The 55,078-nt window shown below is 67.9% G+C and carries 35 protein-coding genes and 1 pseudogene; 28 read left to right on the top strand and 8 right to left on the bottom strand.

The genetic code is table 11. The annotated features are described in order from the left end of the window. Positions 1 to 81: 81 nt before the first annotated feature. Both IE122_RS16015 and IE122_RS16010 read left to right on the top strand, forming a co-directional pair. Positions 82 to 276 (top strand): annotated as a pseudogene (locus IE122_RS16015) (type II toxin-antitoxin system RelE/ParE family toxin); the annotation flags it as partial. Positions 277 to 288: 12 nt separating this feature from the next. After that, positions 289 to 579 carry a helix-turn-helix domain-containing protein gene (locus IE122_RS16010; protein ID WP_189622261.1) on the top strand — a complete coding sequence of 97 codons (291 nt, stop codon included), beginning with the start codon at positions 289 to 291 and terminating at the stop codon, positions 577 to 579. Between the two features lie 22 nt (positions 580 to 601). On the opposite strand, the gene IE122_RS16005 is transcribed toward IE122_RS16010, so the two are convergent. Then, positions 602 to 2,167, bottom strand: a complete 1,566-nt coding sequence (locus IE122_RS16005) for a carbon-nitrogen hydrolase family protein (protein ID WP_189622260.1) — start codon at positions 2,165 to 2,167, stop codon at positions 602 to 604. Positions 2,168 to 2,284: 117 nt separating this feature from the next. Here IE122_RS16005 and IE122_RS16000 point away from each other — a divergent pair, with 117 nt between their 5' ends. Then, on the top strand, positions 2,285 to 2,551 hold the full coding sequence (locus IE122_RS16000) for a hypothetical protein (protein WP_189622259.1): 267 nt from the start codon (positions 2,285 to 2,287) through the stop codon (positions 2,549 to 2,551). On the opposite strand, the gene queF is transcribed toward IE122_RS16000, so the two are convergent. Then, on the bottom strand, positions 2,552 to 3,025 hold the full coding sequence (gene queF, locus IE122_RS15995) for a preQ(1) synthase (protein WP_189622258.1): 474 nt from the start codon (positions 3,023 to 3,025) through the stop codon (positions 2,552 to 2,554). 145 nt (positions 3,026 to 3,170) lie between these two features. Here queF and IE122_RS15990 point away from each other — a divergent pair, with 145 nt between their 5' ends. The 4 genes from IE122_RS15990 to IE122_RS15975 all read left to right on the top strand — a co-directional run bounded on the left by IE122_RS15990 (position 3,171) and on the right by IE122_RS15975 (position 7,822). Continuing rightward, positions 3,171 to 4,418 (top strand): hypothetical protein, encoded by a 1,248-nt coding sequence (locus IE122_RS15990; RefSeq protein WP_189622257.1) that lies wholly within the window; start codon positions 3,171 to 3,173, stop codon positions 4,416 to 4,418. A 30-nt stretch (positions 4,419 to 4,448) separates the two neighbouring features. Further along, positions 4,449 to 5,666, top strand: coding sequence for a cystathionine beta-lyase (metC, locus tag IE122_RS15985; RefSeq protein ID WP_229814278.1), 1,218 nt, complete (start codon positions 4,449 to 4,451; stop codon positions 5,664 to 5,666). Continuing rightward, entirely contained in the window at positions 5,663 to 6,694 is a 1,032-nt protein-coding gene (locus IE122_RS15980; protein ID WP_189622255.1) for a mechanosensitive ion channel family protein, read from the top strand. The genes metC and IE122_RS15980 overlap by 4 nt, the downstream gene beginning before the upstream one ends. Before the next feature lie 246 nt (positions 6,695 to 6,940). Further along, positions 6,941 to 7,822, top strand: coding sequence for an OmpA family protein (locus IE122_RS15975; RefSeq protein WP_189622254.1), 882 nt, complete (start codon positions 6,941 to 6,943; stop codon positions 7,820 to 7,822). Between the two features lie 146 nt (positions 7,823 to 7,968). On the opposite strand, the gene IE122_RS15970 is transcribed toward IE122_RS15975, so the two are convergent. Both IE122_RS15970 and IE122_RS15965 read right to left on the bottom strand, forming a co-directional pair. Further along, on the bottom strand, positions 7,969 to 8,853 hold the full coding sequence (locus tag IE122_RS15970) for a GGDEF domain-containing protein (RefSeq protein ID WP_189622253.1): 885 nt from the start codon (positions 8,851 to 8,853) through the stop codon (positions 7,969 to 7,971). A 179-nt stretch (positions 8,854 to 9,032) separates the two neighbouring features. Continuing rightward, the gene (locus tag IE122_RS15965; protein ID WP_189622252.1) at positions 9,033 to 9,692 is read right to left on the bottom strand and encodes a helix-turn-helix domain-containing protein; all 660 of its coding nucleotides are present in this window, start codon (positions 9,690 to 9,692) and stop codon (positions 9,033 to 9,035) included. Positions 9,693 to 10,170: 478 nt separating this feature from the next. Between IE122_RS15965 and cobA the strand changes: the two genes are divergently transcribed. The 15 genes from cobA to IE122_RS15890 all read left to right on the top strand — a co-directional run bounded on the left by cobA (position 10,171) and on the right by IE122_RS15890 (position 39,528). Further along, entirely contained in the window at positions 10,171 to 10,965 is a 795-nt protein-coding gene (gene cobA, locus IE122_RS15960; RefSeq protein WP_189622251.1) for a uroporphyrinogen-III C-methyltransferase, read from the top strand. After that, a complete protein-coding gene (locus IE122_RS15955; protein WP_189622250.1) occupies positions 10,962 to 11,258 on the top strand; it encodes a DUF2849 domain-containing protein in 297 nt (98 codons plus the stop codon). Before cobA ends, IE122_RS15955 begins: the two co-directional genes overlap by 4 nt. Positions 11,259 to 11,262: 4 nt before the next feature. Then, entirely contained in the window at positions 11,263 to 12,897 is a 1,635-nt protein-coding gene (locus IE122_RS15950) for a nitrite/sulfite reductase (protein WP_189622249.1), read from the top strand. Further along, a complete protein-coding gene (locus IE122_RS15945; protein ID WP_189622248.1) occupies positions 12,890 to 13,327 on the top strand; it encodes a DUF934 domain-containing protein in 438 nt (145 codons plus the stop codon). The genes IE122_RS15950 and IE122_RS15945 overlap by 8 nt, the downstream gene beginning before the upstream one ends. A gap of 20 nt (positions 13,328 to 13,347) precedes the next feature. Beyond that, positions 13,348 to 14,166 carry a phosphoadenylyl-sulfate reductase gene (locus IE122_RS15940; protein WP_189622247.1) on the top strand — a complete coding sequence of 273 codons (819 nt, stop codon included), beginning with the start codon at positions 13,348 to 13,350 and terminating at the stop codon, positions 14,164 to 14,166. Between the two features lie 290 nt (positions 14,167 to 14,456). After that, complete coding sequence (locus IE122_RS15935) at positions 14,457 to 15,719, top strand: MFS transporter (protein ID WP_189622246.1); 1,263 nt, start codon at positions 14,457 to 14,459, stop codon at positions 15,717 to 15,719. Between the two features lie 169 nt (positions 15,720 to 15,888). Further along, on the top strand, positions 15,889 to 18,984 hold the full coding sequence (locus IE122_RS15930) for a CHAT domain-containing protein (RefSeq protein ID WP_229814276.1): 3,096 nt from the start codon (positions 15,889 to 15,891) through the stop codon (positions 18,982 to 18,984). A gap of 12 nt (positions 18,985 to 18,996) precedes the next feature. After that, positions 18,997 to 21,048 (top strand): adenylate/guanylate cyclase domain-containing protein, encoded by a 2,052-nt coding sequence (locus IE122_RS15925; protein ID WP_189622245.1) that lies wholly within the window; start codon positions 18,997 to 18,999, stop codon positions 21,046 to 21,048. Next, positions 21,035 to 21,811, top strand: a complete 777-nt coding sequence (locus IE122_RS15920) for a hypothetical protein (RefSeq protein WP_189622244.1) — start codon at positions 21,035 to 21,037, stop codon at positions 21,809 to 21,811. Before IE122_RS15925 ends, IE122_RS15920 begins: the two co-directional genes overlap by 14 nt. Before the next feature lie 65 nt (positions 21,812 to 21,876). Then, positions 21,877 to 23,715 carry a ShlB/FhaC/HecB family hemolysin secretion/activation protein gene (locus IE122_RS15915; protein WP_229814274.1) on the top strand — a complete coding sequence of 613 codons (1,839 nt, stop codon included), beginning with the start codon at positions 21,877 to 21,879 and terminating at the stop codon, positions 23,713 to 23,715. Continuing rightward, on the top strand, positions 23,712 to 30,209 hold the full coding sequence (locus IE122_RS15910; protein WP_189622243.1) for a hypothetical protein: 6,498 nt from the start codon (positions 23,712 to 23,714) through the stop codon (positions 30,207 to 30,209). Before IE122_RS15915 ends, IE122_RS15910 begins: the two co-directional genes overlap by 4 nt. Next, positions 30,206 to 31,576, top strand: coding sequence for a multiheme c-type cytochrome (locus tag IE122_RS15905; protein ID WP_373299147.1), 1,371 nt, complete (start codon positions 30,206 to 30,208; stop codon positions 31,574 to 31,576). The genes IE122_RS15910 and IE122_RS15905 overlap by 4 nt, the downstream gene beginning before the upstream one ends. Then, positions 31,576 to 33,558: a heme-binding protein gene (locus IE122_RS15900; RefSeq protein ID WP_189622241.1), complete on the top strand. Its 1,983-nt coding sequence runs from the start codon at positions 31,576 to 31,578 to the stop codon at positions 33,556 to 33,558. Before IE122_RS15905 ends, IE122_RS15900 begins: the two co-directional genes overlap by 1 nt. Positions 33,559 to 33,562: 4 nt before the next feature. Then, positions 33,563 to 35,419, top strand: a complete 1,857-nt coding sequence (locus tag IE122_RS15895; RefSeq protein WP_189622240.1) for a hypothetical protein — start codon at positions 33,563 to 33,565, stop codon at positions 35,417 to 35,419. Continuing rightward, on the top strand, positions 35,419 to 39,528 hold the full coding sequence (locus IE122_RS15890) for an LVIVD repeat-containing protein (protein WP_189622239.1): 4,110 nt from the start codon (positions 35,419 to 35,421) through the stop codon (positions 39,526 to 39,528). The genes IE122_RS15895 and IE122_RS15890 overlap by 1 nt, the downstream gene beginning before the upstream one ends. A gap of 178 nt (positions 39,529 to 39,706) precedes the next feature. Here the strand turns inward: IE122_RS15890 and IE122_RS15885 are convergent, their stop codons facing one another. The 4 genes from IE122_RS15885 to IE122_RS15870 are packed head-to-tail and all read right to left on the bottom strand — an operon-like array spanning position 39,707 to position 45,620. Continuing rightward, positions 39,707 to 40,555, bottom strand: a complete 849-nt coding sequence (locus tag IE122_RS15885; RefSeq protein WP_189622238.1) for a metallophosphoesterase — start codon at positions 40,553 to 40,555, stop codon at positions 39,707 to 39,709. A gap of 4 nt (positions 40,556 to 40,559) precedes the next feature. After that, a complete protein-coding gene (locus IE122_RS15880; RefSeq protein WP_189622237.1) occupies positions 40,560 to 42,305 on the bottom strand; it encodes a cytochrome c3 family protein in 1,746 nt (581 codons plus the stop codon). A 13-nt stretch (positions 42,306 to 42,318) separates the two neighbouring features. Further along, a complete protein-coding gene (locus tag IE122_RS15875) occupies positions 42,319 to 43,176 on the bottom strand; it encodes a hypothetical protein (RefSeq protein ID WP_189622236.1) in 858 nt (285 codons plus the stop codon). Next, a complete protein-coding gene (locus tag IE122_RS15870; RefSeq protein WP_189622235.1) occupies positions 43,176 to 45,620 on the bottom strand; it encodes a cyclic nucleotide-binding domain-containing protein in 2,445 nt (814 codons plus the stop codon). The genes IE122_RS15875 and IE122_RS15870 overlap by 1 nt, the downstream gene beginning before the upstream one ends. 71 nt (positions 45,621 to 45,691) lie before the next feature. On the opposite strand from IE122_RS15870, the gene IE122_RS15865 reads away from it, so the two are divergent. The 6 genes from IE122_RS15865 to IE122_RS15840 all read left to right on the top strand — a co-directional run bounded on the left by IE122_RS15865 (position 45,692) and on the right by IE122_RS15840 (position 54,974). Then, the gene (locus tag IE122_RS15865) at positions 45,692 to 46,612 is read left to right on the top strand and encodes a tetratricopeptide repeat protein (RefSeq protein WP_189622234.1); all 921 of its coding nucleotides are present in this window, start codon (positions 45,692 to 45,694) and stop codon (positions 46,610 to 46,612) included. 124 nt (positions 46,613 to 46,736) lie between these two features. Then, complete coding sequence (locus IE122_RS15860) at positions 46,737 to 48,158, top strand: aldehyde dehydrogenase family protein (protein WP_189622233.1); 1,422 nt, start codon at positions 46,737 to 46,739, stop codon at positions 48,156 to 48,158. 395 nt (positions 48,159 to 48,553) lie between these two features. Next, positions 48,554 to 50,890, top strand: a complete 2,337-nt coding sequence (locus tag IE122_RS15855; RefSeq protein ID WP_189622232.1) for a glycosyltransferase family 4 protein — start codon at positions 48,554 to 48,556, stop codon at positions 50,888 to 50,890. Between the two features lie 4 nt (positions 50,891 to 50,894). Further along, positions 50,895 to 52,181 carry a glycoside hydrolase family 130 protein gene (locus tag IE122_RS15850; RefSeq protein ID WP_229814272.1) on the top strand — a complete coding sequence of 429 codons (1,287 nt, stop codon included), beginning with the start codon at positions 50,895 to 50,897 and terminating at the stop codon, positions 52,179 to 52,181. Positions 52,182 to 52,344: 163 nt separating this feature from the next. After that, positions 52,345 to 53,586 (top strand): putative DNA modification/repair radical SAM protein, encoded by a 1,242-nt coding sequence (locus IE122_RS15845; protein WP_189622230.1) that lies wholly within the window; start codon positions 52,345 to 52,347, stop codon positions 53,584 to 53,586. Further along, the gene (locus IE122_RS15840) at positions 53,583 to 54,974 is read left to right on the top strand and encodes a UdgX family uracil-DNA binding protein (RefSeq protein ID WP_189622229.1); all 1,392 of its coding nucleotides are present in this window, start codon (positions 53,583 to 53,585) and stop codon (positions 54,972 to 54,974) included. Before IE122_RS15845 ends, IE122_RS15840 begins: the two co-directional genes overlap by 4 nt. The last annotated feature ends 104 nt before the right edge of the window (positions 54,975 to 55,078 follow it).

Raw genomic sequence — 55,078 nt, 5'->3', positions numbered from 1 at the left:
ATCCAAGCCGCCAAACGCGCCGCTCAAACACTACAATGCCAACTCAATGTGTGAATCCGGTAGGGTACGGGCGGGGTCAGAAAGCTGCGTTGGGCGCGTTCGGGCAGCGGCAAGCGCGGCGGAGCCCGGGTGATCTATTTCTATTACCGCTCGGATTGCCCGCTTTACCTGCTGCTCGCTTATGCCAAGGCTCAGGCAACCGATCTGAGCACAGAGGAAAAGAAAGCGGTGACCGGCTTCGCAGCCATCATCAAGGCCACCGCAGATGGAAGGTAAAGGAACACGGCGATGACGGACTTTGGCCAGGATCTGATCGCGGCAATGGAAGAGGCCGCAGCGCATGCCCGGGGCACCGGCACAGTAGCCCGCGTCCACACCATCGATGTCCCCGATGTGCGCGCAATCCGCGAGACGCTGGGCCTGTCGCAACAGGCATTCGCCAGCGCCTATCACATCCCGCTGGCAACGCTGAAAGGCTGGGAACAGGGCCGTCGGCAACCCGACGCCACCGCCAGCGCCTATCTGTCCGTAATCGCCCGTTTGCCGCACGAGGCCCGCGACGTCCTGCGGGCGGTCTGAACGGTGACGGCGGCGGGGGACCTCACCCCTGCGCCTGCGTCCATTCCACGCGGTAGAGATCGAAGCGCCGGTCCTTGAGGTTCTGCACCGCGCCCGATTGCCGCGCGGTCAGCAAGGCGTCGAGGCTGAGGTCGGCGATGGCGATGGTTTCGGTGTTCGGCGCGGTATCGGCGGCGACGCCATCGCGCGCGAAGGGGAAATCGGACGGGGTGAGGATGGCGCTTTCGGCGTAATGGACGTCCATGTTTTCGACATTGGGCAGGTTGCCGACCACGCCTGAGGTGACGACATAGCACTGGTTTTCCACCGCGCGCGCCTGGCAGCAATACCGCACCCGCAGGAAGCCGCGCCGTTCATCGGTACAGAACGGCACGAACAGCATCAGCGCGCCCTGGTTGACGAGGTGGCGGGCGAGTTCGGGGAATTCGCTGTCATAGCAGATCATCACCCCGATCGGGCCGCAATCGGTGGGGATGACGTTCGCCCCGTAGCCGCCCTTGATGTTCCACCAGCGCCGTTCGGAAGGGGTGGGGTGCAGCTTCTGCACCTCGTGCGTCGATCCATCGCGCAGGAACACATAGGCGATGTTGCGGATTTCGCTGCGCCCGCCGCCCAGCTTGACCCGCGTCGGGTGCGAACCGCCGATGATGTTGATGTTATAGCTGACCGCCATGCGCTGCATGAATTCGACGAAACGCTCGGTATAGGTTGCCACCTTCTCGATCGCCTTGGCAGGGTCCAGCTTGGTTTCCTCGATCGACAGCAGTTCCAGCGTGAACAGTTCGGGAAACACCACGAAGTCCGCCTGATAGTCCGCTGCCACGTCCACCCAGTATTCAGCCTGTTCCTCGAACTGGTCGATCGTCTCGATCTTGCGCATCATGAACTGGACGGTGGCGACCCGCACCGAGCTGGGCACCCGTTCCTTGAAGCCGGGGATGGCCTTGCCGGTATCGCGCGGGGCCAGCGGATTGGTCCAGTACATCATCACGGCGTTGCCGCCGCTTTCCTTGTCCTGCGGCAGATAGCCGGGCAGCACGCCGCGCGGCTCGTAGCCTTCGTTCATCTGGAACTGGATGACCTGATCGCGCAGCTTCTTTTCCCGCACCGCCTGCACATAATCGGCGGGGTTGGGATAGCGGCGCTTCTGCCGGGCATAGCCGGGCATGCGGCCGGCGAAGGCGATGCCCTTCAGTTCGAAATACTGGCAGACCTCGCGCCGCTTGCGATAAAGGCGCTGGCCGATGCGCAGGCGGCGGAAATCGGGATCGACCGCGACTTCGAAGCCATAGAGCACATCGCCTTCGGGCGCGGGCGGGCGGCCATAGCCGCCGTTGCTGATCTCTTCCCAGGTATGCGGGCGGAAGGCGTCCTGCGCGGTGAGGATCATCGTGGCGCAGTGGCCCACCACTTTGCCTTCGTATTCGGCGACGAACTGGCCTTCGGGAAAATTGACGATCTGGCCGCGCACTTCGGCGCGGGTGAAGGCATCGACGGTGCCATAGACCTTGACCGACAGGCGGGCGATGGCGGGCGCGTCCGAGACGGTGGCGGGGCGGATGATAAGCTTGGCTTTGGTCTGATCCATGGCGCCGTCTTACGCGCAAGCCCGCCCCGGGTTCCAGACGGCGGCGATCCTTTTTTCCGCCGCCGACGGGATACATCGGCGGGGGGCGGCGTTCAAACTGGGAATAGGAGAGCCTCCATGAGCACCACTCTCTTCGCCCTCGCGCTGTTCGGCTGCACCGATGACGGCACCGAATGCCAGCGGATCGCCGCCAAGGCCGATACCTACCAGACGCAGGCCCTGTGTTCTGCCCGGGTGGAAGACGCGCTGACCAGCGACGCGGCCATGCGGGCGGAATATCCCACGGTCTATGCCCAGTGCATGACCACGAACAAGCTGGCCGCGATCGGCAAGCGCACGGTCGATATCAACCGCGTGAACGTGCAGTTCGCGTCAGCGCGCTGATCAGCCCCGGCCGCGATAGCCAGCCACGCCCTGATCGGGGGCCCACAGCCCTTGCGGCACAGGCCCGGATTGCCAGAACACATCGATCGGGATGCCGCCGCGCGGGTACCAGTATCCGCCGATGCGCAGCCACTGCGGTTTCATTTCGGAAAACAGGCGCTGGCCAATGCCCACCGTGACATCCTCGTGAAAGCCGCAATGGTTGCGGAACGATCCCAGGAACAGCTTGAGGCTTTTCGATTCGACGATGGTTTCGCCCGGCGCGTAATCGATCACCAGATGCGCGAAATCGGGCTGTCCAGTGACGGGGCAGAGCGAGGTGAACTCCGGCGCGGCGAAACGCACCATGTAGAGGCTGCCCGCGCGGGGATTGGGGACGTAATCGAGCACCGCCGCTTCGGGCGATGCGGGCAAGGGGCTGGTCTGGCCCAGATGCAGCGGGGCCGGGTGCACGGGTTCGGGCGTATCGGTCATGGCCTTGGCCATGGCCGCTCGGACCGGCGCTGACAAGCTTCGTCGTGCGATGTTCTCGCCTTGCCCGGTCAGATTCGCCGCGATCGGGTTTCGCCGCCGGGATTCAGTCTTTGTTCAGCCCGCCCGGTGCCGACTGCCCGGCAACATGAGGGCACAGTTCACCAAATCCGGGCAATCGCTGGCCTTGCTGACGGCATTGGCCGCCAGTGCCGCATGGCCGACGGCAGGCAGCGCGCAAGATGCCGGCGGGTGGAGCCTGCCGCCTGCACCCGCCACCCAGGCCCCTACGCAGCAGGGCCCGGTCGATACCGATCACCCGGTCGTGTCCTCCCCCAAAGCCAGCCCTACGCCCACCCCCCGGCCGACCGCGAGCGTGCCAACGCCCCGGCCAACGGTGCCGTCGGACGCTGCGCCTGCCCGCACTGCCCCCTCGCCCGCTGCGAATGCGCCTACCGCCGCTGCCACGCCTGCTGCTCCGGCGACGCCCGTTGATCGTGCGGTGCGCGACAGCCGCCCGGCGCGCCCTGCCCCCGCCGCTGCGCCGACGGTGCAGGAAGAGTGGTATCCCGCCCCCGATCCCACCGTCACCGCCCCGCCCCGGCCGGCATCGCAGGGGCCCGGCTGGCTGGCGTGGTGGTGGATCGTGCCGGCGGGCCTGCTGGCGCTGGTTGCGGTGCTGCTGGTTGCTGCCGGGGTCTTTTCGGCCCGGCGACGCTCCGCCGTGGCAGACGCAGATCCCGACACCGCACTGCAGCCTGAGCCGGACGATACCCCGGACATCGCCACGGCGGGCGATCCAACGCCACCCCAACCCGCCCCGGCACCGCCGAGCCCAGCCTTTGCGCCGCCACCGACCCCGCAGCGTCCCGCAGCGGGCATGGCCAGCCTCGATATCCTGCCCGGCAAGCTGCGCCTGTCGCTGGTCTATGCCACCCTGCCGCTGCGCATCGCGGCGGTGTCGGACGAGCCGGACCCGCGCGCGCCGTTCACAGTCCACGGCGACCTGGGCTATGCGCGCAGTGGCCAGTCGGCCGAGGAGCAGCTTGCGCCCCCGCTTGCCCAGCTTGCGCCGCTTGGCCGGATCGGGCCGGAGCTGGGCGGCTTTGCTGCCGAAGTACGGCTACCGCTGGCGACGGTGGAGCCGCTGCGGCAGGCCGGGACCAGTGCGTTCGTGCCGCTGCTGCGGCTGGCCTTTGTCGGCGCGGACGGCACGCTGGTGGCGCGCCGCGCCTTCGTGCTGGGTCTGCCGGGGGAGACCGGCGGGCTGCAGCCGATCCGGCTGGACCTGGGCCCGCGCGATATCGCCGATATCGCCATGCGATCGATCCCGATGCCCGAAACCGCAAGCAGCGCGGCCAAATTCGCTCTCGACCCTGCCCACGCCGCCGGTTAGGTCTGGCCCCGCATCATGCGGGAGATCGCCTTGAACAAGACTGACGGACCGGCCGACCGGAAACCGGGAACCCGGCTGGTCGGCGCGGGGCGCAAGCCGGAATGGACCGGCGCGGTCGTCAATCCGCCGGTCTGGCGCGCCAGCACGCACCTGTATGAGGATACCGCTGCCCTCGCCCGTGGCCCGCGCACGAACGCCGATGGCCACTTCTTCTATGGCCGGCGCGGCGCGCCGACGCAGTGGGCGCTGGCCGAAGCGCTGACCGAACTGGAGCCGGGTGCCGCCGGGACCGTGCTCTATCCTTCGGGCGTATCCGCCATCGCCGGGGTCATGCTGGCGCTGCTGCGGCCGGGCGACGTGGTGCTGATGACCGACAACGCCTATGACCCTAGCCGGACGATGGGCAAGGGCCTGCTGGCCGACATGGGCATCACCTGCCGGTTCTTCGACCCGCTTGACGTGGAAGGCTATCGTGCCCTGTTCTGCGACAGGACGCGCGCGGTCCTGCTCGAAGCGCCGGGCAGTCTCAGCTTCGAGGTCTGCGACGTGCCGCAGCTCGCGCGGATCGCGCGTGAGCATGGCGCGATCTCGGTGCTGGACAATACCTGGGCCGGGCCGCTGGGGTTTCAGGGGCTGCAGCATGGCGTCGAAGTGGTGCTGATGGCGCTGACCAAGCACGTAGGCGGGCATTCGGACCTGATGATGGGCAGCGCCACCGCCGGGGCGGAGCTTTACGCCAGACTGCGCCAGCGATCGCAGCAACTGGGGCTCATGGTCTCTCCCGATGACGCGGCGCTGGCGCTGCGCGGGCTGCGCACGCTGGAGGTGCGGCTGCTGCGCGAGACGCAAAGCGCGCTGGCGATTGCCCATTGGCTCGATGCCCGGCCCGAAGTGGCGCAAGTGCTGTGCCCGATGCTGCCCGGCGCGCCCGGCCATGCGCAATGGGCGCAGGATTTCACCGGCGGCTGCGGGCTGTTTTCATTCATTTTCCAGGGCGGTGACGCCGCCGCGCGCAACCGCTTTATCGATGCGCTGGCACTGTTCGGCATCGGCTATTCGTGGGGCGGCTTCGAAAGCCTGGCGGTGCCGGCGGATCCGGTGCCGTACCGTTCGGTTTCGCCATGGCCGCCGGTGCCGGGCGATCCGGCCGACCGGTTTGGCGTGCGGCTGTCGATCGGGCTGGAAGACCCGGCAGACCTGATCGCCGATATCGAGCAGGCGCTGGCCGCCTGGGCCGGTGCGGCATGAGCGTCGTGCCATCCCCCACCCCCACTCCCGCCGCGACGGAAACCGTGGCGGCGGTGGTCGTCAAGCAGCCGGTCACCGGGGCGGACGGCATCAAGGAGGCGGTTTCGGCCAAGAGCGGGGCGGCGGGCGATATCGTCGACACGCTCGACAAGCTGGCGCTCCAGGTCGGCCATACCCGCATTTCGGTGTGGGACGTTGCGGTCGTCGTGTTCGTGCTGGTCTTCGCGGTGTTCTCAGCATGGACGCTGAGCCGGCTGTCCTCGCGCATGCTGGGCCGGATGAAGCGGCTGGATGTGACGCAGAAGCTGCTGGCGGAAAAGCTGGCAAGCCTGGTGATCTGGGCGATCTGCATCCTTGTCGGCATCGACGTGCTGGGGATCGACCTGACCGCGCTGGCGGTATTTTCCGGCGCGTTCGGCCTGGCGATCGGCTTTGGCCTGCAGAAGACGTTCGGCAACCTGATCGCCGGCATCATCCTGCTGATGGACAAATCGATCAAGCCGGGCGACGTCATCGCGATCACCGATCAGGCGGGCAATTCCACCTTCGGGCAGATCCGCCGCATCGGCATCCGCGCCGTCTCGCTGACCACCCGCGACCAGAAGGAGTACCTCATCCCGAATGAGAACCTGATGGTCAATCAGGTTGAAAACTGGTCCTATTCCAGCAAGAACGTGCGCATCCAGGTGCCCATCGGCATCGCCTACCAGTCCGACATCGAAAAGGCCGAGGCGCTGATGCTGGAAGCCGCGCGCACCGTGCCGCGCGTGCTGGCCGCGCCGCCGCCGACCGTGTGGCTGGACACTTACGGGGAAAGCTGGCTGATCTTCAACGTCAACGTGTGGATCACCGATCCGGAGGAAGGCGTCGGCAACGTGCGGTCCGACGTGCTGAAGGCGGCCTGGGCGCTGTTCAAGGCGAACGGCATCGTCGTGCCGTTCCCGCAGCGCGATCTCAACCTGCAGGACAACGCCGCCTTCCGGCAACTGCTGGAAGCGATGCGGGGAAAGGCCGGGGCTTCAGACTGACCGGCATCGGCTCGTCGCGCGCAACGCTCTGATCAACTGTGCACACCCGGCGAGGGCCACCTTCGTTCATCTGCCAGCAAGGGCAAGATGAACAGGTCGGTATCTGCGTTCACATTGCGGCGTTCGTGCCGCGTTCGAACAAGCGGATCGGATGCTTTCTGACAGCCGATCTTGCGTGACGGGGGCGGACCAGAAACGGGGCCGCAAACACGCGAGGTTGGCCGTGCATAACAAAGGAGTTGCACAATGCCCAGCCTGAACAAGAACAAGAAAACCCTGCTGCTGTCCACCCTGCTGGTTATCCCGGCGATTGGCGGCGTTGCCGCGCATGCGCAGGATCCCGCCGAAGGCAACGTGGCGGCCACCGTCTATGGCGACGCGCCGGTCGATACCGCCAACCTGCCGGCAGGCCCGGACGTGGCCGGCATCATTTCGGCCCGCAGCGGTTCGAAGGTGCAGATCACGCAGACCGATGGCACCAAGACCGTCGTAGTCCTTAACGATGCGACCGAGATCAAGGCGCGCGGCGGCCTGTTCGGCATGAACAAGAACAAGCTGGCGGCGACCCAGCTGATCAACGGCCTGCCGGTGACGGTGAAGACCAAGCAATCGGGCAGCGACCTGTATGCCAGCTCGGTCAGCCTGCAGAACAAGGACATCAAGACGGCGGCGATGATCCACAACGGCACCGACCAGCGGTTCGCCTCCAACGAGGCTGCCACCGAAGCGCTACGCGGCCGGATGGGCGATATCGACCAGTACAACATCAAGGGCACGACCAACGTCAACTTCGACACCGGCCTTGCCAAGCTGTCGCCGCAGGGCAAGGCTGACCTGTGCGCCGCCGCTGCCCAGGCCGAGAGCATGGACAACGCCCTGCTGCTCGTCGTCGGCTACACCGATTCGACCGGCAGCGAGGAATTCAACCAGACGCTGAGCGAAAAGCGCGCCAGCAGCGTGGTGAATTACCTGCAGCAGGCCTGCCACTGGAAGCCCTATCGCATGCTGACCCCGGCCGGCATGGCCGAGGCCGATCCGCTGGCCGACAACACCACCGCTTACGGCAAGGCGCAGAACCGCCGCGTCGCGGTGAACATCCTCGTCAGCAAGGCTGTCGACGGGATTTAATATTCAAGGATGTTTGCGGCTCCCCTCCCCGGCGGGGAGGGGCTGGGGGAGGGGGAGCGATGCCGCAAGGCAGCGCGTTTACGCTTGCGGTGCCCCCCTCCCAACCTCCCCCCTGAAGGGTGGAGGAGTAAGTGGTGCCCCGCTTGTCACGCCTTCTCCCGCTCCAGCCGGTTGCGGCCTTTGGCCTTGGCGACGAACAGGGCCATTTCCGCGCGTTCGAGGGTTTCGTCCAGGGTCCCCGCCACCCGCGCCACGCTGGCGCTGGCGGTGATGGCCATGCGGCTTTCGCCGACCGTCTGGCGCAGATCGCCCAAGGTGCGCACCACGCGGTTGCAGATCGCTTCGGCGTGTTCCGGATCGGTACGCGGCAGCAGCACGGCGAACCGTTCCGAGCCGATCCGGCTGATCATGTCTTCCCCGCGCAGCAGTTCGCGCAGGAGATCGGCGAACACCACCAGCACGCCATCGCCGGTGGCCTGCCCGTACTTCATGTTGATCGCGCGGAAGAAATCGACGCTGAACAGGGCAAGGCAGCCGTCCGGGCCATCGTCCAGCATGTGTTCGAGCATCGATATGAACGCCTGCCGGTTCGTCAGCCCGGTCAGCGCGTCGGTGTAAGTGGCGGCGAACAGGCGATCGCTCATCGCCCGGCGTTCATCGACGCAGCGCATCACCCCCAGCGCGCCATAGACCTTGCCCTTGGCATCCGTAAGCGCGCGCAACTGCAGTTCGAACCAGTGCTCGGTCCCGTCCGCCGACGCGGCAGGGAATTCCACCCAGCGCCCGACCCGACCGCCCTCGATCGCCGCCGCCAGCGCATCGCCGACGATCCCGGCGTGAGTATGCCCCACCAGATCGAGCAAGTGCGGCCCGATCAGCATGTTAGGCACCGGGAACCCGAGCTGCTCCAGCGCCGGCGAGGCCTGGACGACGAACCCTTCGCAGTTGGTCTTGAGGATGATGTCCGATGTGGTTTCGGCCAGCAGCCCGTAGAGCGCGCGGCTTTCCCGTAAGGTGAACTGCATTCCCATCGCGTGCGTAACCCCGTCGATTGCCAAGGCGGATCGCCGCGCCCACGACAGGGGGCCGAAAATCCGGTAACGCATGTCAGCGATGAAGTTCGGCTAATCTTGTTAGCTTATTGAACTAACATTCTGAATTTGTTACCATTTCCTTTACCATCGAAACGATTGCACGCAAAGCGCGTTAATCATAAATCGATCATGATCCGGACTTTGTCCGGCGTCGTCTCCACCACTTGCGCGATCTGCGCCTTGCACTGGTTGACCAGCTCGGTCAGCCCCGGGATCGCCCGCGCCGGGCGCAGATCGGCGACGGTGGTGCCCAGCACGTCGGCGATCGCGTCGAGCCGTTCCTCGATCGGGCGGGCACGGCCCTGCTCCCATGCCCAGACGGTGGGCTTGCTGACCCCCAGCCGCGCGGCGAGTTCACCCTGGGTCAGGCCGCGATCCTTGCGCAGTCGCATCAGGCGCTCGGCAAAGGCCGCCCCGCCCAGCGCCGAGGGCGGTGGCGACAGATCGACGTCCTTGCGTACCGCGCTGCGCAGTTGCGCCGCGCTCAGCGCCGCCGGGGCGAGCGGTTCGGCAAATGCGCAACCGTGGAGCCGACCGCTGCTCCACACCACGGAGGCGGCGACCACGCCGATATGCGGCAAGTCCACCTCGATGACATCGGCCGGTGCCAGCGCTTCGGCGCATTCGAGCAGCATGCCGGTTTCGGAGAAATTGTGGACCACCACGTCGGTGGCAACGCCGGCGGCGGTCGCCCCGAGCGTTTCGAGCAGCAGCTTGCGGCGGGGCGCGCGGCCGGTAGTGTCTGGAAGGGGTTCGAACTGGGCGGCAATAGCCATCGATATAACGCTCCTGAAGAGCGAACCGTCGGGCCAGATCGTTAAGATTTGGTTAGAAGCACAGCCTAACGCGCCCGCAATGCGGTGTGATGGTGTCGCTGCCGTGCCGGCTTCTGCGCGCTGACTTGCGGCGGCGCTTCCCCACCCCCCGGCCCGGCCCCGCCGGGAAGGACAATCGCATGTGACGAGTTTACCCGCAGCTTCGTCATGCTGAACTTGTTTCAGCATCCATTGCGCGGCTTGCCCCACCGTCGAATAGGGCTTGGTCCCAGCGTCGAGCGACTTTCCGCGTCCCGGCCAGCGGCACAATGGACCCTGAAACGAGTTCAGGGCGACGAATATGGATAGGCAAGTTCATATGCGATAGCCCTCCCCGTCGGGGAGCGGAGATATTTCGGCGGGGCGCCTAAAGTTTGCCTAGCTGGGGGGCAAGGCATTCTGGCTGGCAATCTGCTCGCACCTGCATCATTTGCCAGCCATGAACCTGCGCCCCCCTTCCTCAGGCCAGACCGGCACCGTCTATCTGGTCGGTGCCGGTCCCGGCGATCCCGACCTTTTGACCCTGCGCGCCGCGCGGCTGGTGATGCAGGCGCGGCTGATCGTCCACGATGGGCTGGTCTCCCCCGAAATCCTGGCGATGGCCAAGCCCGGCGCACGGCTGGTTTCGGTGGCCAAGGCGCGTTCGCGCCACACCATGGCGCAGGATGCGATCAACGATCTGCTGGTCAGCGAGGCGCTGGCCGGAAACGACGTGGTCCGGCTCAAGGGCGGCGATCCGTTCGTGTTCGGGCGGGGCGGCGAGGAAGCCGAGGCGTGCCGGATCGCCGGGGTTGCGGTCGAGGTAGTGCCCGGCATCTCCTCCGCGCTCGGCGCTTCGGCGGCAGCGCAGATCCCGCTGACCCATCGCGACCACGCCTCGATCGTCTCGTTCGTGGCCGGCCAGTGCAAGGGGCTGTCCGAGCAGGACTGGTCCGGCCTTGCCGGCAAGGGCCGCACCCTCGTCATCTTCATGGGGCTCGCTACCGCCGCACAGATCACCGAAAAGCTGATCGCCGACGGGCTGACGCCGGATGTGCCCGTGGCCATCATCGAAAAGGCGACGACGCCGGCGATGCGCGTGTTGCGCTGCCCCCTTGCGGGATTGGCCGATCTCGTCGAAAGCGCCCGCGTGGCCAGCCCGGCGCTGATCGTGATCGGCGACGTGGCGGCGCAACCGGACAACACTATTCGCACCCTGTCCAGTCAATGGGGTGCGCTGGAGGCAGAACAGTGAAGATCCTGACCGGAAACGACCTCAAGAGCGGGGCCGTCACATGGTGGACCGGCAAGGGCTGGTCGCTGGACGTGAACGATGCAGCCGACATCGGCGATGACGGCGCGGCGATCATCGCCCGCGAAGAAGGCGCGCAGAACGTCTTTGCCGCCTACGTCGTCGATGGCGAGAAGACCGCCGGTGCGGTCCGCCCGGCGCACATCAAGGAGCGTATCCGCGCGCTCGGCCCCACCGTGCGGCCGGACCTGACGCTCAAGCCCAACGATCCCGACGCCATAGCCAGAGTGGTCTGACGCCATGTACAAGTATGACGAATACGACCAGCAGATGGTCGACACCCGCGTCGCGGAATTTCGCGACCAGGTCAGCCGCCGGCTTTCGGGCGAACTGACCGAAGACCAGTTCCGTCCGCTGCGCCTGCAGAACGGCCTCTATCTCCAGCTTCACGCCTACATGCTGCGCGTGGCGGTGCCTTACGGCACGCTGTCGAGCGCGCAGATGAAGGTGCTGGGCGATATCGCCGACAAGTACGACCGCGGCTATGGCCACTTCACCACGCGCCAGAACATCCAGTACAACTGGATCAAGCTGGAAGAGACGCCCGACCTTCTGGCCGAGCTTGCCTCGGTGGAGATGCACGCCATCCAGACCAGTGGCAACTGCATCCGCAACATCAGTTCGGACCAGTTCGCCGGGGCCGCCGCCGATGAGATCATCGATCCGCGCCCCTATGCCGAACTGCTGCGCCAGTGGTCGAGCTTCCACCCCGAATTCCTGACGCTGCCGCGCAAGTTCAAGATCGCGGTGATCGCATCGGATACCGATCGCGCGGCGATGCGCCTGCACGATATCGGCATCAAGATGGTGCGCAACGCCGAAGGCGAAATCGGGGCGCAGTTCTATGTCGGGGGCGGCATGGGTCGCACGCCGATGATCGCGCCGATGATCCGCGACTTCGTGCCGCTGGACCAGCTCATCACCTATTCCGAGGCGTGCCTGCGCGTCTACAACCGCTATGGCCGGCGCGACAACAAGTACAAGGCGCGCATCAAGATCCTCGTCCACGAACTGGGCAAGGACGAATATACCCGCCAGGTCGAGGAAGAGTTCGCGCACCTGCTGACCCAGCCGATCGAGCCACCGCTGGCCGAGCTGGAGCGGATCAAGACCCACTTCGCCGACCCAGCCTTCGAAGCGGGCCTGTCGGACGAGCTGGACCTGTCCGATCCCGATTTCGCGCTGTGGGTGGGCCGCAACACGCAGGCGCACAAGCAGCCGGGCTATGTCGTGGCCACGGTTTCGCTCAAGCCGGTCGGCGGCATTCCGGGCGATGCCTCGGCCGATCAGATCCGGCTGATGGCGCAGCTTGCCAAGGACTACAGCTTCGACGAACTGCGCGTGACGCATGCGCAGAACATCGTCTTCCCGCATGTGAAGAAGGCCGACCTCTACACCGTGTGGAAGGCGCTGGAGCAGGCGGACCTGGCAACGGCGAACCTCGACACCGTGGGCGATATCATCGCCTGCCCCGGCCTCGACTATTGCAGCCTGGCCAACGCCCGCTCGATCCCGGTCGCGCAGAAGATCTCCGAACGCTTCGGCTCGGCCGAGCGGCAGGCGGAACTGGGCGAGCTGAAGCTCAAGATTTCGGGCTGCATCAACGCCTGCGGCCACCACCACGCCGGTCACATCGGCATCCTGGGGGTCGATCGCAAGGGCGTCGAGAACTACCAGTTGCTGCTCGGCGGCTGCGAGGGCGCGGATACCTCGCTCGGCACGATCACCGGCCCCGGCTTCAACGAGGACGGCATTGTCGATGCGGTCGAGAAGGCGACCAACTTCTATCTGGAAAAGCGCGAGGACGGCGAACGCTTCCTCGATACTTACCGCCGTATCGGCATGGCCCCGTTCAAGGAGGCGATCTATGGGTGACGTTCGTATCAGCGGGCGGCCGACGCTGCAGCGCAAGGCCGCGCCGGCCGTCGCCGCCGCCTGTTTCGCCGAAGGCTCCAACGCCGCCACCGTGCGCGTCGAACCGGGCGAGGATGCCCGCGCATTGCTGCCGCAGCTCGAACAGATCGAGCGGATCGAGATCAGCTTCCCGGTGTGGACCGACGGACGCGGCTATTCGTCCGCCCGCATCCTGCGCGAGGCCGGCTTCGAAGGCGACATCGTGGCGGTGGGCGATATCGCCCCCGACATGATCGGCCACCTGCAGCGCTGCGGCTTCGATGCCTTCGATGCCAACAAGCCGATCGATCCCGAAACCGTGAAAGCCACGCTGGAGCGGTGGGACAACGTCTACCAGGCCACCGTCGTCGACGGTCGTCAGGCCATCTGGGCGAAACGGCACCCCGCCTGAAGCCCTGCAAGGACTACCCGATGCAACAGAGCCCATCGCGCGCTATTGACGCCAATCGCATCCGCGACCGCATCGATACCGGCCCCCGGTTCACCGAGGCCGATGCGGTTCGTCTCAACCGCCTGTTCCGCGGTGCCGATACGAGCGAGATGCTCGAAACGGTGCTGCGCGAGCAGATGGCGGGCGATGTGGCGCTGGTCTCCAGCTTCGGCGCGGAGAGCGCGGTGCTGTTGCATCTGGTGGCGCAGGTCGATCCGGGTGTGCCGGTGCTGTTCCTGGAAACCGGCAAGCACTTCCCCGAAACGCTGGCTTACCGTGACCGGCTGGTCGAGCAGATCGGCCTGACCAACCTCATCAACCTGACCCCGGATGCGGCGGAACTGGCGGCGAAGGACGCCAACGGTCTGCGCTGGTCGTTCGATCCCGACGGTTGCTGCGATATCCGCAAGGTCAGGCCGCTGGAACAGGCACTGCTGCGCTACGATGCCTCGTTCACCGGGCGAAAGGCGTTCCAGGCCAGCACCCGTGCCACCCTGCCCCGCTTCGAGATCGATACCTCGGACGCGCAGGGGCGGCTCAAGATCAATCCGCTGATCGACTGGAATGCCGAGCGTCTGGCCGCCTATATCGCCGAGCACGACCTGCCGCCGCACCCGCTGGTGGCGCAGGGCTATCCCTCGATCGGCTGCATGCCCTGCACCAGCAAGGTTGCGGCGGGCGAGGATCCGCGCTCGGGCCGCTGGCGCGGGTGGGACAAGACCGAGTGCGGCATCCACGCCGCCGTGCAGACGCCCGACCACACCGTCCAGCTCGCACCGGACTTCGATCCGGGCCTGTAATACCAAGTCTCAATAATTTTGACTCATGTCGCTCTCTCCCCTTCATGGGAGAGATACGCAGGCTTGGCGGCTTGTCCGCCTAGCCGGAGTAGAGAGGGGGCGAAGCGGTACCATCCCCCTCTCCCAACCCTCTCCCCTGAAGGGGAGAGGGCTATGAGTTCGGATCAACGAGCCTTGGTATAACCAAATTGCACCGGAGGCCACCGGGAATGCGTCGATCGCAAGCCCGGTGGCCTTGGTTTTGACGCGGACCGCAGTAAAGGGGTCTCCCCCCTATTGCGCAGCGCAGCATGACCGATCCCTCCCCCGCCTCTACTCTTTCCGCCTCCCGCCATCCGTGGCTGGTGCTGTTCGCACTGGCGACCGGGGCCTTTGCGATCGGCACCACCGAGTTCGCGGCGATGAGCCTGGTGCCGTTTTTCAGCCGCGACCTGCACATCACCGAGCCGCAGGCGGGGCACGCGATCAGCGCTTATGCGCTGGGCGTGGTGATCGGCGCGCCGCTGATCGCGGTGCTGGCGGCAAGGATCAACCGGCGCAGCCTGCTGCTGGGGCTGATGGCGCTGTTCGCGCTGGGCAACGGGCTTTCGGCGGTGGCGGCGGACTATCACAGCCTGCTGGCGTTCCGGTTCCTCAGCGGCGTGCCGCACGGGGCCTATTTCGGCATCGCCGCGCTGGTCGCCGCATCGCTGGTGCCGGCGGACAAGCGCACGCTGTCGGTCGCGCTGGTGATGACCGGGCTGACGCTGGCCACGGTGATCGGCGTGCCGCTGGCGAACTGGCTGGGACAGGACCTGGGCTGGCGCAGCGGCTTTGCCGTGGTGGCCGGGCTGGCGTTGATTACCGTGGCGCTGGTGGCGCTCTATGCGCCATCGCAGCCACCCGCCGAAAACGCGAGCCCGATGCGCGAACTGGGGGCGCTGCGGCGCGAGCAGGTGGTGCTGACATTGCTGACCGGGGCAATCGGGTTCGGCGGGCTCTTTTGCGTCTATACTTACGCCGCTTCGGCCATGCTCGAAGTGACCGGGCTTTCGCCTGGTACGGTGCCGCTGATGCTGGGGCTGTTCGGGATCGGCATGACGGCGGGCAACCTGTTCTGGGCCTGGCTGGCCGATCGCCACCAGAGCCGCGCGGTGGTGCTGGCGATGATCGAACTGGCGCTGGCGCTGGCGCTCTATCCTTTCGCCATCGGCCACGGCTGGTCGCTGGGAATCGTGGTGGTGCTGATCGGGTTCGGCAGCGGCTTCGGGACGATCCTGCAATCGCGCCTGATGGACGTGGCGGGCGATGCCCAGGCACTGGCCGCAGCCGCGCATCACAGCGCCTTCAACGCCGCCAATGCGCTCGGCCCCTGGCTGGGCGGCATGGCGCTGGCGGCCGGCTATGGCTATGGCGCGACCGGGTGGATCGGCGTCGGCCTGTCGCTCGCCGGGCTCGGGCTGTTCCTGCTGGCCGAAAAGCACCGGCGCGACCCACGGGGCGGGCAGGAAAAATCGCCGCATTTTAACGCAAACGATCCCATTCCCGCACAGACTGGCGACCGAGCCCGATAAATCGCCCAATCCTGTAAAATTGCCCCGCTTCAGAAACAATTGGACATTGCGGCGGAGCTTAACTTGTCGTTAGTGTCCCAAAGCATTGGCGCTGGGGGGCGACAATTCAAACGGGCATCGTCCCGACCTTCGATCCCGCTCCCACAGCGTCTCAGGGAAGGATGACGTTGTGCGCGGGATCATCAAGCTGGCGGCAATGGTGGCAAGCGCCGCGCTTGCCGGTCAATCGGGAGCCGGCTGGGCGGCACCCGACACCAGACCATCGATCGCGGCAGACTTCGCCATCGGCACGCAAGGGCCGGGATGCCATGCGCAAGGGACGCCGCTGGGGCAGGCGCGCAACTCAGTTTTCGAACGCAAGTGGTCGATCCTGTGCGCGGATGTCGCGCTGCCGGTGGGGGCCGCTTATGCCCTGCGCGGGGCCGATACCGCGCTGGACCGGGTGGCGGCGTTGCGGGCCGAACCGCTCGCCTGCGGCGATGCCGCCGCCGCGCTCTCGGCAGAGGGCCTGACCTGCACCGCCGCGCGATCGGGGCTGGCGTGGCGGGTCTATGCGCGCCGCACCGCGCACGGGATGGTGATCGTCGAAGGGCTGGCCGCCTATGACGCGGCGCTGCGCCTCGCGCTCGCCTCGCTCGAGCAGGACCGGCTGATCGCCGGCAGCGTCGGCATCGCCAATCTGGGGGCCGGCGAATCGATGAGCCTGGTGAAGGCGCGCGCGCGGCAGGGGGATGCCGGCACGCTGCTGGGCCAGGGCTATCGCGGCAACAATGCCGGCGCTTATGCCGAAGCGGCCGAATTCTTCGCCACCGCGCCCACCTTGTTCGACGATACCGTGACCGCCGGCGATCCCGATTCCGATGCGTCCCTGCGCGATGCCGTGCGCCACGAGGCGCTGGTCAACCGCGCGCTGCAGCAATCGAACCTGGGTGCCTATGCGCAGGCGCGGCGGCTGTTCGACGAAGCCGGGGCGATGCACCTGATGGACCCGGTGCAGGCGCGGCTGGCGCGCAACTATGCCGCGATCGACGCCATCAATCGCGGCAACCTCGACGAAGCGCTGGTCATCTTGGCGCGGCCGGTGCCGCCGTTCGTGTCGCCGGCCGCGCCTGATGGCTCGGTGCGGATCGACGGGACCACGGCGCGCGGGCTCAACAGCACGCCCAACACGCCGATGTCGGCGCTGCTGGGCCAGCCGACCCGGCTTTCGCCGCAGGACCGCGCCACGCTGATCGATGCGCAGGCGCGGCAGTTGCGCGGCACCGTGCGGCGGCTTCAGGGCGATTACGCCAAGGCGCGCGATACGCTGGCCGGGGCCTATGGCGATGCCATGGCGGTGCAGGACGGCCGCGTGGTTTCGATCACCCGGCTGCGCGCGCAGATCCTGTCCGAACAGGCACTGAGCGAGGAATCGCTGGGCCAGAACGGTGCGGCCGAAGGTCATCTGCGCGATGCGCTGGCGATGGTGCAGCAGGGTTATCCCGACAGCACATCGGTCAACGTGGCCCGGGCGCGGCTGGCCGGGTTCCTGGCCCGGCGCGGCCAGCAGCCCGAAGCGCTGACGATCTACCGCGCGCTGGTGAACGATGTGACCGCGCGGCAGGGCGTGCTGGTCGGCATGGAAAACCTGATGCGCCCCTATTTCGACCTGCTGGCAGGGCCGGACGGGCAAGGCACGCAGGACACCGCCGCCGTCGCCGCGCTGTTCGAGGCGGCGCAATTGCTGGAAAGCCCGGCAGCGGCCGACAGCCTGGCGCAACTGTCGCGCCAGTTGGAGGGTGGTTCGGACGAAGCGGCGGCGCTGTATCGCGATTCGCAAGGCATCGCCCGCGCGCTGGAGCGCAGCCGGATCGACATCGCCCGGCTTTCCGCCGCGCCCGATGGCGGCGCGTCCGTCGCCGCGCAGATCGCCACCTTGCGCGCCCAGCAGGACCAGCTTGCCCAGGCGCAAGTGGCGCTGATGGCCAGGCTTTCCGCCTATCCCCGCTACCGCGCGGTCGCCAGCCGCACGGTGCCGCTGGCTGACCTGCAGGCGGCGCTGACGGCGGGCGAAGGCTATCTCAAGCTGCTGGACGCGGGCGGCGCGGCTTATGCGGTCTATCTTGACCGGCAGACCGCGCGGGCGTGGAAGATCGGCCTGTCGGGCGCGGCGATCGATCAGGCGGTCAACACCCTGCGCGACAGTATCTCGCTGTCGATCGGCGGGGTGCAATCGACCTATCCGTTCGATGTAGACAGCGCGGTAGCGCTCGATCAGGCGCTGCTCGGCCCGGCGCGGGCCGAGATAGACGGGCTCAGCCACCTCGTGGTCGAACCGGGCGGGGCGATGCTCAAGCTGCCGATCAACCTGCTGACCGATGATGCCAAGGGCGTTGCCGCCTATCACGCGCGGGTTGCGGACGGCGGCGACGAGTACGATTTCACCGGCATCCGCTGGCTGGGCCGGACCACGCAGGTGAGCACCGCGCTGTCCGCCGCCAGTTTTCGCGATGCCCGCAAGGCCCCCGCCTCCACCGCGCGGCGCGGCTATCTGGGGCTGGGCGACAACCTTGCGGTCGGCCCGCTCGACAAGGCGCAATCGATCCGCTCGGCCGATCCGGCCGCGCCCGATGCCGATTGCCAGTGGCCGCTTTCGGCGTGGAACCGGCCGATCTCGGACGCCGAACTGAAGGACGCCGCCCATACCTTTCCGGCCGGAGCGGCGGAACTGGTGACCGGTGCCGGCTTCACCGACAACGCGATCAAGGCGCGCGGCGATCTGGACGGGTTCCGCGTGGTCCACTTCGCCACGCACGGCCTCGTCACCGCGCCCCACAGCGGCTGCCCCGCCCGCCCTGCCCTGCTGACCTCGTTCGGCGGCGCGGGGTCTGACGGCCTGCTGTCGTTCGGCGAAATCTTCGACCTGCGCCTCGATGCCGATCTGGTGGTGCTGTCCGCCTGCGATACCGCCAGCGGGGCCGGATTCGTGGCGACGCAGGAGGCCGGGCTATCGACCGGCAGCGATCAGGCGCTGGACGGGCTGGTCCGCGCCTTCATCGCCGCCGGCGGCCGCCAGGTCATCGCCAGCCACTGGCCCGCGCCGGACGATTACAACGCCACCCGGCGGCTGTTCCAGGGGTTCTACCAGGCACACGGCACTTCGATCGGCGGCGCGCTGATGGCGGCGCAGCGCAAGCTGATGGACGATCCCGAAACCAGCCACCCGTATTACTGGGCCGGCTTCGCCATCGTCGGTGATGCCGCCCGCCCGGCCCCGGCGCGCTGAACGGCACGCCCGATGCCCGCCCCCGCCCCTCCCCCCACCCCGGCCGCGCCGCCGCCGCTGCGGCGGCTGGTACGCAAGGGGTGGCGCAATGTGCGGGCGGCATCGGCGCGGCAACTGGCGGTATCAGGCATGCTGCTGGTTTCGGCGCTGCTGCTGATCCTGTTCAGTTGGAACGTGCCGGTGATCGGTGACGCCGAGGATTCGCTGTACGATCTGCGCGCCTTCGTGATGGCCCCGCAGGTGGAACAGGACCCGCGCATCCAGATCGTCGCCTATACCGACCAGACGCTGCGCAACGTGCGCAAGCGATCGCCGCTGGACCGGGCGCTGCTGGCGCGATCGCTGCGCAGGCTTGACGGCATGGGGGCCAAGGCGATCGGCATCGATATCCTGTTCGACCAGCCGCAGGACGAGGACGAGGACCTGATCGCGGCGCTGCGTGCGATGAAAACGCCGACCTTCGTCGCCTATGCCGACCTTGCCACCAACAAGGACGACATCAATTACGAACAGCAGGAATACCTGCGCGCGTTCATGAAGCGGGTGGAGGGCACCAACGTCCACCCGGCCAGCATCCGCCTCAGCAACTATCAGGGGGCGACGCGCGTGTGGCCGAGCATCGAGCCGGGCCTGCCGCCGCTGCTGGGCCGGGCGATGATCGCGGCGGCAGGCCAAGGGGAGGAGCGCGCCTTTGCGGGCTACACGGGCTCGATCCGCTACCGCCGCGCGGCCAGCGATGCGCCGGTGTTCTCGTCCATCCCGATCGACCTGTTCGCCGCGCCGGCCGGTGCCGATGCCGATATGACTACCGCGCTTTCAGCGCAGGTGGCCGGCCGCTACGTGCTGATCGGTGGCCAGATCATCGATACCGACCAGGTCACCACCGCGCTCACCGGCTATACCGGGGCCACGGTGCCCGGCATCGAGGTGCATGCGGAGACTATCGCCCAGATGCTCGACGGCGCGCGCAAGAGCCCGGTGCTGGGCTGGCAGCGGTTGGTGGTGGCGCTGCTGGTGGTCGGCGCGGCTGCATTCACGGCGCTGATCGACCTCAAGCCGTGGAAGATGGCCCCGTTGCTGATCGTCCAGTTGCTGGCGATCGGCGGGCTGCCGTTCCTGCTCGAAAGCCGCGATGTCGATACCTATGGCACGCCGGCGTTCGGCTGGCTGGGCGGCTGGCTGCTGGCCTTCATCGCCGTATCCGGCGCGGTGCGAGCATCGGGCGCGGTGGAGCGCCGGTTCGCGCAGGACGCGCTGGGCAAATACCTGCCACGCGACATCGCGCAGGAAATCATCGACAATCCGGAAAAGCTCACGCTCTCCGGGGCGAAGCGCGAACTCTATATCCTGTTCAGCGATCTGGAGGGGTTCACCCAGCTTTCGCACCAGTTGGAGCCGGAAGTCGTCGCGCGCCTGCTGAACGACTATCTCGATCGCCTCAGCAGCGTGGTCCTCGAATATGGCGGCGTGATCGACAAGTATGTCGGCGATGCGGTGGTGGCGTTTTGGGGCGCGCCGATCGCCAGGCCGGACGATGGCCGCAACGCCGCGCTGGCCGGACACGCGATGTGGCAGGCGGGCGAAGCGTTCCGCCAGTCGATCGATCCGGCGCTGCCGCCGGTGGGCCGGACCCGTGTCGGCCAGCACTTCGGCGAGGCGGTGGTGGGCAACTTCGGCGGTGAACGGCGTATCCAGTACACCGCGCTGGGCGATGCGATGAACACCGCCGCGCGGCTCGAAGCGGCCAACAAGGCGCTCGGCACTTCGGTCATCGCCAGCCGCGAGTTCGTCGAGCGTTCGGGGCTGGACTGGTGGCGGCCGCTGGGCAGCGTGGTGCTGCGCGGACGCTCCCGGCCGGTAGAGGTGTTCGAGCCCGCACCCGATTTTCCCGAAGCCGATCGCGCCGCGCTGAACGCAGCGGTTGTGCGGATCGCCACAGACACCGCCGGCGCACTGGCGCAGATAGAAGGCCTGGCGCAACGTCATCCCGATGACCGCGCGCTTGCGAAACTTGCCGAACGAACCGGCACACTCGAAGGGACCAAGGCCTATGTCCTGGCATAACGCATCCAGCTCGCCCCGTTTCACCGCCCGCCGTCTTCTGGCCGCCTGCGCCGCCGGGGCCGCCCTGCTGCTCCCGCTGGCCGCGCAGGCCGCCATCGTCGTCGCCGCCAGCGGTCCTTCGGCCAAATCCTATCCGCCGGGCACCAAGCTGCCGGACGAGGCCACCATCACCCTCCAGGCCGCCGACAGCGTGACCGTGCTCGACAAGAACGGCACCCGCGTCCTCAAGGGTGCCGGCACGTACAAGGTAGGCTCGACTTCGGGCGTCAATCGCGGGGCCACATTCGCCGCGCTGACGACGCAGCGCAGCGCCACGCGAGTGCGAACCGGCGCAGTGCGCGGCGAAGGCCCCGACGGCAAGCCGCTGCGCCCGAACCTGTGGTATGTCGATGTGACGGCACCGGGCACGATCTGCCTGACCAGCCTGGCGAACGTGCGCGCGTGGCGGCCGGCCAAGGACGGTGCGGCGACCTATCGGCTGGTCAGCGCGTCCGGGCTGGCATCGGGCACGATCGCCTTTTCCGACCAGTCGATGATCGCACCATGGGACGCGCCGGGGGCCCCGCTGCGCGATGGATCATCCTATGCAATCCGCGGCACCGGCAATGCCGAGGCGGTGACCGTGACATTTGCGCTGCTGCCCGCGCGCGGGCCTGATGGCACCCCCTTCGACATGGAGGATCTCGGCGCGGCGCTGCTGGAGCGGGGCTGCACGGGCCAGTTGGCGGTGATGACGCAGACGCTGGCGCTACCTTCGGGCTGAGCCTGCCGGACGAATACGAAGACGACACGCGCCGGAGGGGATAGCCGGCAAAAGGGGGAAGTTCGATGAGTGCCACACCAAGCGCAATGACCGGCCGGACAGGGGCACCGGTCCTGCGCGGGCTTTGGACGAAGGCCGCGACCGTCCTGCTGCTGGGCGGGTGCGCCGCATCGGCGACGCTCATCGGCGCGACCCCGGCGCTGGCGCAGACCGCTCCCGCACCGCTGCCGCAAACGCGCGAGGAACTGGACCAGAGCCGCCTTGCCGCCCCGGCCCCGTCGCGCGCGGCACGCGTGCGTATCGAGGGCAATTTCGATCGCGGCCCCTGCCCGCTGGCCGACCCCGCCTTTGCCCAGACCCGCGTGACGTTCGCGCAAGTGGAATTCGCCGGGCCGGCGGGGCTCGACCTGTCGTTCCTGGCCGATACCTGGCGGGACAAGGCCGGACAGGACCTGCCGGTGGCGGCGCTGTGCGAGGTGCGCGACCGCGCGGCGACGGCGCTGAACGCCGCCGGCTATCTGGCCGCCGTCCAGATCCCGCCGCAGCGGATCGAAAAGAACGGCACCGTGCGGATCGACGTGATGATCGCCAAGCTGGTCGAAGTGCAGGTGCGCGGCGACGCCGGCCCGGCCGAACGGACGATCGCCGATCATCTGGCGCGGCTGACCGGCCAGCCGTTCTTCAACACCCGCGTGGCGGAACGCCAGTTGCTGCTGCTGGGCGACATGCCCGGCACCCAAGTGCGCCTGACGCTCAAGCCGGTGGCCGGGCGGCCCGGCGAAGTGGTGGGCGACCTGCTGGTGGAACGCCAGCCGATCGAACTGGCGGCGGGCATCCAGAACCTCGCCTCGAAAGCCACCGGCCGCGAGGGGGCATTCGTCCAGCTTGCCCTCAACGAAATGACGGGTCTGGCCGACCGGACCACGATCAGCGGCTATTCCACGCTCGATTTCAACGAGCAGTGGGTGCTGCAGGCAGCGCACGAGATGGGCTTGGGCGGCAGCGGCCTGCGGATCGGTGCCAGCGTGCTGTGGGGCAAGAGCGACCCGGCCGGGGCGGGTCCGTTCCACACCGAGACGCTGGCCGGCGACCTGCACCTGTCCTATCCGCTGGTGCGCCGCCGGGCGCTGAGCGCGGCGGCGCAGATCGGGCTGGAACTGGTCGATCAGGACGTAGACTTCGGCAACCTTGCCCTTTCGCGCGACAAGCTGCGGGTGCTTTATGCCCGGCTGTCGGTCGATACGGTGGACGCGGGCAGCCTGACCGGACGCGGCGGCTATTCTCTGGCCGAGCCGCGCTGGCGGCTGGGCGGGCTGGTGGAACTGCGCAAGGGACTTTCAGCGCTGGGGGCGAGCGATGATTGCTCCCCGATCACCGATTGCACCGCGCCGCACGTACCGATCAGCGACCTCGCCGCCGATCCCGCCGCCTTCGTGGTGCGCGCGCAGGCCAATGCCGAGTACCGGCCGACGCCGGGCATCACCCTCGCCGCCGCGCCGCGCATCCAGTATGCGACCGATGCGCTGCTGTCCTACGAAGGCTTCAGCGTGGGCAACTACACGGTCGGGCGCGGTTACGATCCGGGTGCGCTGCTGGGCGACAGCGGCGTCGGCTCCTCTTTCGAGGTGCGGGTGGGCAAGCTTTCGCAAGGCGGGCAGACGTTCCAGTTCCAGCCTTTCGCCTTCTTCGATGCCGCCTGGGTGTGGAACCGCGACGACGGCAGCGGTGGTCCGCAGAGCCTGTTCAGCGCCGGCGGCGGCCTGCGCGCGCGCTGGGAGGATCGCATCGACGCCAGCCTGATGCTGGCCGCCCCGCTCAAGCGCGCGCCGCTGCAACCCGAGCGCGGCGATTTGCGCATCCTGTTCACTGTAAAGGCGCGGCTGCTGCCGTGGGACCCGTCATGACCCAGATCGTTCTTCCCTCCGCCCGCCGCCTTACCCGGTCCGGGCTGACCGGAGCCAGCCTGGCCGCGCTCACGCTGGCGCTGAGCCTTGCCGCGCCCGCGCGGGCGCAGTCGTTCCAGGGCACCGGCACCGTCAGTTCGGGCAGCGCCAGCATCGTCAACGGGGCGGGGACGACCGATGTGTTCGTCAACAGCTCCGAAGCGATTATCGACTGGGCGGTGGCCGGATCGGGCAGCAACGTGGTGTTCCAGACCGCCGGGACCACCGCCACGTTCCAGACCGGCGTCTCGGCCCCGATCTCGAACTATACCGTGCTGAACCGGATCACCCCGACCAATGCTGCCGGGACCGCGATCAACGCCTCGGTGGAGTTCGACGGCACGGTCAATTCCACGCTGTTCGGGGCCACTGGCGGCAACGTCTGGTTCTATTCGCCCAACGGCATCATCGTCGGCGCGACCGGCAGCTTCAATGTCGGCGGGCTGGTGCTGACGACCAACCCGATCGACACCACCGGTGGCCTCTATGGCCCCGCCGGCCAGATCCGCTTTGCCGGCCCGCTGGGGAACCTGGCTCCGGTCACCGTCAACGGCTCGATCACCGCGCTGGCCAATCCGCAGGCGCAGACCCCGGCCTATGTCGCGCTGGTCGCCCCGCGCGTCACGCAGGCGGGCACCGTCAGCGCCGAAGGGCCGGTGGCCTATGTCGCCGCCGAAGTGGTCGACATCACCATGAACGCCGGGCTGTTCGACATCGCCGTGACCGCCGGGACGAACGATTCGCACGGCGTGACCCACACCGGATCGACCACCGGCCCCGCCCCGCTGGCAGCGGGCGAGCAGCGCGTCATCTCCATGGTGGCGGTGCCCAAGAACGACGGGTTGACGATGCTGCTGGGCGGCACCGTCGGCTATGCCTCGACCGCCAGCAACGACGGCACCGCCGTCATCCTCGCCGCCGGACACGGGCTCGGCTACGACGGAGCCAGCGATCCGTTCACCAACCCCGCCGGCATCTCGATCGGCGATGTCGATTTCACTTCGGCGTTGTCTGCACGGGCGACGGGCACCATCACCGTCGCGCCGACCGACCTCACCCTGTTCGAATGGTTCGCCTCGCTCGACGCGATCCAGAGCGTCGCGCTCGACATGACATCAGGCGGGACGATCCAGGCGCTGGCCACCGATGGCGTTCCGGCCGACATCGGATTCCCGCCCGCCGGCACCCGCTACGCGCTCGACGTTCACGCCGGATATGCCGATGTCGGCGGCGCGATCACCGCCTCCATCGACAATGGCGGCACTTTCGACTCCGCCGGCATCGTGCGGATGGATGTTTCCGGCAACGCCAACACCGGCATAGCCAGTTCACCCAACGGAACCGGCGGTTCGATCACCGTCAACGTGCCCAACGGCACCTTCACCGCCTTCCAGCTAGATGCCTTCGCCAGCGGGTTTGGGGCGACTGACGGGTTCGTCGGCGGCAACGGCACCGGCGGCACGATCGACATGACGGTCGGCGGCGCGGTGACGGTCGGCGCGCTCAACGTCGTCGCCGAAGGCATCGGCGGCGACATCCCCGGCGGCGGCAGCAGCGGCGGGACCGGAGGCGACGGAACCGGGGGCGGCATCACCCTGGCCGCGAACGGCGGCGCGCTCCTCACCAACTCCATCAGCGTCATCGCCAACGGCTCGGCCGGCGGCGGGGATGATCTGGGCGGCACCGGACGCGGGGGCACGATTTCGGCGACGGCCAGCGGCGGCGGCACGATCGGCGCGGACACGGCCTCGTTCCTGAACCTCGATCTCAACGCCAACGGAGCGGGGGGCGGCAGCCTTGCCCAGGCGGGCGACGGCATTGGCGGCGCGGTGAGCCTGACCGCCAATAACGGGACGCTCGATTTCGATAACGTCAGCCTGACGGCGGTGGGCTTCGGCGCAAGCTCTTCCGCTGGCCAGGCGGGCAGCGGCTTCGGCGGTTCGGCCGTCGTCAACATCACCGGCACCGACCAGAGCTGGTCGTTCCTGTCGGTCAACGCCAACAGTCTGGCCGGGAGCGGCACCGATGTCGGCGCGACCGGCGGCAGCGCGACGGGTGACGCGATAGCTGGCGCGCAGCTCAACGTCGATGGCGCCGCCCTGACGGTGAACCTTGGTGCCAATGTCACCGCTGACGCGATCGGCACGTTCGGCTTTGCCGGTGCCGGCACCGCGACCGCCGGGTCCGCCGCGGTAAGCGTCCGCAATGGCGGCTCGATCAGCGCCGCCGGCGCGCTCGTCGTTTCCGCCAGCGCCGATTTCCAGATCGACGCGCTCTCTTCCGACCCGGAGTTCACGCCGGACATGAACGGCGGCACCGCGACCCTTACCCTCGACAACGGCGGGATAAGCGTGCCCAACCTCGCCGTGCTAGCCTATGCCAACGCGATCGGCGGCATTTCCGGCGCGGGCAAGGCGACCGGCGGCACGGCCAGCGTCAGGGTGCTCAACAACGGTGGCCTGCTGGTCGATCCGACCCTGGCCTTTAGCCCGAGCGGCTTCGAGGCGCTGCTGATCGACGCGCGCGGCACCGGCGGGATCAGCACTTTCATCGACGGGCAGTTCCGCACCGTGACCGACGGCTTCGCCAATGGCGCACAGGGCGGCATAGCCCTGCTCCAGATAGACAGCGGCAACGTCACCGTCCTCGGCGTTCCCGCCACCATCAGCGCCACCGGCACCGGCGGCCCGGGCGCGCTGGCTGCGGGCAGCGGGACCACCGCAGGCGACGGCACCGGCGGTTCGGCATCGCTGGTGATGAACGGCGGCACTTTCACCGCAACCGGCGGCCTGGGCATCCTTGCCACCGGAACCGGCGGTGGCGGCAAGGGCGGCGTGGTGGCGGGCAATGGCACCGGAGGCACCGCCGTGTTCAGCCAGGCCGGCGGTAGCGCGACGCTTTCCAACCTGCCCTTCGTGATCGATGCCGGCGGTTTCAGCGCCGCGATCGATCCGGCGGAACTGGCAACCAGCGGCAATGCCAACGGCGGCAGCGCCAGCCTGCTGGCGAGCGGCGGCACCCTGTTCATCGACACCCCGCTTACCCTCTCGGCGCAAGGCGTCGCGGGCAACAGCACGCTGGGCATCGGCGGCGACGGCACTGGCGGCACGGTCCTGTTCGACGTTTCGGGCAACGCCCTGGTCGTCCCGACCGTGGGTGCGCTCACGCTTCAAGCCGACGGCAGCGGCGGCGATGCCATCGGCGCGACCGGGTTCGGCGGGCGCGGCACCGGCGGCTCGGCCACCTTGCGCACGCGCGGCAACGGCAGCCTGAGCGGCGGCGCGGTTGCCATCAGTGCCAACGGCCAGGGTGGCGACAACACGGCAGCCACCGCATCGGGTGGCCAAGGCGTGGGCGGCGTTACGGCGCTTGTGGCACCGGGCGGCCAGTTGTTCCTCAGCGGCAATGTGACGCTGGACGCCAGCGGCATAGCCGGCGCAACGCCGGGGGTCCTGCCGCTTGCCACCGCCGGGTTCATCGAACTGGGCAGCGAGAATTCCGTCAGCGGCGGCGCGCTGACCGTCCTCGGCACGCTGACCGGGACCGCCCGGGGCGATGTCGCGCGGGCGGACGGCCAGGGCCTGCGGGTGCGCGGCGCGGTCGCTGCGGTCAGCGCCGACGGGAATGTTACGCTGGACGTGACCGGGCAGGCCGATCTGGCGCTGGCCGGCAACAGCACGTTCGGCAGCAACAACGGCAACCTCACGATAACCTCGCGCCGGGCCGGGATCACCGCCACCGGCGATCTGGGCAGCGGCGGCGATACCGTGCTGGCCGGCAATACCACCGTTTCCGTCGGCAGGCTGCTGGCGGGCGGCGGTGCCCAGCTTGCATCGACGACCGGCGATGTCCGGGCGAGCGGGCTCGTCTCCACGACCGGCGATACCTCGGTAGTAGCCGGCGGCGCGGTTGCCCTAGCACAAGTCACGGCCGGCGGCAGGCTGGACGTGACCGCCCAGACCGGCGGCGTTACCGCCACCGGCGCGCTGGGGGGGCAGACGGCGACGGTCATCACCAGCGCGCAGGACGTGCTGCTGACCGGGGCGACCTCGGCCAATGCGCTGACGATCACCTCCAGCGCGGGCAGCATCCGCGCCACCGGCGGGCTGGGAACCGGCAACGGCGGCGCGCTGGCGCTGACCGCCCAGCAGGACATCGCCCTGACCACCGCCACCTCCGATGCCGCGCTGAACCTGACCACCACGGCGGGCACGATCACCGCCACCGGCCAGCTCAACAGCCGGACCAACCTGACGATCAACGGCGGCAACGGCGTGACCCTGGCCGGGGCGCAAGCGGGCGGCGTGCTCGCGATCGACGGCGGCACCGGCGGCATCACGGCCGGCGGGACCTTGCGCAGCGGGGCGTTCCAGGGCGGCAACGGCATGACCCTGACCGGGCAGCAGGCGATCACGCTGACCTCAGCGGTGTCTGACGGGGCGCTCGGCATCACTTCGACCGGCGGCGGCGTGTCGGTTTCGGGCGGTCTCACCGCGATCCAGACCATCGACGTGACGGGTTTCGGGGCGATCAGCCTGAACAGCGCCGGGGCGCTGACCGGGCTGACGATCACATCGCAGACCGGGGCGCTGACCGCCGGCACCCTGACCAGCGGCGGCGGCAACGTCGCGATCACCGCGCCGCTGGGCATCGATGTGACCACGCTATCGTCGAGCGGGACCACCGGCCTTATCGCCAGTGGCGGGCCGATCCGGATCGACGATCTGCAATCGACCGGGCTCATCACCGTCAGCGGCCAGTCGGTCTCGCTGACCTCGACCGGGCCGCTGGCCTTCGCCGATGCCGATGCCACCGGAGGCGACCTGTCGATCGACAGCGGCGGCAACCTGGTGCTGGCCACCGCCGATGCGACCGGGGCGGTGACGCTGGTCAGCCGCACTGGCTCGCTGGCGGCTTCAGGCGCGATCAACGGCAGTGCGGTGTCCGCCACCGCGCAGGACGCGCTGACGACCGGGGCGGTCACCGCCGCCACCACGGTTGACCTGACATCGCAGAACGCCGCCGTCACCTCCGGAGGGGCAATCGCGGCGGACACCATCCGCCTCACCGCCGGCACCGATCTGACCACGAACGGGCCGCTCAACGGCATCAGCCTGATCGCCCTGAATGCCGGGAACTCGATCGTCACGAATGCGGCGATCGACCCGGCGGTGCTGACGATGACGGCGGGCAACGCCATCACCACGAACGCCACGGCACAGGGCGGCAGCATCACCCTCGTCGCCGGGGGTGATATCGCGATCAACGCCGATCTTGTCGCCACCGGGGCGCTCGACCTGACCGCGGGCGGCACGTTCCGGCTCGGTGCCCTGGCATCGGGGGCGCAGATCAGCGCGGCGTCGGGCGATATCGCCATCACCACGGGCGCGGCGCTGGGCGTGCGCGGGACCACCGCCAGCGTAGCGCTGGCCAACATGGGCGGCGATGCGATCATCGGCGGAGCCCCGGCGGCGGGGGTCTACAACCTCGACAGCGCCGAACTGGGCCGGGTGTTCGCGGACCAGCGGATCGGCTTTGCGGTGCCGATCGTCAGCCCCGGCGTTCCGGGAACCGTGACGGTGGACAGCCTGGCCATGACGTATGGCGGCAGCGGGCAGCTTGGCAGCGGGGGCACCTTCGCCGTGACCACGCCCGGTCTGGTCCGCGTGACGGGCGCGGTTACCGCCGCGACCAGCGGGGCGAGCGATACCCTGGCGATTACCGCCAACCGGGTGGACCTGATCGCCGGGACCGGCTCCATCACCATGGCCGACGGCACCGGCGCGCGCGGCGGCACGCTCGACATCGCGGCCGACCGGCTGGTGGTGGCGACCGCCAACACCGTGAGCCAGCTTGACGCGGCAGCCGATACGGCGGCGATCAACACCCTGCTCGATGCGCCCGCCGGCACCCCCGGCGATACCGCGATCGACGTGGGCAACCTGACGGTTGCGGTGGGCGACGGGATCTATATCCAGAACCTGGGCACGTCGTCCGCCTTTGCCGACCGGCGCGGCTTTTCCGCCGATTCGGTGGCCATCACCACCGGCGGCCCCGCCACCCGGATCGTCATCAACGGGCAGACCTTCGACGCGGCAGGCGCCGCGGTGACGGGTCTCGACACGGTGCCGACGATCACGATCAACGGCGTGGCGGCAGCGGCGGGCGGGCAGTTCGACCGCCTGTCCACCATCAACGGCTGCATCATCGGCCAGAGCTGCCGCGCGATCGTGGTGCCGCCGCCGGGCAAGCCCGACCTGACCGGCCCGCTCGACCCCGGCGGGCTGCCCCAGCCCTTCATCACATCCAACGTCGTGTTCGATATAGAGCCGATCGGCCAGGACCTGCAGTTGCCGCTTGTGGACGAACCGGTGACCAGCGTAGGGAACGAGGATCTCTGGGAAGAGACATGTCCGAAGGGGCGGACAGGATGCGAGGGGGAACGCGCCCGGTGAGGCAACCGCAGGGGGGCAGGTTCGGACAATTCGGCATCGCGCTGCGGCACGCCGTGCTGACGGCGCTGCTGGCTGTGGCCTTGCCGCATGCGGTCGCCGCCGGGACGTATCAGGGCGTGGCAAGCTGCGCCGGATCGACCTGCCACGGCCGGGGCGAAGGCGATGGCAGGGTGGTGCGCCAGGACGAACTGCGCATCTGGCAGGACCCGTCCAGCGCAAGCGGGGCGCACAGCCGCGCCGCCGCTGTCCTGTCCACCGCGCGCGGGGCGCGGATCGCCGCCGCGCTGGGGCTGGGGCCGGCATCGGCTGCTCCGGCCTGCCTGAGCTGCCATTCCACCAATGCGCCGGGCGATGCGCGCGGCGGACGGTTCCTCGCCGCCGACGGAGTCGGGTGCGAAAGCTGCCACGGTGCCGCATCGGGCTGGATTTCCAGCCACTATGCCATGCCTGCCAGCCACGCCGCCAATGTGGCGGCCGGGATGATCCCGCTCGACCGGCCGCAAGTGCGCGCGCGGGTCTGCCTTGATTGCCACTTCGGTTCGGACAAGCCCGGCCAGTTCGTCAGCCACGCGATGATGGCCGCCGGGCATCCGCGCGTCTCGTTCGAGCTTGACCTGTTCTCCGCGATGCAGGGGCATTACGATCTCGATGCCGACTATGCCCGTCGCAAGGGGCGGCTGGACAGCGTGCAACTTTGGGCGGTGGGCCAGGCCGAAGCGGTGCGCCGGGCAACCACGCTGTTCGCGCAGCCGGGGCTGGCGAGCGAAGGGCTGTTTCCGCAGTTCTATTTCTTCGACTGCCATTCCTGCCACCGTGCGATCACCGACGATCCGGCCCGCCGCCGGACCTTCGAAGTCAATCCGGGCCGCCCGATCCCGTTCGGCAACCCGCCTTTCAACGACGAGAACATAATCATGCTTTCGGCCGTGGCCGCGATCCTGGCCCCGGCGCAGGCGGCGCGGTTCGATGGGGCCGCGCGCGCCTTTCATGCCGGGATGGCGAAAGGCCGGCCGCAGGCACAGGCGGGCGCACAGGCACTGGCGAGCGCCGCCGGAGCGCTGTCGGACAGCCTTGCCGCGCGCAGCTATGGACCGGACACCGCCTTTCAGGTGATCGCGGCGATATCAGGCAAGGCGATCGCCCCGCGCTTTACCGATTATGCCGGGTCGGCGCAGGCGGTGATGGCGGTGGACACGTTGCTGAACGCGCTGGTCCGCGAAGGGCGCGTCACGCTGGGCGCGGCCGCCGGTATCCGGGCGCAGATCAACAAGGCCTACGATGCCGTCTCCGCGCCGGAGCGCTACGATCCCGATGCCTTCCGCGCCGCGCTGGGCCGGGCGTCCGCCGCGGTAGGAGCGCTGCGCTGATGAAGCAGTTCCTGCGCCAGACGGTAGCCGCACTGGCAATCCTTTCGCTCGTCGCATGCGGCGGCGGGGGCGGCGGCTCGGGTTCGGGCGGCGGTGGCGGGACGCCCACCCCCTCCCCCACGCCGACCCCCACGCCCACCCCGCTGGACGATTATTCCGCGCCCGCGCAGATCGCGCTGACCGGCGATCAGGTGGGCAAGATCGTGGCGCAGGCCGCCGCGCAGGCCAGGCAATCCGGCCACCCGGCAGTGATCGCGGTGGTCGATCGCGTCGGCAACGTGCTGGCGGTGTTCCGCATGACCGGCGCGCCGGCCGGGGCGAAGATTCCCGACGCGCCTGATGGCAACAACATCGATATCCAGGGGCTGACCGTCCCGGCCGAAGCGGCCGCCATCGCCAAGGCGGTGACCGGGGCCTACCTTTCCAGCGGCGGCAACGCCTTTTCCAGCCGCACTGCCAGCATGATCGTCCAGCAGCACTTCCCGCCCGCGCCGAGCACGGCGGGGCTGGAAAGCGGGCCGCTGTTCGGGGTTCAGTTCAGCCAGTTGCCCTGTTCGGACTTTTCGCAGCGCTTCCAGGCGGGCGGCGCGGGCGCGCTGATCGGGCCCAAGCGTTCGCCGCTGGGCCTCGCCGCCGATCCGGGCGGATTCCCGCTCTATATCGGCGGCGTCCTGGTGGGCGGCATCGGCGTGCTGTCCGACGGCGATTACGGCTTCGACCCCAACGTGCTGGACACCGATACCGACCACGATGAGCGTATCGCGCTGGCCGGTACTGTCGGCTTCGAGGCACCGGCGGCGATCCGGGCAGACCGCATCTATGTCGACGGCACGCAGTTGCGCTATACCGACAGCCTCTATTCCAGCCTGTTCGATGTGACCGGGGCGACCTGGGCCCAGACCGCGCCGGCGCTGGGCGCGCTGGTGGCGGTGCGCGGCTATTTCGAGACCGCCGCCTTGCGCGCCGGGACCGCCTATGGCGCGGAAGCGTCGGGCGTGCGCGCGGCCAAGGCATCGGAATTCGCGGATCGCGACGCTTTCGTCTTCACGGACGGCAGCGGTGCCAATCGCTATCCACTGCGCGCCGGCACCGATGCTGCCGACGTGGCGCAGCCGCTGACGCAGGCCGAAGCCACCGCGCTGCTGGAAGAAGCCTTCGCGGTGATGACCCGCGCCCGCGCGCAGATCCGCCAGCCGCTCGACAGCCGGGCGCAAGTGACGATATCGCTGGTCGATACGCGCGGCGCGGTGCTGGGCATGGTCCGTTCGCCCGATGCGCCGGTGTTCGGGGCCGACGTTTCGCTGCAAAAGGCGCGCACCGCCGCCTTCTTCTCGGGCAGCCACGCCGCCGCCGATCTCACCGCCGATCCCAGCGCCGATGTGCAGGGCTTCGTCGCCAAGGTCCGCGCGTTCCTGGGCGATCCCACGGCGCTGACCGGGACGTTCGCCTTTGCCGACCGGTCGGGCGGCAATCTTTCGCGGCCCTATTTCCCGGACGGGCAGGTGGGCAATCCACCCGGCCCGCTATCGCGCCCGATCGCGCAGTGGAACCCGTTCACCACCGGGCTGCAATCGGCGCTGGTGCTGACCAATCTGGGCCAGCATCTGCAATATGTGACCGGGGCCAGCGCCACTGATACGCCGCAGCGCTGCACCCTGCTGCCTGACGCCGCGCCATCGCAGAACCGGTTGCAGAACGGCACCCAGATCTTCCCCGGATCGGTCCCGGTCTATCGCGGCAACGTGCTGGTGGGCGGCATCGGCGTTTCGGGCGACGGGATCGATCAGGACGACATGATCTCGTTCCTAGGTACCAACAATGCCGGTGTGCGCGTCGGCTCGATCGGCAACGCACCGGCGGCGATCCGGGCGGACCGGATCGTCGTCACCGTCGGCGGGGCATCGGTCCGGCTGCGCTATGTCGGTTGCCCGTTCGCGCCGTTCCTCGACAGCAGCCAGCAGAACGTCTGCCAGGGACTGTGAAGCGATGGCGCTGACCGCCCTTCTCCTGCCACTGGCGATGGCGCAGGTCGCCGCCGACACGGCCCCGCCACCGGAGCCCGACCCCGCGCCGCCGGTGCTGGCATCGCCCGGCGCGCCCGACAGCCCCGAGGACGTCGATAGGGGGATGATCGACGGCCGCCGCCGCCCCGGCACCACCGCGCCGCTGCCGGACAAGGTGACGCAGGACAACCCCGGCGCAGTGCGCGCACCGCCGCCCGAGGCCTTCCCGACCGACCAGATCCCGGTGCCCGACCGCTGGCGGCTGATCGAGAGCCTGGGCGTGGTCAAGGAACGCTGGCAGGACCCCTATCACCAGAACACCCTGAAGGGCGACCGGGCGATCGATCGGGCCAAGGTACCGTGGCTGCCGATCCGCGAGGACGACTGGTTCTTTTCGCTCAGCGCGGTTTCCGACACGGTGCTGGAACCGCGCACCTTCCCGATCCCGGTCGGCGTGCAGACGACCGAACGGCCCGGCAGCCTTGACGTGTTCGGCAAGGACGCGAGCTTCGTGTTCTCGCAGACGTTCCTGCTCGGGCTGGGGCTGACCAAGGGCAACACCGCGTTCAAGCCGCCGCATATCGAATACCGCGTGGCGCTGGCGTTCAACTACAACTACGTCAACGTGCCCGAACGCCGCGTGCTGCATGTCGAGCCCAGCAAGCCGTCGCACCGCGCGGACCATTTCGTGGGGGTGCAGGAAGCCTTCATCGACTATCACCTGCGCAACGTCTCGGATCGCTATGATTTCGATTCCGTGCGCGTCGGCGTTCAGCCGTTCCAGGCCGATTTCCGGGGCTTCCTGTTCAACGACCAGCAACTGGGCATCCGCTTTTTCGGGAACCGCGACGACAACCGGGTGCAGTACAATCTCGCGGCGTTCTGGCGGCTGGAGAAGGATACCAATTCCGGCCTCAATTCGGTGGTGCAGAGCCCGCGCGACGACCTGCTGTTCATTGCCAACATCTACCGCCAGGATTTCCTGATCCCCAGCCTGACCAGCCAGATCACCATTGCCTACAACCGCAACCGCGAAGGCAACGATATCGAGATCGACAAGAACGGCTTTCCGGTGCGCCCCGCGCTGCTGGGCACGCTGCGCGGGCGCGATTATGATGTGGTCTATCTGGGCTACAACGCCGATGGGCACATCGGCAGGCTGAACCTGACCGCGTCGGCCTATGCCGCGCTGGGGCAGGATCGCAATTCGTTCTTCACCGACCGCCGGGCCGATATTCGCGCCTTCTTCGGCGCGGCGGAACTGAGCTACGATCATGACTGGATGCGGTTCCGGCTGTCCGGCCTGTACGCCAGCGGCGATAGCGATCCGTATGACGACAAGGAAACCGGGTTCGATGCGGTGTTCGAAAACCCGGTCTTCGCCGGGGCCGACACCAGCTACTGGATCCGCCAGAGCATCCCGTTCGCGGGCGGCGGGCGGGTGATCGGCATCAGCGGGCGCAACGGCGTGCTCAATGCGCTGCGATCGTCGAAGGAACAGGGGCAGTCCAACTTCAACAACCCCGGCACGATGCTGGCGGGCGCGGGGGCGGACTTCGACCTGACCCCGCAATTGCGGATATCGGCCAACGCCAATCACCTGTGGTTCGAGAACACGACGACGCTGCAGACGCTGCGCAATGAAGGATCGATCCCCCGGAACATCGGCTGGGACCTTTCGAGTGCCGCCATCTGGCGGCCGAATGCCAACCAGAACATCGTCCTGCGCCTGTCGGGTGCGGCGCTGTTGCCGGGGGCGGGGTTTCGCGACCTGTTCGACAATGCCGGCGGCCACAAGCGCTATTACTCGGTGCTGGCCAACGTGATCCTGAGCTATTGATGCGGGCCCGGCTCGCCCCGCCGCCCTCGTGGCCCGCACGCATCGCCCTGATCGTGGCGCTGCTGTGCGCGCTCATCGCCCCGGCAACCCGGCTGTTCGCCAGCGAGGAAGAGAAGCCGGTCGCCCGCGACTATGCGCTGGTCCGCGCCGCCGCCGCCCCGGCGCGCCAGACCCCGGCCGATGTGGCCGGCAAGTCATCCGGGTGCCTTTCCTGCCATACCGACAGCGACGCGCCTTCCATGCACGCGACACCGGCCGTGCAACTGGGCTGCACCGATTGCCATGGCGGCAATGCCCGCGTGACCGGCCGCCCCGAACTCGGCTTCGACCACCCCGAATACCGCGCCGCGCGCGACAAGGCGCATGTGCTGCCGCGCTATCCGCATGGCTGGCACTGGCCGTCCGCCGCCAATCCCGAACGCAGCTACACCCTGCTCAACAAGGAAGCGCCGGAATACATCCGCTTCGTCAATCCCGGCGACTATCGCGTGGCGCGCGAAAGCTGCGGGGCCTGCCACATGCCGGTGATCGAGGCGGCCGAACGATCGCTGATGGCCAGCGGGGCGATGCTGTGGGGCGGCGCGGGCTACAACAACGGTATCGTGCCGTATAAGAACTACATCTTCGGCGAAGCCTATACCAAAGACGGGCGGCCTGCGAAGATCGTCACCCCCGGCACCCCGCCCGGCACGCTGACGCCCGCCCAAGCGGCGCGCGGGGCGCTGGCGGCGCTTTATCCGCTGCCGCGCTGGAACGTGATCCCCCCGGCCGACGTGTTTCGCGTGTTCGAGCGCGGCGGGCGGACCAACGGGTCCGGCTTCGCCGAGGTGGGCCTGCCCAACGCCACCGGCTCGATCCAGCGGCTGGAAGAACCCGGCCGGCCGGACCTCAAGCAGAGCAATCGCGGGCCGGGCACGGGCCTGCGCGTGGCCATCCCGGTGCTCAACATCCACAAGACCCGGCTCAACGATCCCTATACCTGGTTCATGGGCACGAACGACCAGCCGGGCGACTATCGCTCGTCAGGGTGCACCGCATGCCATGTGGTCTATGCCAATGACCGCGAGCCGCGCCATTCGCTGATCTATGCGCCGCTGGGCCGCGACGGGCAGAGCATCACCCGCGACCCCGCCATCGCCGCGCTGACGCAAAAGGGCGCGCACGGCGGGCTGAAGGACGGCCACGACGACGGCCACGGGGACAAAGAGGACGCGCGAGAGAAGGGTCACCCGCTCCAGCACGTGTTCACCCGGGCCATCCCCACCGCGCAGTGCATGAACTGCCACATGCACCAGCCCAACATCTTCCTGAATTCCTATCTCGGCTACACCATGTGGGATTACGAGTCCGATGCCCCCAGCATGTGGCCGGAGAAGCAGGAATATCCCACCGCCGCGCAAGTCCGCGCGATCAACGAGCGCAACCCGGAAGGCGCAGCGGCGCGCGGCAACTGGGGCGATCTGGATTTCCTGCGTAACGTCTATGACCTGAACGCCACCCTGAAGGACACCCAGTTTGCCGACTATCACGGCCACGGCTGGAACTTTCGCGGCATCTTCAAGCGCGACCGCGCCGGCAACCTGCTCGATGCCGGGGGCAACATGGCGACCTGGGGCACCGACAAGGCGCATATCGTCGCGCCCAACGATCCGGAGAAGTGGCGCAAAAAGGGCGAGGCCAAGTTCGTCCAGCCCGGCGTGAACCCCGGCAAGTCCGTCCACATGATGGATATCCATGCCGAAAAGGGCATGCAGTGCGCCGATTGCCACTTCGCGCAGGACAGCCACGGCAACGGCCTGATCTATGGCGAAGTGGCCAATGCGGTGGAGATCGGCTGCAAGGATTGCCACGGCACCGCCGATGCCTGGCCGTCCCTGCTGACCTCCGGCCCGGCCGCGCCGCCCAAGGGCAACGACCTGTCGCTGCTGCGCAACCCGGACGGCCAGCGCCGCTTCGAATGGCGCACGGATGAGGCGGGTCGCAGACATCTGCTGCAGCGCTCGATCGTCGATCCGCGTCTGTCGTGGGACGTGCGGCTGGTGCGCAACAGCGTCGACCCCGGATCGCCCGAATTCAACGAAAAGGCTGCCCGCGCCAAGCTGATGAGCATTTCCGGCGCGGACGACGGTTCGTTCGGCTTCGGCCCCGGCGTGCCGATGGCCGACCGGGCGCACAAGGACGGCGAGATCGCCTGTTTCACCTGCCACCTTTCGTGGACCACCAGTTGCGGCGGCTGCCACTTGCCGATCGAAGCCAACTGGAAGAGCTCGACCCACCATTACGAGGGCGAGGAAACGCGCAACTTCGCGACATACAACCCCCAGGTCGCGCGCGACGAGATGTTCCAGCTTGGCAAGCACATGACCACCAAGGGGGCGGAAGTCGCGCCGATCCGCTCGACTTCGGCGCTGGTGCTGTCATCCACCAACGCCAACCGCGAGCGGATCTATATCCAGCAGCCGCCGATCGCCGCATCGGGCTTTTCCAGCCAGGCATTCGCCCCGCACTTCCCGCACACCGTGCGCACCACCGAAACCAAGACCTGCACCGATTGCCATTTGTCCGACCAGGACGACAACAACGCCATCCTGGCGCAGACGCTGCTGCTGGGCACCAACTTCGTCAACTTCATGGGGCTGAACGCCTGGGTCGGGTTCGACAGCGGCTTCGAGGCGGTGCGGGTGACCGAGTGGGACGAACCGCAGGCGGTGATCGGCTCCTACCTCCAGCGCTATGCCTATCCCGATTACTACAAGCTCCACGTCGAACAGAACGGCCGCGAGCTGAAGAACTGGACGCGCGGGCAGACGCTGGACAAGAAACTTTCGGGCGAGACCCGCCCGCTCGAACAGTTCCGCAACGTGGTGCAAGGAACCGGCGATGCCGTCGGCTGCCTGCAACTGCGCGGGGAATACCTGTTCGCGGCGCAGGGCAAGGGCGGATTCGAGGTCTACGATGTCGCCTCGGTCGCCAACAAGGGTGTGTCGGACGCGATCGTGTCTGCACCATTCTCTCCGCTGGGCCACAGCACGCGGGTGCCGTCAAAGAACGCCACCTGCATGGCGCTGCCCACCGGCCAGCCGATCGCGCCATCGCGCAACCGGGCGATGGCGGAAACGCCGATGAAGGATGGCTCGGGAAACCTGCTGAACAAGGCGGACGGTACCCCGTTCAGCTTGCGCGACGCCAACCAGGAACAGGCGTTCCGGCCGATCTATTCCTACGCAGTCGTCACTGACAGCGAGGAAGGGCTGATCCTCGTCAACGTCGATACGCTGGCCGATGGCGAATTCCGCAACAACAAGCTCACCCGCGCCGTAACCTGGAACCCGGACCACGTGCTTGACGGCGCGCGGCATGTAACGCTGGCGGGCGATGTGGCGTACATCACGGCCAGGGCCGGACTTGTCGTGGTGGACCTTGCCGATCCGCTGCATCCCCGCCTTGCCGCCGTGCGCCCGCTGATCGATGCCCGGGCCAGCGCGGTGCAGTTCCGCTACCTGTGGGTCAGCGATGCACAAGGGATCAAGCTGTTCGACGTGACCAGCCTGCGCGATCCCGTTGCGGTGCCGTCAGGCACGGTGCCGCTGGCCGATGCCCGGCGCATCTATGTGGCCCGCACCTATGCCTATGTCGCGGGCGGGGCCGAGGGACTGGTGATCGTGGACATGACCCGCCCCCCTGCCCCGGCGATCTATCGCAAGGAAACCTTCGGTGGCCGGATGAACGACGTGCAGGACGTGGTGGTCGCCAGCACCAACGCCTCGCTGTTCGCCTACGTCGCGGACGGGCGCAACGGGCTCAAGGTGCTGCAACTGACATCACCGGCCAGCCAGCCCAACTTCTACGGCTTTTCGCCCGCGCCCGTGCCCGAACTGATCGCTTGGGCCAGGACCCCCGCCCCCGCCCGCGCGCTGTCCAAGGGGCTCGACCGCGATCGCGCGGTGGACGAGACCGGCGGCCAGATCGCCGTCTTCGGCCGCCTCGGCTCGCGCCCGTTCACCCGCGCCGAGATGGAAAAGCTGTTCCTCAACCGCCGTGGCGTGCCGTTCAAGGTGACGGACGAGGTGGACATGCGCAAATGGGTGCCGCTGCACCGGATGGATTGAGGACGGGCGGGCCGGTGCTGGCGCGGCTCGACAACGCTCGACGCGAACGGCAGGGGGGGGCGGGCTGGCAAAGGCCCACATCCCGTTCGTATCGAGCGTAGTCGAGATACGCTGGCGCTGCGTTCGGGTGTCTCGACTGCGCTCGACACGAACGGATTGGAAGGTTCGGGTAGCGAACTCAGCCGCCCCGTTCCTCCGCGATCACCCGCACCACCGGCTGGAAGCTTTCGTCGTAAAACGCCAGCGGCCGCACCGGCGCGACCCATTCGAAGTGGGTCGCCAGCCGCGCACCGTCCCAGCGGTGGAGGGCGTAGACCGGCGGCGCGTCAGTAATCATCGCCCGGCCGTCCGGCGTTTCAGGGTCGGCGGCGCGCAAGTCCAGCGCGGCGGGGGCGGCGGAGGAGCTGCAGACGGTGGCGGTCATGCCCTGCCACTGCGCGGCGATCGAGCGGTGCAGGTGGCCCGACATCAGCCCGACCACATTGGGTGCGCCCGCCACCACGGCGGCCAGCCGGGCTACCCAGGGTTCGTGATTGCCGCTGTCGAGCCAGTGCAGGCCGCTTTCGAACGGGGGATGGTGCAGCGCCAGTACGGTGGGCGTTGCGGCATCCTCCGCCAGCCGATCCGCCAGCCAGCCAGCGCGGGCCTCGCAGAAGGCGCCGCCGTGGCGGCCCTCCTCCAGCGTATCGAGCACCAGCAGCCGCAGCGGGCCGATCCGGGCATTGTACTGGATGAAACCGCCCTCTGTCGGGCAGGCGGGGAACGCGGCGAGGAACGGCGCGCGCAGATCGTGGTTGCCGACCATCGGCAGCACCGGGAACGGCAGGTCGGCGATCATCGCCGCCAGCCGGGCATAGCTTTCAGCGTCACCGAATTCGGTCAGATCGCCCGAGAGCACCAGCGCATCGGGCCGGTCCGGCGCGGCGCAGAGCTGATCGAGCAGGGCGCGGAACCGGCGGGTATTGGGTTCATCCGGATTGCCCGGTTCGAACCCGATGTGCAGATCGGTGGCCTGGGCGATCAGCATGGTGTCAGCCCCCTGCCCTGTCGCGCCGGTCCGAACCGTGCTCCACGGTGTGATAGCCGTGGCACATGGCGCAGGTGGACGGCACCTTGGGCGCAGCGGCATCCTCGCCCGCGTGGCAGGTCCGGCAGCTTTTCAGATCGGGCAGCAGCACATCGGCTGCGGTATCGGATTTGGCCGCGGCGTGGCAGCTCGTGCACTTTTCCTGCTTGTGATCGGCATGATCGAACCAGCCGTGCATCATGTAGCGCGCGGGCTGGCGCACCGGGACGACGCCGGGCCGGCCGTTGATGGTGGCGGGGCGGTGGCATTCGCCGCAGATGCCCTGCCGGGACAGCGCCGCGCCGACCGATAGGCCGGGGCGCACCGGGGCGGGATAGCGGAAGGCGAACGGACCCGACACGCCCATCGCCTGCCCGGCACTGCCCGGCCGCCGCCGGCCGTCGATCAGCCCGGCCATCGGGCTGGCGCGATGCCAGTCCGCCGCCCACAGATCGGCCATCAGTTGCGGCACATCGCCATGGTGCAGCTTGCGCACCACGCCGCCGACCCGGTCATAGGCGAGGCTGTGGCAGCCTTCGCAATCGCGTTCCATCTTCACCGGCTGGAAGCGGACGCCGTCCTCGGTCGGGCGGTGGCAGTCCTTGCACTGCAGGCCGCTGCCGCCATAGCCGCGCATGGCACCAATGCTGGCTGCCATGCGCGCCACGCCGCCACGCGGATCGAGATGCAGGCGATGGGCAAAGCTCAAGCCGTTGTCCTCTCTCAGCCCCGGCCCGACCGGCTGCGCGCGGCGCGCCTGCGAGAGGGGATCGGTGGTGACCAGCGCGGTCAGTTCGGGATGCACCGTGGCGAAGTCAGACGCATCGCCCAGCGCCGTGTCTGGCAGGTTTTTCTTGAGACTGCTGTGGCAATCCGCACAAAACTGTTGTGCCGGCGCGGCCATGCGGGTCTGGCCCTGATGTTCGGCATGGCAATCGCGACAGGCACCGGGGCCTTCCTTGCCGAAGGCATGGGCGATCGACCACAGCGCCGCATCGCCCACCCCCAGCTTGCCGTGCGCGGCGGCGAGGCGTTGGGGATCGGCATGGTCCTGCAGATCCTTGTGGCATGACAGGCAGGTCGCGTCGCGCACCGGCTCGAACGGCTTGATGTGGCAGGCTTCGCACTTGTCGGTCAGGCTGTGGTGCGCAAGGCTGAGCGCGCCGGGGTTCCACGATCGATCGCCGATCACGGCGTCGCCCTTGGCAGCGCGATCGCGGGTGAGGTTGCTGATGACCGGCACCGCCAGGAAGCCGATCAGGATGACGATCGCCAGCAGCCACGACATCGCCCGCTTGCCGGGCAGCACCCCAGCCAGCGACAGGCCGCGCTTCTGCTCCAGATCGCCCGAGCGGGTGGCGGCATCATCGGCCTGCCGCAGCGTCAGCAGGACGGTGCCGTCCGCATCGCGCGAGACGGTGATGCGCCAGGTGCCGAAGCCGAGTTCCGCGCCGACCGCGCTGTCGATACTGGCCGCCCGCGCATCGACGCCATCGACCACGAAGCCGAGCGAGCCGAGCGCTGCCACGCTGAGCCGGCCGGCATCGTTCAGCGTTATCCGGGCATGGCGCGGCTCCACTGCCAGATCGGGCAGGTGCAGATCGTTTTCCGCCGCGCGGCCGATCGACAGCGCATCGCCGGGCAGATCGCGATCGCGCACGATCTCCCGCCCGGCGGCCGTGCGCTTGATCTCCCTGATCCTGAAGGTCATCGCCCCGCCCCGCCTACCAGTAGTAGAATACGCTGATGATATGCGCGGTCAGCGCGGCGAGCAGCGCCATGGTGGCGGGGACATGGACATAGAGCCACACCTCCAGCATGGCCTTGATGCGCATCTGCCGGCGCAGCCGGTCGAGCATCGCCTTGCGGCGGACCAGCAGCTTCTCCACCCGGTCCAGCGCGGCATCGCCCTCTCCGGCCAGAGAAAGCGCGTTCACCGCCGCCTGCGTGGCGTAGGCCGGATAGTGGCCCGACAGACGCCGGCCGATGCCGCCGGCGAAATAGTCCTGCGCCAGTGCGGCGATCACCAGATCGGACCGGGCCCGGTCCAGCGGCTGGGCGGCATCGTTGAGCTGCCGGTCCAGCGCGTGCAGGGCCTCGATCATCTGGCCTTGGGTCATCTGCTCGCGGTTGTCGCTGAGCGCGCGCGGCAGGCTGGCATAGGCCCAGATGCCGAACATGCCGGACGCGATCACCAGCATCATCAGCACATAGGCCAGCGTATGGACGTTCCAGCCCAACTGGAACCCGGTGTGCAAGGTGGCGACCACGATCAGCGAGAGGCCGAGATAGACGTGCGCCGAAGTCCACGCCTTGAGCGACCAGCGCCCCGGCGTGATCGCCCGCTTGCGCACGCCGAGCAGCGCCAGCCAGACGATCAGCAGCGCGCCGATCGTGCCCAGCGTATAGCCGATCCAGGTGCTCCCGGAGGGACGCGGCCGGGGATCGGTGAGGAAATAGACCGCCAGGCTGAAGCCGCACAGGCCCAGCGCCACCTTCGCCCAGCGGAAGCCGCGATGGCGCAGGAAGCTTTCATGCGCGGTGGCATATTCGCGGTTGCGGCTGGCCGGGGTGCCGGCCATCAGCGGTCCTCGGCCAAGCGGGCGACGGTCAGGAACGCTTCGGGCGAAACGCGGATCGCCGCCCCGGTCGGGCAGGCGCGCACGCAAGAGGGGCCGCCATCGATCCCCTTGCACATATCGCACTTGATCGCCTTCTTGGGCTGCTCGACCTGCCCGGCGTTTTTCTTGCGCCAGGCCTTGGCAGGCTCACCCGGCCCCGGCCCCTTGCCGAGGAACATCCACGAAAGCAGCGACGGCTTCCTGGGCGGCACGCTGTCCATGCGGATCACGCCATAGGGGCAATTGCGCTGGCAGTTGCCGCAGCCGATGCAGGTTTCGTTGATGAACACCTCGCCATCGACACCGCGCTGGATCGCGTTGGGCGGGCAATCGGCCATGCAGTGCGGATGCTCGCAGTGCCGGCACGAAGTGGGGACGTGGATATGCGCGTAAGTCGTCCCCGCCTCGCGATCGAGCCGGGACAGGCCATCGTGGCTGTCGGCGCAGGCTTTCTCGCAATTGTCGCAGCCCACGCACAGCGTCTCGTCGATCAGCAGCACGTCGGTCGCCTCGCCGATGCCGCGATCGACGAGGAACTGGGCGGTCTGCGAATACATGTCGACCGAGCCGGAGAAGTTCTCCTTGCGGCTCTCGATGAAGTCGTTGACCTCGCGGCGGCGCTCCATCTCGGTGCGCGCCTTCTTGAGCAGGTCCGGCTTGCGCGCCAGCAGGCGGACGAAGGCTTCGCCGGGCAGACGGATCACTTCGGAGCGGATCGCCGCGCGCACGGTGGCGGTGCGCCGCGATCCGTCGATCACCGCCATCTCGCCGACGTAGGAGCCGGCGGGAAGGTAGCTCAGGAACACCGGCTTTCCGGCGATCTCCTTCTCGACGATCATCGATCCGCGCCGGATGATGAAGATGTCGTTGCCTTCATCCCCCTCCTTGAGGACGACCGCGCCGGCGCGCTTCTCCTCGACCGTGGCACCTTCGACCAGTTCGGCGACATCATCACGGGTGAGGCCGGAGCCGAAAATCTGCAGCAACTGCCGTTCGATCGAGATGCGTGCCACCGCGCGGGCAGCGGCGGGCACGCTGGCGATCAGCTTGAGCGCGGCGGTGCGCGAGAGTTCGACCACCACCAGATCTTCGGCCGCGCGCACGGTTGCGCCGCGCCTGCGACCGGATATCAGCCCCACCTCGCCGAAGATCGAGCCCTGTTCGATCCCGACGGTGATCGCGGAATCGGTGGGGGAGACTTCGACCAGCACCGAACCTTCGGCGATGGCGAACAGCGAAGAACCCGGATCGTTGCGTTCGAACACGACTTCGCCCGCGCGGAAGCCCCGCACGCGGCTGAGGAACACCAGCTCGCGCAGTTGCAGCGCGGACAGTTCGTGGAAGATCGCGATCCGTTCGCGCAGCAGCGCCAGCCATTCGTCCACCGTGCGCCCGCCCGGCACCCCCGCGAACAGCCGGGCAAGATCGTCCTCGTCAGCCGGCTTGAGGGCGGTGTTGCCGTTGATGAACTCGATGACATCGTAGCCCTGGTTCATGCAGTGCTTGATGAGCGGGTAACCCGCCAGCGCACCGATCACGTAGATGCCGGGGCGCGTGGTCTCGAACAGCGGGGAGAGCACCGGGTACGCCTCGCGCTCTTCGCTGGTGAAGCGGATGCCGCAATCTTCGACGAACTTGCGCGGCGCGGCCGAACCCATGCGGGCGATGATCCGATCGCAACGGATGGTTTCCTGACCGTCGCGCGTATCGAGCAGCAGTTCGCCGTCACGCACGTCGGCAGGCGATGTCTCGGTGCGCACGGTGATGCGGCCCGCCGCCGCCGCTTCCATCAGCAGCGCGACGTTGGCCTTCTTCGCCTTGGCGAAATCGGTGCCACGATTGAGGATGGTGACGACGTTGCCCTGCACTTCATCGGCTGCAAGGCCCAAGGCGTTCTCTATGCCCGCATCACCGGTGCCGATGACGGTGATATGTTCATCGATGTATTCGCCCGGATCATCGAGCTGATACTGGATCTGGGGGGCATCGGCGCCGGGACAGCGCAGGCGATTGGGATTGCCCTGCGTCCCGATCGCCATCACCACGGTTTCGGCGCGCACCGTGGCCCCGCCCGCCAGGGTCAGCAGGAAATCGCCCGCCTCACCCTCGATCTTCAGCACTTCGGAGCGGTAGCGCACGTTGACGCCCAGCGCCGCCGCACCCGCGTTCCAGCCATCGAGGATCTGTTCGCGCTTGCCCGCCTCGAACCCGAAATCCGCCCGCAGCTTGAGCGCTTCGGGCGTCGCCATGACGTGCTTGCCCTTCTGGTACTTGTAGATCGTGTCCGAGAGGTGGTCGGTCTTTTCCAGCAGGATATGGGACATGCCGAGGCTGGCCGCGTGCCCGGCCGCGCTCATCCCGGCAGGGCCCGACCCGACAATGGCGACGCGCACGCGCTCTTCCACCAGTTCCCCCCTTTGCCCCCGCCATTGCCGCTTCTTGCAATAGCTGTTGCAGTCATTAACGGGAAAACGCGATGGCACAACAAGACGCGACACGATTTCGTCCCGCAAGGCTCATTCTTCTGGGGGCCGGGGTCATTGCGTTGGCGGCCGTCGGCTGGTCGATCGCGGCGCGTCAGGATCGCCCGCAGGATACACCGGCAGCCGATGCCCCAGCCGCCGATCCGGCCGCCGCCGCGCAAGCCAATCCGAATGACCCGGCGGCGTGGCGCGCGCTGGGTTCAGCGCTGTACGATCAGGGCCGCTTCACCGAAGCCGCCGATGCCTATTCCCGCGCCGCCCGGCTGGCCCCGGACGTGGCGATCGTCTGGTCGGCGATGGGCGAGGCACTGGTGCTGGCCAGCAAGCGCGATCCGCTCCCGGCCGAAGCCCGCGCCGCCTTCGCCAAGGCGATCGCGCTGGACCCGAAAGACCCGCGCGCCCGCTATTTCCTGGCGGTGCAGAAGGACCTCGACGGCGATCACAAGGGCGCGATCGACGACTGGCTGGCGCTGCTCGCCGATACCCCCGCCGATGCCCCGTGGCGCGCCGATGTGGTGCGCACGATCGAACAGGTGGGCAAGATCAACAAGATCGACACCGCCGCCCGGCTGGCCACGGCGCATGCCACCGCTCCCGCAGCGTCGCCCGCCACTCAGCCCGCCATGCCGCTTGCCGCGCGCGGCATTCCCGGACCTTCGCAGGCAGACCTTGCCGCCGCCTCCGCCATGCGCCCCAGCGACCAGCGCGCCATGGCCGAAGGCATGGTGATGCGGCTTGAAGGCAAGCTGAAGGTCGATCCCGCCAATGTCGACGGCTGGGTGATGCTGATGCGCAGCCGGGTGACGCTGGGCGAGCCAGGGAAGGCAAGGCAGGCGCTGGCCGATGCGGTGGCCGCCAACCCCGCCCGCGCGGCATATCTGCGCCAGCAGGCCGGGGTGCTGGGGTTGAAGTAAGGTCGGTCCGTTCGGACCGTTGCCCTTGACAGGCGCGGGGGCCGCCCCCCACCTTCCCGGCTGCAAGCGTGGTCGGCCAGCCCCCGCCTCCGGCACGCTCCCAGCCATGGAAAGGGACAGGACGATGACGCAGACTGCACCGGCATATCGCATGCTGATCGGCGGCAAGCTCGTTGACGCGGCAGAGCGCTTCGAGGTTATCAACCCCGCAACCGAGCAGGCCATCGCCAGCGTGCCCGACGCCAGCGAGGACGATCTCGACGCCGCCGTGCTCGCCGCCCGCCAGGCGTTCCCCGGCTGGTCCGCCACCCCGATCGAGGAACGCCGCGCAGTGCTGGCCGCCATCGCCGACGCCATAGCAGCCGATGCCGCCAACCTCGCCCGCCTGCTCACGTCCGAACAGGGCAAGCCGCATGCGGACGCCGAATCGGAAGTGAAAGGCATGAGCGGTTACCTCAAGGGCATCGCCGCGCTTGAGCTGCCGGTGGAAGTGGTGGAGGAAACCGACAAGCGCCGGATCGAGGTGCGGCGCGTTCCCATCGGCGTGGTCGGCTCGATCGCGGCGTGGAACTTCCCGCTCTCGCTCGCCGCGTTCAAGATCGGGCCGTGCCTGCTGACCGGCAACACGCTGGTGCTCAAGCCCTCGCCGTTCACCCCGCTCGCCACGCTGCGGGTGGCCGAGCTGATCGCCGATGTCGTGCCCGCCGGCGTGCTCAACATCATTTCCGGTTCGGACCGGCTCGGCCCGTGGCTGACCTCGCATCCGGGGATCGACAAGATCAGCTTCACCGGCTCCACCGCCACCGGCAAGCGGATCATGGAAAGCGCCTCGCACTCGCTGAAGCGCATCACCCTGGAACTGGGCGGCAACGATCCGGCGATCGTCCTTCCCGATGTGGACGTGGCGGAAATCGCGCCCAAGCTGTTCTGGTCGGCATTCGGCAACAACGGCCAGATCTGCGTGGCGACCAAGCGCATCTATGTCCACAAAGACGTCTATGAGCCGCTGCGCGATGCGATCGTGGAATATGCGAAGACGGTGCAGGTCGGCGATGGTTCGCAACAGGGTACGCAGCTTGGCCCGATCAACAACCGCGCCCAGTACGACCGCGTCCGGGCCATCATCGCTGACAGCAAGGCACAGGGCCATGACATCCTGACGGGCGGCGGCGACATCGAAGGGCCGGGGTTCTTCATCCCCGTCACCATCATCGACAATCCGCCCGAAGACAGCCGCATCGTGCGCGAAGAACAGTTCGGCCCGGTGGTCCCGCTGCTCCGGTTCGACGACGTGGACGACGCCATCGCCCGCGCCAACGACACCGCCTATGGCCTGGGTGCTTCGGTGTGGGGCGGCGACGAGGATACCGCCACCGCCGTTGCGGAGCGGGTTTCGGCCGGCACGGTATGGGTCAACGAAAGCCGCAACCTCACCCCGCTGGCCCCGTTCGGCGGGCATCGCCAGTCCGGCATCGGTGTGGAGGGCGGCCGCGAGGGGCTGATGGAATATACCCTCGCGAAGACATACTTCCTCGGCAAGCGCTGAGGGTTTGAGACGTCGGGCGGAGGGGCTTTCGGAGACGGTGCCCTTTCCCGCCGACGGCGGCGTGGATGCCCTGCATTCGCGCTACCCCCGCCCTGTTTCGTCACTCTGGACTTGGTTCAAGGTCCATCCGCCGGTTTGCGCCGGAGGGGACGGACGGGCGGCTCCGGTGCCGTCGCCCTTTTCCACCGGCGGCGGCGGCGCAAGGTCGCCAGATAGATGCTGAAACGAGTGCAGCATGACAAAGAAATAGGGAGGCATTTCTTCACCTCCCCACCCTTGTCGCAAAACCGTCTGCGTTCGTCGCAATCCCTTCGCAGTTGCGGGAACCATAAGCCCCGCACCGACTTTTCTCTGACATAAGCCCCCGGCCGTTGGGGCCCGAGAGAACGCCGAAGATGAACAGCATTCCGTTCGACGTTGCTTCCTCCCATTTCCACGCTGCGGCGGATGACGGCGATACCGTTCGCTCGCTCTATGCCGCCTTGTCCAGCCGATCGGCACCGCCGCGCCGGGTCGCGCTGGTGGGAACTTATCGCCCGCGCATGTGCGGCATCGCAACATTCACAGCCGATCTTCATGACAAGCTGGCCGAATTTCATCCCGACATTACGGTCGATGTCTATCCGCTGTGCGCTGCGGACACTCCCGCGGATGCCCCGCGCCACATCGCCGAGGCAGACCCCGACTCCTACGCCCGCGCCGCCCGGCATATCAATGAAAGCGGCGCAGACGCGCTGTGGCTCCAGCACGAATACGGCATCTTCGGCGGGCCGGACGGCGAAATGGTGTGCGATTTCGTCGATCGCGTCGCCGCACCGCTGATCCTGACCTGCCACACCGTGCTGTCGCACCCGTCCGAACGACAACGGGCGATCCTGCACCATCTGGTGACCCGCGCATCGCAGATCATGGTGATGTCGAGCCATTCGCTCGAACTGCTGGTGGCGCAGTACGGTGCCCGGCGCGAGGTGTTGACCCTGATCGAGCACGGCGCGCCAGATCGTCCGTTCGGTCGCCAGGACGATTTCAAGGCCAATCTTGGTCTTTCGGGTCGCAAGGTGCTGATGACGTTCGGCCTGCTGGGGCCCGGCAAGGGGCTGGAAACCGCCATCCGCGCCCTGCCCGCGATCATCGCCCGCCATCCCGAAGTGCTCTATCGCATCGTCGGTGCCACGCACCCCAACCTTGTGGCGCAGGAAGGCGAGGCTTATCGCGAAAGCCTGGAAGCGCTGGCCCGCGAGCTGGGGGTGACCCGGCATATCCAGTGGGACAACCGCTTCCTGGAAACCGAAGAGCTGCTCGACCAGCTTGAGGCGAGCGACATCTACCTGACGCCCTACCCCGGCCTGCAGCAATCGACTTCCGGCACGCTCAGCTATGCCGTGGCGCTGGGCAAGGCGGTGATATCGACGCCTTACCTCCACGCGCGCGAATTGCTGGCGAACGATGTCGGGCGGCTGGTCGAGCCCGGCTCCAGCGCGGCGATTGCCGCAGCGGTGAATGCGCTGTTCGATGATCCGCAGGCGCTGCTGGCGATGCAGCGGCGGGCCTATCGGCGCGGGCGCGAGACGATCTGGCCGCGCTTTGCCGGGGCTGCCGCACGGCTGGTGGAAACCGCCGCCGCCCCTGCGCCGAACGGCGTTTCCTACACCGCAACGCCAGGCCTGCGCGGCTTCTATGCGATGTGCGATGCGACCGGCATGCTCCAGCACGCCATCGGCATCGTCCCCGATCGCAACCATGGCTATTGCCTGGACGACAACGCCCGCGCGCTGATGCTGATGAACGCGCTGGAAGGGATCGAACCGGCCGAGCGGATGCGCTGGTCGATGGTGTTTTCCGCCTTCGTCCAGCACGCCTGGAACCCCGACCTCGGGCTGTTCCGCAACTTCATGCGCTTCGATCGCGGCTGGTGCGAGGACATGGGATCGCAGGATTCCAATGGCCGCGCGGTGTGGGCGCTGGGTGATACGGTCGAGCGCAGCGATGATCCCGATCTGGTGGCCTGGGCCTTGCAGCTTTACGAGCGGGTTCTGCCATCGCTGGCCGGGCTGGAAAGCCCGCGCACGCTGGCGTTCGTGGCGCTGGGGGCCTGCGGCGTGCTGCGCCGTCGGCCGGACCACGAACTTTCGCGCGAATGCGTGCGCCATGCCGGCGAGGCGCTGATGGGCTTTCTGGAAAGCCAGCGGCGGCCGGGATGGCACTGGTTCGAGAGCGTATTGGCTTACGACAACCCGCGCCTGAGCCAGGCGCTGGCGGAAGCGGGGGCCGTGCTGGGCGAAAGCGGCTGGATCGATGAAGCGCTGGCAAGCCTGCGCTGGATCTGCGGCATCCAGACTTCTGCGAGTGGCCACTTCCGGCCGATCGGTTCGGAAACCTTCGGACAGCCCGAAACCGCCATGCCCTTCGATCAGCAGCCGCTGGAAGCGCAAGCCGCGATCGAAGCGGCGGCGGTGGCTTACGAACTCACCGGCGACGTGTTCTGGCGCGACCATGCCTGCATGGCCTACGCCTGGTTCTTCGGGGCCAACGATCGCGGCGCGGTGCTGGCCGATCTGGCTACCGGGCGCTGTCGCGACGGAGTGACCCCCAGAGGCGCTAACCTGAACTGCGGAGCCGAATCCATCCTCGCCTTTCAGTTGTCGAACTGCCGCATAAGGTCGATAGTGGCCACAACCCGTACCGTGACCGAGGGGAATCGGCTTGAACCGACCCGAGAAGTTTCCGTCTGAACCTTTGCAGATTTTCGAAACGCGCCTGCTGGCCGATCCGGCCCGCGTGGTGCTGCGCCCGTTCCACTTGGGCTGGCAGGCGCAGAACGCGCCGAGCGAGCGGGCCGTGCGGCTGGTCAAGGACATTGCCGCCCTGACCGAGGAGCGGGCGGCGGCTGAATATGAACGAGTGCTGCGTGATTTCAAGGAACGCCACTGGCAGACCGAGAATATCTTCGCCGAACGCTTCGAGGAAGTGGCCCGCAACCTGGGGCTGGACCGGGCGGCCTATTCGGTCACCCGGCAGAACCTGATCGGCTCGTACTTTTGCCACGAATATACCTTTGCCGCGGCAGCGCTGATGAACCCGTCGATCGTCCCCCATCCCGACCAGTCGGGCATGCACAACGGCGCGGTGCGCTTCATCATGAGCCTGCGCGCAGTGGGCGAAGGGCACATCAGTTCGATCGTCTTTCGCGAAGGCATCGTCGAGCGCGACGGGTCTTTCACGCTGTGGCCGCAAGCCTCGTTCGCGACCGCGATCGAGCCGGACGACCAGAGTGACTGCCACCATGACGGCAGCGTCTTCGTCCACCGCCAGCCGGAGTCGACGCTTTCGAACAGCGTGATCTTTCCGATCACCGAACAGCAGCGCAACGGTCTTGAAGACCTGCGGCTGGTGCGCTTCAATCACGGCACCGCCCGCAAGCCGGACTACGAATGGCTGGGCACCTACACCGCCTATTCTGGCAGCTCGATCCGGTCCGAACTGTTGCGCACCCGCGATTTCCGCAATTTCGAACTGGCCCCCATTCGCGGCCGCGCCGGGCGCAACAAGGGCATGGCGCTGTTCCCGCGCAAGGTGGACGGCCGCTATGCGATGATCGGGCGACAGGACGGCAAGAACCTGTTCCTCCTCACCTCGGACACCATCGATTCCTGGGACGAGGAAGGCGCGCTGCTGATGGAGCCGAAGTACCCCTGGGAATTCATCCAGATCGGCAATTGCGGCAGCCCGATCCTGACCGATCACGGCTGGCTGCTGTTCACCCACGGCGTCGGCGCGATGCGCAAGTACGCGCTCGGCTGCGCGCTTCTGGACAAGGACGATCCCTCGCGCGTGCTGGCGCGATCGGTGGAGCCGGTGCTCACCGCCGAGAACGCCGATCGCGGCGGCTACGTGCCCAATGTCATCTACACTTGCGGCGCTCAGAAAGTGGGCGATCGGCTGCTCATCCCCTACGGCATTTCCGATAGTGCCGTGGGTTTTGCCACCTGCACGATCGATGCGCTGATCGCGAGTATGGAATAGTGCCGCCGAGGTTTGGTAGCCCATGGAGCGATATTCGCCGGCACCAGACATTCCGTTCGTATCGAGCGAACTGGGAGGCCGAGTGACGTCGGTTTGATGATCCAAACCCTCGGTTCGCCGCATCCGGCTTGCGTAAAAGCGCTAGCGAACATATCAAGAACGAATGTCCCGTGAAACGCTCCGCGAGCGGCTGGAAATTCTGGCCGATGCCGCCAAGTACGATGCTTCCTGTGCCTCGTCGGGGACTGCCAAGCGCAACAGTCGCGACGGCAAGGGGCTGGGATCGACGGAGGGGATGGGCATCTGCCACGCCTATGCGCCGGACGGGCGATGCATATCATTGCTCAAGCTGCTGCTGACCAACCACTGCATCTTCGATTGCCATTACTGCGTAAACCGCAAGAGTTCCAATGTGCGGCGGGCGCGGTTCACACCGCAGGAAGTGGTGGACCTGACCCTTTCCTTCTATCGTCGCAACTATATCGAAGGGCTGTTCCTGTCCTCCGGCATCATCCGGTCGGCCGATCACACGATGGCGCAACTGATCGAGGTGGCGCGGATCCTGCGCGAAGAGCACCAGTTTCGCGGCTACATCCACCTGAAGACAATCCCGGAGGCCGATCCCGAACTGGTGGCGCAGGCGGGGCTGTGGGCGGATCGGGTGTCGATCAACGTGGAATTGCCGACCGAACAGGGGCTGACCCGGCTGGCGCCGGACAAGAACGGGCCGCGCATCGAAGGCGCTATGGGCAATCTGCAATCGGCGATCGTCGAGGCGAAGGACGCCTCGCGCCGGTTCCGCGCCGCGCCGCGCTTTGCGCCGGCAGGGCAGTCGACCCAGATGATCGTCGGGGCTGACGGGGCCAGCGATGCGCAGATCGTGGGCAAGGCGAGCACGCTGTATGGCCGGTTCGGGCTGCGGCGGGTCTATTACTCCGCATTCAGCCCGATCCCCGATGCGAGCGCGGTGCTGCCATTGCAGCGCCCGCCGCTGCTGCGCGAGCATCGCCTGTACCAGTCCGACTGGCTGATGCGGTTCTATGGCTATGCCCCGGCCGAAGTGCAGGACGCCGCCGATGCGGGGGGGATGCTGCCGCTGGATATCGATCCCAAGCTGGCCTGGGCGCTCAAGTTCCGGGACCGGTTCCCGGTCGATGTCAACCGCGCCCCGCGCGAGGCGCTGCTGCGGGTTCCGGGGCTGGGGACCAAGGCGGTCAAAGCGGTGCTGGCAGCGCGTCGGCACCGGACGCTGCGGCTGGAAGACATCGCGCGGCTGACCGTTTCGGTGCGCAAGCTGCGCCCGTTCATCGTCACCGCCGACTGGCGGCCGACGCTGCTGATCGACCGCGCCGACCTGCGCGCGAGACTGGCCCCTTCGCCGCGACAGATGGAACTGTTCGCGTGATCGCCGCGCGGCTTGCCGAGCCAGACGATTTCGAAAGCTGGCGCACGCTGGCCCGCGCGCACATCATTGCCGGCATGCGGCCGCAGGACATCGCCTGGAGCGACGGGGATGCCGCCTGCGCCGATATGTTCGCGACCGCGCAAGCGCCCGACTTGCCGGAGACACAGGGCGGCACAGTGCGGGCGAGCCGGGCCTTCCTCGACCTGGCGCGCAGCGCCCTGCTCCACCGCGATCCGGCGCGGCTTGATCTGCTCTATCGGCTGCTGTGGCGGCTCCAGCAACGGCCCCGGCTGATCGAGGATGCGGCCGACAGCGATGTGCGCAATCTTCAGCGGCTGGCCGCGCAAGTGCGCCGTGACATTCACAAGATGCGCGCTTTCGTGCGCTTCCGCAGCCTTGAACACGAAGACGGCGGGGAGCGGTTCGTGGCCTGGTTCGAGCCCGATCATAGGATAGAGCGGGCCAATGCGCGGTTTTTCGTGGACCGGTTCGGCAGCCAGCGCTGGTCGATCCTGACCCCGCGCCTGTCGCTGCACTGGGATGGAGCGGCGCTGTCCGAAGGTCCGCCGGCCTCGCGCGATGCCCTGCCCCAGGACGATGCCGCCGAGGAATTGTGGCTGGGCTATTACCGTTCGATCTTCAACCCGGCGCGGCTGAAGGTGGGGGCAATGCTGAAGGAGATGCCGCGCCGCTTCTGGAAGAACCTGCCCGAAGCGCGCCAGATCCCCGATCTGATCGCCGGGGCGCAAGCGCGCGAGGTGGCCATGATCGCCGGCTCAGCCCCCCTCCCCGAAGCCGGGCCACCGGACAGCCTGAATGCGGTCGCCGCAGCAATCGCCACTTGCCGCCGTTGCGCGATCGGCTGCAACGGGACGCAGGGCGTGGCGGGCGAAGGTCCGGCCGATGCGCGCACGATGATGATCGGCGAACAGCCGGGCGATACCGAGGAGCGCGAGGCCCGGCCCTTCGTCGGCCCGGCCGGGCAGTTGCTGGACAGCCACCTCGCCGCGATCGGCTTTGACCGCAGCCGCGCCTTTGTCACGAACGCGGTCAAGCATTTCAAGTTCAAGCCGACCGGCAAGCGTCGGCTGCACCAGAACCCGACGGCGGGAGAGATCGACCATTGCCGCTGGTGGCTCGACAGCGAGCGGGCGCTGGTGCGGCCGCGCGCGATCCTGGCGCTGGGAGCCAGCGCCGGGCGCGGCGTGCTGGGCCGGACCCCGGCCATCGGCCGCGAGCGGGGCCGCGCGCACGTGCTGGATGATGGCACCGCGCTGTGGCTGACCGCGCACCCCAGCTATCTGCTGCGGCTGGATGGCGAGGCCCGCGCGCGCGAGGAGGAGCGATTCCGGGCCGATCTGCAGGGGTTCGTGGAACTTTGCGGCTGATACCGAGGCTCGTTGATCCGAACTCATAGCCCTCTCCCCTTCAGGCTACCGGATGCACACATCGTGATTGAAAGGAGGGAGCAGGTGTGATTCCGTGTGGTTGA

This window comes from Novosphingobium colocasiae (assembly GCF_014652555.1).
In the GTDB taxonomy this organism is placed as follows: Bacteria; Pseudomonadota; Alphaproteobacteria; order Sphingomonadales; family Sphingomonadaceae; genus Novosphingobium; species Novosphingobium colocasiae.
Note: the sequence above shows the minus strand (reverse complement) of the source record. Positions and strands in the feature narration are given on the sequence as shown.

Coding starts and splice junctions, on each gene's coding strand:
- IE122_RS16010 (WP_189622261.1), top strand. CDS start 289: ATGACGGACTTTGGCCAGGATCTGATCGCGGCAATGGAAGAGGCCGCA.
- IE122_RS16005 (WP_189622260.1), bottom strand. CDS start 2,167: ATGGATCAGACCAAAGCCAAGCTTATCATCCGCCCCGCCACCGTCTCG.
- IE122_RS16000 (WP_189622259.1), top strand. CDS start 2,285: ATGAGCACCACTCTCTTCGCCCTCGCGCTGTTCGGCTGCACCGATGAC.
- queF (WP_189622258.1), bottom strand. CDS start 3,025: ATGACCGATACGCCCGAACCCGTGCACCCGGCCCCGCTGCATCTGGGC.
- IE122_RS15990 (WP_189622257.1), top strand. CDS start 3,171: ATGAGGGCACAGTTCACCAAATCCGGGCAATCGCTGGCCTTGCTGACG.
- IE122_RS15980 (WP_189622255.1), top strand. CDS start 5,663: ATGAGCGTCGTGCCATCCCCCACCCCCACTCCCGCCGCGACGGAAACC.
- IE122_RS15975 (WP_189622254.1), top strand. CDS start 6,941: ATGCCCAGCCTGAACAAGAACAAGAAAACCCTGCTGCTGTCCACCCTG.
- IE122_RS15970 (WP_189622253.1), bottom strand. CDS start 8,853: ATGGGAATGCAGTTCACCTTACGGGAAAGCCGCGCGCTCTACGGGCTG.
- IE122_RS15965 (WP_189622252.1), bottom strand. CDS start 9,692: ATGGCTATTGCCGCCCAGTTCGAACCCCTTCCAGACACTACCGGCCGC.
- cobA (WP_189622251.1), top strand. CDS start 10,171: ATGAACCTGCGCCCCCCTTCCTCAGGCCAGACCGGCACCGTCTATCTG.
- IE122_RS15950 (WP_189622249.1), top strand. CDS start 11,263: ATGTACAAGTATGACGAATACGACCAGCAGATGGTCGACACCCGCGTC.
- IE122_RS15945 (WP_189622248.1), top strand. CDS start 12,890: ATGGGTGACGTTCGTATCAGCGGGCGGCCGACGCTGCAGCGCAAGGCC.
- IE122_RS15940 (WP_189622247.1), top strand. CDS start 13,348: ATGCAACAGAGCCCATCGCGCGCTATTGACGCCAATCGCATCCGCGAC.
- IE122_RS15935 (WP_189622246.1), top strand. CDS start 14,457: ATGACCGATCCCTCCCCCGCCTCTACTCTTTCCGCCTCCCGCCATCCG.
- IE122_RS15925 (WP_189622245.1), top strand. CDS start 18,997: ATGCCCGCCCCCGCCCCTCCCCCCACCCCGGCCGCGCCGCCGCCGCTG.
- IE122_RS15920 (WP_189622244.1), top strand. CDS start 21,035: ATGTCCTGGCATAACGCATCCAGCTCGCCCCGTTTCACCGCCCGCCGT.
- IE122_RS15915 (WP_229814274.1), top strand. CDS start 21,877: ATGAGTGCCACACCAAGCGCAATGACCGGCCGGACAGGGGCACCGGTC.
- IE122_RS15910 (WP_189622243.1), top strand. CDS start 23,712: ATGACCCAGATCGTTCTTCCCTCCGCCCGCCGCCTTACCCGGTCCGGG.
- IE122_RS15900 (WP_189622241.1), top strand. CDS start 31,576: ATGAAGCAGTTCCTGCGCCAGACGGTAGCCGCACTGGCAATCCTTTCG.
- IE122_RS15895 (WP_189622240.1), top strand. CDS start 33,563: ATGGCGCTGACCGCCCTTCTCCTGCCACTGGCGATGGCGCAGGTCGCC.
- IE122_RS15890 (WP_189622239.1), top strand. CDS start 35,419: ATGCGGGCCCGGCTCGCCCCGCCGCCCTCGTGGCCCGCACGCATCGCC.
- IE122_RS15885 (WP_189622238.1), bottom strand. CDS start 40,555: ATGCTGATCGCCCAGGCCACCGATCTGCACATCGGGTTCGAACCGGGC.
- IE122_RS15880 (WP_189622237.1), bottom strand. CDS start 42,305: ATGACCTTCAGGATCAGGGAGATCAAGCGCACGGCCGCCGGGCGGGAG.
- IE122_RS15875 (WP_189622236.1), bottom strand. CDS start 43,176: ATGGCCGGCACCCCGGCCAGCCGCAACCGCGAATATGCCACCGCGCAT.
- IE122_RS15865 (WP_189622234.1), top strand. CDS start 45,692: ATGGCACAACAAGACGCGACACGATTTCGTCCCGCAAGGCTCATTCTT.
- IE122_RS15860 (WP_189622233.1), top strand. CDS start 46,737: ATGACGCAGACTGCACCGGCATATCGCATGCTGATCGGCGGCAAGCTC.
- IE122_RS15855 (WP_189622232.1), top strand. CDS start 48,554: ATGAACAGCATTCCGTTCGACGTTGCTTCCTCCCATTTCCACGCTGCG.
- IE122_RS15845 (WP_189622230.1), top strand. CDS start 52,345: ATGTCCCGTGAAACGCTCCGCGAGCGGCTGGAAATTCTGGCCGATGCC.